Origin of the sequence: Clostridium manihotivorum (assembly GCF_004015185.1) — a bacterium.
Taxonomy (GTDB): domain Bacteria; phylum Bacillota; class Clostridia; order Clostridiales; family Clostridiaceae; genus Clostridium_AR; species Clostridium_AR manihotivorum.
Genome location: NZ_CP025746.1, coordinates 2883162 through 2940832, shown reverse-complemented (window position 1 = coordinate 2940832; position 57671 = coordinate 2883162). Strand labels below are relative to the sequence as shown.

Below are 57671 nucleotides of genomic sequence, written 5' to 3'. Positions count from 1 at the left end.
AGTTGAAGTTGGTTCCCTATATAGGGTTTCTATATCGAAACTTAACTTATACTTGTTCGAAAATCCCGGTTTCTGGGGATTATCAGCCATGCAAATATTAATAATAAAAATAATCGCAGCAAATTCTGCTTGTATTAAAGAGGAGTAATATGAATATAAATGTTGTAATTAATCAAATGGTACAATTATTTCTTATTTTAGGACTAGGATATTTTCTTAATAAGATAAAAATTTTTGATGATATCCTGAATCAAAAACTTAATAAATTATTGCTTAACGTAACCACTCCTGCATTGGTTCTGGCTTCAGTAAGCTCAATTAAGCAAAACAGTAATACTAATGAAGCATTATTTGTTCTCTTAGTATCAATAATAATATTTACCCTACTTCCAATAATAAGTTTTGCTTTAGTTAAAATAATGAGAATCCCCCGCCACCAAAGAGGTTTATATATGTTTATGACTGTATTTTCAAATGTTGGTTTCATGGGTTTTCCAGTTATGAAAGCAATTTTTGGTAATGAAGCTGTATTTTATACCTCAATGTTTAATATGATATTTAATATATGGGTGTTTACTTTTGGAATTATGCTTATTAATTATGGTACAAGTAACAAGGTATCCTTAAGTCCTAAAAGTCTTCTTTCACCTGGAATAATATCTTCAATCATTGCAATAATAATCTATTTTTTAAGAATTCCAGTACATCCCATATTAAAGTCCTCCTTTGACATGGTAGGTAACATAACAACTCCAGTGGCAATGATGCTTATTGGTTCGACTTTAGCCAAACTTAACCTTAAAGAAGTATTTACAGAATTGAGGATTTACCCTTATACAATTATAAAACAGATATTGATTCCTTTAGTTTCCTACCCTATTCTAAGATACTTTATAGCAAGTCCATTGGTTTTAGGTGTAGCACTTATCAACCTAGCTATGCCTGTAGGAAACATAGCTGTACTCTTTGCCAATCAATACGACGGTGATGTAGAGCTTGCTGCTAAGTCAGTATTTATAACTACACTACTGTCTGTTTTTACAATTCCATTGATTGTAGCTATATTCCTAACCTGATTAAAAATGAAGCTTTACTTATAACTTTTCCAATTTGCCATATGTTCTTAATTTAGTAATTGTAAATATACTTTTATTATGAAGTTACAGATTTTAAACTCATTTCTAATTTTTATAATAAAATTTAAAAATATAATTTTTGTTATAAGCTGCTAGATTTATTTATACTCTACTAACCTGGTAAAAGTAAAGGAGGACATATTTATGAGCGAAAAGAAAAAGGCTGCAATAGTTATATACCCACAGTTTAGTAATTATGAGATAAGCATAATCTCAGCAATTTTTAGAGCTTTTGCAAAAGAAATTATTGTTTTCTCTGCAGATAGAAGCGTTGTTGACAGTGAGGAAGGCTTTCACTTTATCCCAGATAAAACCTTATCAGAATTTGTATTAGAGGATTATGACTGCTTGATCTTACCTGGAATGTGGTGCTTTCCAGATGTGTTAAAGGACTCAAGGTATATTGATTTCTTTACTCAATTTAAAGATAAAAATGGCATAGTAATTGGGAGCATATCTAGCTCCCCTATTCTACTAGCGAAAGCTGGAGTCCTTAATGGTAGAAAGTTTTGTGCTGGTTTATTTGAAGAGGATATAGATCACTATGACTTTATTAATAAGGAAAATATAATAAGAGCTCCACTTGTAATTGATAGAAATATTATTACGGCCATGGGTTCTGCCTATAGGGAATTTGCAATAGAAATTGGACGCAAATTAAACTTTAACTGCGGAGAAGAGTGGTTTAGCGGCATCAGAAAGCCCATAAGATCTGAAGACTATATCTTCTATAGAAATCATAAATAATAAAATAGAAATCTGAAATTCAAGCTTTCTAAAGCTATTATGTTGCAAGGTTTAGATAGAAGAACTTTTTATTCTTTCTCATACAATAAAAAATCCAGGAGCATACTTAGTATCTAAATTAAGCATGTTCCTCAAATGCTTTTAAGCTATTTCTACTGTAAATTTCTACTCAGTATAACCATAGTAACCTTTTAATTAAAACAGCTTAAAATATAAGGTAAACATATTTATTTACTATATTTTTAACATGTTATCCCTATAATAAACATGTCTAAAAGATTTTAATCACAATTACCTATCTTTTTTGTTTCAAACTCAATTATCTTTTTATCCAATCTTTCAAAAAGTATTTGAGAGTCACCGATTATAGTCTTTTCTTCTAGTTTAATTTCCTTCCAAATTGAGCTATTTACTCCGAACCAGCTTTTGACCTTTTCTGAAGATTGAGGTAGGAATGGATTAAGTATGTTAGCTATATTTATTATTGAATACAAACAGTTATATAATGTGTTACAGCACTTATTCATATCAGAGTTTATTGTAATCCAAGGTGCATTTTCATCAAAATACTTATTTATACTTCTTATAAACTCAAAGATGTCTTCAAGCGCTATTTTTAAATTACCTTTCTCTATACACTTGCCTATTCTGTCATATAAAGTCTTTATGCTATCCTCTATTTCTGTATCTATCTCGCCTTTAGGTACTGTGCTTTCAAAATATTTCTTTGTAAAAACTAAAGCTCTATTTACAAGGTTGCCATAGGCTCCTAATAGTTCACCATTATTACTATTGACAAATTCTCTCCAGGAAAAGTCTGTATCTCTCTTTTCAGGAGCATTTATCAAGAAGAAATATCTTAATTCATCACTGTTATATCTATCAATAATATCTGGAACCCACACAGCATAATTTTTGCTGGTTGATATTTTTTTGCCTTCTAAGGTTAGATACTCACTGGAAATAATTCTATCAGGTAACTTTTCATAACCAATGCCTTTTATTAAAGCTGGTAAAATAATCGAGTGAAAAGGAATATTATCTTTTCCATGGACATAATAAGATAAAGCTTCTTCATTCCAAAAACATTGATAATTTTTATTATTTTCTAGCGCCCACCTTCTACTGACAGTAAGATAACCTAATACAGCATCAATCCATACATAAACCTTTTTATCCTTAAAGCCTTCTATTGGGATATCTACGCCTAAGGACAAATCTCTTGAAATAGCTCTATCACAAAGTCCTTCATCTAGATATCTCTCAGTATTATTCACTGCATTAATTCTCCAATTGTTCTTATTCCTTTCTAGGTTTTCTCTAATTGGATTTTCAAAACTTGATAAAGCAAAGTACAATTGTTTGGCATTTTTCACTATGGGTTCGCTGTTACAAAGTTTACAGCTTCTTTCAGATAAATCTAAGGGATCAAGAAGTGTACCACAATTGTCACACTGATCACCTCTTGCAATAGCATTACATTTAGGGCATCTTCCTTCTACATACCTATCAGGTAAAAATTGATTGCAGCTCTCACAATATAGTTGCTGTACTGTTTTTTCATATATAAAATTCTTCTCATAAAGTAAACTAATTATATCTTTAACCTCTTGTTTATGAAACTCCTCATCAGTCCTTGAGTAGTAATCATAAGAAAAGTTAAGCTTATCAAAACAATACTGAAACTCCTTATGGTATTTATCAGCTATAGCTTTTGGTGGAACCTTCTCTTTTTTTGCTCTTATAGCTATTGGCGTTCCATGACAATCACTTCCTGAAACATAAAGTACATTATCTCCTTTCGCTCTATAATATCTTGCTATTACATCTCCTGGCAACAATGCGGCAATATGCCCAATATGCAATGAACCATTGGCGTAAGGCCAAGCTCCTCCAATAAAAACATTCATAAATAACTCCTCCTAATTAATCTTTCATTATAAATTTTAATAAAATTACTTTTTTTAATAGTTAAATAGAGTATTAAAAGTCGATGAGCTCAACTTCTCCAATTAACTTTTTTGCACATCTGCTTTCTTACTAAACTACGTTAAAGGTTTGCTTTCATGAAGGATTTTTAAACAAAAAAAACTCTCATTCCTAAGAAATTAATCTTAGGAACGAGAGTAAAACTTCGTGTTACCATCCTATTTCACATATACCTCACAGCATATGCCTCTTCAAGTACGTCATAAATCTATGATTATACTCTATCACTATAACGGGTGATTCCGTTGCAGCCTAAATTAAAATCTCGGTGCACTGCTCCAAGGCCATTTTCACTTTAATATCCTTTGCGCCCTCTCACCAAACGGCAACTCTCTGTATAAGTGTTTTCAAAGCTACTTTCCTTTTCATTGCATTTTAATAGATTATACTCTTCAAATCAGTATTTGTCAAAAGTTTTACTTTATTAACTATCTTTAACAATTACAACATTACAACTACATAAATTTATATTCTTCATATAGATTAATACTTTCAAATTCTTCTCTAGAAAATATACAAACTTTAAAATTATTTTTAAGTTAAACTGAAAAAGCTTTAATAAAATTGCATTTTATTTAGGAATGAAAATAAAATTGAACATTCCAATGAATAATAAATATACTATACTGTATCATTTTTTAGGAGATAATTTATGGAAAATAATATTTCGGTGCGTCGTTCTGGAAATACAGCTTTAGACTTGGCATTGATAGAAAAAGAAAAAATTGCGGCCTTTACTATTATATTGGGATACACAATTCTTATAATATCAGCTAATAAAGAAAGAAATATCCTAATTCAAAGAGAGCAAGGTATTGAACCACAAAATGAGTCAGAGCCAACTAGATTAGTGGTGCTCTCCAGCATAATGACACTACTTGCCAACATCTTACTAGGTGATATAGCATATTCTAGACTTAGAGAGCTAGAGAAAAATATTAGCTCAGGAGAAAGTAAATTTTCCATTATTCCTAACCTAAACATAACAAGAGGTTACTCTATTATAATATTAGGAAATATACTTAAGACAATTGGAGTTATTCAAAGAGCACAAGAACAAGCTCAAATAACAGTACTTTAACTAAATACCTTCTAATCTAAAATAAAATTTGTGCCACAACTAGTTGCACAAATTTTATTATATTAACTTAACTTATCATATATTATAAGAATATTATTATAGCGACTAAAAAAACCTTTACAAATCCTTTAGCTATAAATCTTGCTATTAGAATTCGAAAAGGCCATTATAGGGTTCCTTTACGAAAACTTAATTTATACTTGTTCGATAATCCCGGTTTCTGGGGATTATCGGTAATGTATAAATTAATAGTTGAAGTTGGCCCCCTATAGTCTATTTCCTACTAATATTTAATTAATCAATAATGTCATCCAGCAGCTTAATATGCTTGTCAATCTTGAATAAACAGCAGCCTAAAAATCCTATAATCCCTATTAGAACATATATCAGTGCATTTCCTGCACCGCTTCCTTTTCCTACAAACATTGAAAGTACTTGTTGTAGTGATGAAGGTGTATTCATAAAGGGTTTAAGAACTTTATCTGTAGAAAATCCACCGATAAGATAACCTAAAGGAATAGTAAAATATTGCAGGGTGTTTCTTGCTGAAAACACTCTTCCTTGCAATTCTACTGGTACTTTAGTTCTCATAAAGTACTCTACATTAGCCGTTAGAAATGGAACCATGCTGTTTCCTAAAAACACAGCCACAGTCCATACATAGTAACTTCTCCCTATTCCAAGCATAGTATTGCAAACCAGGAAGGAAAACAGCATTGAGTTAATTATTATAGGAACTCTTTTTTTAGGCTCCTTCATTATGGTTACTAATAAACTTCCTACAATACCAGCGATTCCTATAGCTCCAAGTACAATACCAAGCTCATACTTATTGTTACCATTTCTAGATAACACCATTGGTGTAAAGTTTGAATTGTAAATAGCCGCGATGAGATTTACAAAAGCCATATATATTATAAGATGCAATATATCTTTTCTATTAAAAATGTAAATAACTCCTTGCTTACAACTATCTATAACTCCTAATTTCCTTTGCTGTTTTTCTATAACCTTGTTTGGAATATGAACAAAAATCAGCAATGATAGAAAAGCAAATATAAATGTACATAAATCAGTAAAAATAATTGCCTCAATTTTTAGTACTGTATATAATCAGGAATATAAGAATGTTTTAATCATCTCTGATCTAACATTCCATTTTTGTAATAAATCCCTTATACTTTTGGAAACGATTAATCTTCATATAATTAAAGCTGCAAAGTCAAAATCAATAGTTTACTACTCCATGCAATTACTATCCATAATGACTTTGCATGGAGATATTACAATACAAAACTTCATGATTTCACCTCTATGTTTACAATATTACCTTTATTAATATTATATGCTTACCTAACAAACCTGCTAACACTGGCTATTATAAGCGATTAAAAAGCAATAAGCAATAATTTCTAAATTACCCTAATAGTACTTGTAATTAATTTTTTTAGTATCCTTTTCCAAAAAAGGTATTTACAACTGATATTATATGAACTATAATGAAGTCAATAAATGTTCTGAAAGGAGACTGTTACGATGTCAAATTCAAAATTAAGACTTATAAAAATCAAATCATCAAAATCTACAGTCTGCTGTCAGTAATTAGAGTGTATTATTATGTATAATATATTTTTGATTTAATATGTAAATTTAGACCGCAGACTATATATCTGCGGTTTTCTTATATTATAAAATAGTTTAAGTATGAGCTTTAATTTATTGATTGAGACCTTATGCTTATACTCATTATTTTAGTATATTAGTTCCGCAGATAAACTCTGCGGTTTTTTATTTGCTTATAAATATGCACCACTTCATATTTTTAGGGGGAGTTAGAGATGAGCACTATTTAAGTTTTTTGCCAAGACATCAAATTATAATTAAATATTTTAGGAGGCATACAACAGTTTTAAAACACCTACTAAAAGCAACTAAAATATATTGGAATATTGTTAGTTTTATGTTGTCATAATATGTGTAAAGAGGTGATAGCATGAAGTATTATACAATTGGTCAATTCTCAAAATTAGTAGGAAAAAGTATTCAAACTTTAAGATTGTGGGATAATGAAGGAAAGTTAAAACCACATCATATAACAGAAGGTAGACACCGTTATTATTCTGAACAACAAATTAATCAAGTTTTGCAAGTGCCACTTGTTAAGAGAACTAAAAAAGTAATTGGATATTGTAGAGTATCAAGTAATAAACAAAAAGACGATTTAGCAAGACAAGTTGAAAATGTTAAAACATACATGATTGCTAAAGGGTACTCATTTGATGTTATTACTGATATAGGAAGTGGAATAAATTACGATAAAAAAGGATTAAATCAATTGGTGGATATGATAACCAATTCAGAAGTTGAAAAGATAGTAATTCTATATAAAGACAGGTTGCTGAGATTTGGGTTTGAAATAATAGAAAATCTATGTAATAAGTATGGGACTGATATCGAAATCATAGATAACACTGAAAAAACAGAAGAACAGGAATTAGTTGAGGATTTAATTCAAATTGTTACAGTTTTTAGTTGTAGGTTGTAAGGCAAAAGAGCCAATAAAGCAAAGGAAATGATTAAGGAGCTGTTAGAGAATGATACTGGCGAAGAAAGTTAGAATTATTCCGAATATAGAGCAAGAACAAAAATTATGTCAGTCTGTTGGTACTGCAAGATATATTTATAATTGGACGCTTGCAAGACAAGAAGAAAATCACAAAAATGGTGGCAAGTTTATAAAAGATGGAGATTTAAGAAAAGAATTAACTATTTTAAAGAAATCAGAACTTAACTGGCTTAATGAAGTATCTAATAATGTAGCAAAACAGGCTGTAAAAGATGGTTGTAGTGCTTATAAAAATTTCTTTAAAGGGTTAGCTGATAAACCAAGATTTAAGAGCAGAAGAAAAAGCAAACCTTCATTCTATAATGATACAGATAAACTAAAAGTTAAAGAAAATTTAGTATTAATTGAAAAAGTAGGTTGGATTAAAACAGTAGAGCAAATACCTACAGATATTAAATATATTAATCCAAGAATAAGTTTTGACGGTAAGTTTTGGTATATATCTATAGGCATAGAAAAGAAAGAAACTATATCAGAAAATACAGATATATCAATAGGTGTGGATTTAGGATTAAAAGCTTTAGCAATAGTTTCGAATATAGATAAACCATTTAAAAATATTAACAAAGCTAAAGAAGTGAAAAGACTAAAAAAGAAGTTAAAAAGAAAGCATAAACAAGTTTCAAGAAAATATGAAGATGGAAAAATTCGAATAGGAAAGGAAGGTGAAAACCGTTATAAATTTACTAAAACTAATAATATTAAAAAACTCGAAAGAGAATTAAAACTTATTCAAAGAAGGCTTTCAAATATACGTTTAAATCATATTCATCAAACAACAACTGCAATAGTGAAAACCAAGCCAAGCAGAATAGTTGTTGAAGATTTAAATGTAAAGGGGATGCTTAAAAATAAACACTTATCAAAGGCTATACAAGAACAATGTTTCCATAAGTTTATTAGTATCTTAGAATATAAGAGTAAATTTAATGGCATTGAATTTGTAAAAGCAGATAGGTTTTATCCTTCAAGCAAAACTTGTTCTTGTTGTGGCGCAATAAAGAAAGATTTAAAACTTAAAGACAGAGTTTTTGTTTGTCCATCATGTAATGCTCGGATGGATAGGGACAAAAATGCGTCAATAAATCTTTCAAGGTATAAAAAATCAGCATAATATCACTAACAAGATAGTGCTGATATGTACTGTGCGTTACGCAGGATTTTAAGCCTTTGGAGCAACATATCAAACTGGAGTAGTCTTATGACAAAACAGGTTGCGTTGAATAAGGAATAAATCTCTAAATATTAGATTTTAGTAGATTTTATGTAACGGAAATTATATGATAACTGGAAATATAGATGGAATAAAAAAGCTGATTCTTGAAAGGCTTGAAGCATTATATGAAATTAATATAGAAAGCAGCAGCATTTTATCTTATGAGTTAGCTTGTGAGATGAATGCTATTAGCAAAATGATAAAAAAGGAACTATGTGTTGTAATTAATAGACGTGGGAAAATCACTGATATTTCAATTGGTGATATCAACAGCGCTGAGATACCATATATAGATGGAGCAAGCAAAAAGTTGTGTGGCTATAGAGTGATTCACACTCACCCTACTGGAAATAGCACACTTTCTTCTATGGATACCTCAGCCTTGATGGAATTAAAGTTAGACGCTATGGTTGCCATAGGTGTTAATGAAAATATAGACAATATAACTTTGAATATAGCTCTATGCGACATCTTTGAGAACAACTTAACTTTTAAAGAATATAAGAATTTAACTTTACAGACTGCTCTTCAATTTAACTTTAAGGATAAATTATCTTACGTAGAAAAGATAATTACAAATATACAAAGAACTGACGATGATATTGAAAGAGCAATTCTTGTTGGTACTGATAGTGAAGAAAGCTTAGAGGAACTTTGTGGCCTTGCAGAAGCCTGCAATGTGGTACCAGTGTATAAGATTCTTCAGAAGAAAAATAGAATTAATTCTGCTTTTTATGCTGGTCAAGGTAAGATTCAGGAAATCGCTTATTTGAAACAGATAAAGAATGCAAATGTAGTTATTTTTGATGATGAGTTGTCTGGCTCTCAGGTAAGAAATCTTGAAGAAGCCATAAAGTGTAAGATCATTGACAGAACTACCCTTATCCTAGATATCTTCGCAAGACGTGCTAAAAGCAAAGAAGGCATACTTCAAGTTGAACTTGCTATGCTTAATCATAAGCTTCCAAGACTTAGAAATGCCAATGCTAATCTTGCGAGAATCAAAGGTGGAGTTGGTATGAAAGGTGGGGTCGGTTCAAGAGGTCCTGGAGAAAAGAAGCTTGAAACTGATAGACGTCATATAGAAAGAAGAATAGAAGAAATAAAACTAGAGCTATCAAAAGCTTCCGAACAAAGGTCTATTCAGAAGATAAAGCGTACCAAAAATAATATTAGCAGAGTTGCTATAGTAGGCTATACAAATGCAGGGAAGTCAACTTTAAGAAATAAACTTTGTGATATTTCTGCCTCTAACAAAGCGGATAAAGAAGGAGTTCTAGAAGCAAATATGCTTTTTGCAACCTTAGATACCACAGTAAGAGCTGTAAGCTTAAATGATAATAGAAAGATTGCCTTATCAGATACAGTAGGTTTTATAAGCAAACTTCCTCATGATCTTGTAGAAGCTTTTAAATCCACCTTAGAAGAAGTGTTAGAAGCTGACTTACTTCTGCACGTTATAGATGCTTCCAATATAGAGGTTATAAACCAAGTTAAGTCCGTAAACTTAGTGTTAGAAGAACTTAATGCTAAGGATAAGAATACTATAATTGTTCTAAATAAAGTAGATAAAGCTACTGAGGAAAACTTGCAACAAATTAGGAACTTCTTAAAAGACGAAAAGCTAATAGAAGTAAGTGCAGTAAAGGAAATTAATCTTAATGAATTATTGGACTTTATAGGTAAAGAAATCCCAGTTAAGCTTATGGAAAAAGAATTTATAATTCCTTATCAACAGCAGAAACTAGTTTCAATAATTCATGATAATTCTAAAGTTATCAAAGAGGATTACTTAGAAGAAGGCACTCGTATAAAAGCCTTAGTTCATGATGAAATTTATAAGAGATGCATGGATTTTGAAATATCTTCTTTTGCTTAATATAATAAGCTAATTTCTTGCATAATATATAGTAGACGTATACCTATTTTTACCATTGAAGAGTATGTGAAGGTTATTTATTACTTCACTGCTCTTCTTTTTTTGCTGATCTAACTTTTCCTGAACGTATGTGAAGAAATTATGGCAGGTGAATATGATCTATTTTTTAATGTTTACCATAAATAGCTGTTCTAAAACCCTGATATTGCTAGGTTTAGTCAACAAGAACTTTATACTTTTCTTAACAGAAAATAAGTGACATAAAAGTTTGTAATAAAATCTTTTATGCCACTCACTAACTTTGATTTATTTTATTTAACTAACTATTATATTAGTTAATCTTCATTATATACTAAAATGAAAATGTTTCTGGTTCTGCATTAAAGGCAGAAATAGTAGCTGTTGCCTTTGTAAAGTATAATACTGCAAATATACCATCATCTACGCTGTACATTCTCTTTAATGATGGAACTGCTTCAAGCCCAACTTCTTTTACTTCACGTCTATCATCATGAGCAACTTCACCTGCAACACGTATCCATTGTCCTTTTTTATTCATTCCTGAAATCTCAACCTTAGGATTTTCGATCATTTGCTTAAAGCATTCTTTCTTGTTGTTTGTTACAATATATAGCTTACCTTCATATTCAAAACTGCACCAAAAGGTCTTACTCTTGGTTGATCTCCTTCTGTAGTTGCTAAATAAAATATGCCGCATTCTTTTAAAAACTCTAACGCTTTTTCCATAATTATTGCTCCTCTCCCACTCTTTTATGCTAATATTCATCACATAGAAATCTTACCACTTACAATATAAATATCAAGTACGTTTTTTTGATTATGTAAGGATATATTTTATACTAATGATATAATTATTGAGTTGTGCTCTATTAATAAAGTTAATGCTCTAAAGTAGTTTTAAGGCTATAAAATTATATATCCTTGTATAAAAATGTATTGATTAAAAATTTTTAATTATGCAGTTGTAATTAACTTATAAAGTAGTATAATATATTTATTCACATACTGAGAGGTACTTTTATGAAAGCGGAATTACTAAATACTATCCAAGTATTTTTTATCTTAATATTTTTTATAGGCGTTTTGGCTTATACAATCAATTCCATTAAAAGCTATATAAAAAAGTCGCTGAAGCGAACTTCTTCAGTGAGCTTTTTTTTGCGCATCTGCCTTTCCGAATGTATATGAGGAAAATCTGGCAGGCGACATAATTCTATTTTTTACTGTTTACCCTAAATAGCTATTCTAAATCCTTGATATTTCTAGGTTTAGCCTTTTAAAAAATTTTATATTTTTCTATACAGTAAAAAGAGTTACATACACTTTGGTTAAGAGACTTTATATTAAAGCTCTCGATTACTCAAGGTTTATGATAATAAGCAACTATTTTTCCTTTGAAAAATATGATATTTGGCGCTATTGCGTACACTTTTAATGAAATGATGTTTCTTAATAAAACTTTAAATTTAGGAGGAAAATTATGAACATCATTTCAGATATATTAAACGCATCCCTTAATTATCTTTTTAACATGACAGGAGATCTAGGCATAGCCATTATACTTTTAACATTAACCGTAAGACTATCTTTAGTTCCTTTATCCTTTAAGCAAAAGAAAGGACTTCAAGATCAACAGAAGCTTTCAGAAGGCCTAAAGGATATACAGGAAAAGTATAAAAATAATAAGAAGCAGCTAGAACTGGAAACTCAAAAATATTATCAACAGAATGCTAAAGGAATGCTTGGTTGTCTAACTACCTTCCTTCAGCTACCAATAGTATTTGCTTTATATCAGGTCATATTAAAGCTGCCTATGAATGCTGGAACAGTACTAGTTCCCTGGGTAGCTAGTCTCAAAATGGCAGATAGCTTCTTCGTTATACCGGTATTTTACATGATATCAGTGCTTATGCCAAACATAATACCATACATTCCGTTTTTAAGAATAACAGCTCAGGCTAAAGTAAGCAAAGTAAATATAATAATTTCCAGTCTCATAAGTGCTTTAATAGCCTTCAAGGTTCCTATCGCTATAGGTTTATACTTAATTACAACAAGCTTATTTTCATTTTTAGAAGAAGTTGCCTTTAGATTGTATTCAAGGAGAACTACTGCAACTACTTAATATAAAAATATCCTATTTACTACTTAACAAAAAATCATGCATAAATAGTTAGTTTATAAAATAAGCCCTATTATAAATTTATTTTATAAAACTTCAATCTATATGCATGATTTTTTTAGTATATACGAATGTATTCAAAAAATGTGTGTTTCTACTTACCACCAGCTAGCACACCTATTAATAAACAGATTATAATCATCATAATGGCAGGAATCATCAAATAGAGAAATAGGCGCCTACCCTCTTTACTTGCAAAGTTTATTGTGACTCCTTTACCATTCTTTCTATCTACAGTTCCTCTAGGATCATCAGGATTATAATAAAAAATACCGAACTTGCTATTTTTATGTTTATTGTCTTTTTTATTCTCTTCACTCATATTAATATACCTCCCTATAATATCTCGTCTACTCGCCTGTCAACTGATTTGATTTAATTTATATGTATCCTATATTGATATTTCAAATATATTATTATTGAAATATCCTTTGTTTCAGATTATTTTTTAATTAATTGCTTATGTATGATTTAATTTCAGCCCTTCACTTTAATAACCTATAGATGCAAATTCATCTACATATTTAGAACCTATTTATTATAATAATCAACTTTATTAGGTATGGGCGCTTTCTCCCCTGTTGGCATGTTAAATGGATCATATCCTCCATTTCCGTACCATTCTCTCATTTGTAAATCTTTCCCCATTACAAACCAATTTCTATAAGGATAGAAATAAACATATACATCCAAATATGAATCAACAGTTGCCACCAGTTTTTTATCATTTCTATATACCACATGTTCTGGCTGATGAGAAAAAGCAAAAATAAGTGTAGTAACTATTATAATACCTATAATTAATACTACTCCCAAAAGTCCTTTTAGTGTGTTTGCCCAGTTATGTTTAAATTTCAATCTTCTTATTATTAGAATAAGCAGTGTAATTATTAGAACAGATTTTGTTATGAGTAAAAAATCTCCGATCCATGGTCTAAATGTCATACCAAATAAGAGTAAAACTTTTTGTAATAAATAGTATAAAATGATAGAGCAAATAGATATCCATATGATTAACCTTAAAAACCTGTTCACTTTTATTTTAATCACCTTCCTTGTTAAAGCACCGTAGCATCATCTTCACATTGGTATACTCAGTAGATTTTTAATCCTTATGGTGAAATCAACTAGTTGTTGACATTACATTTAAAAATACCTATTAATGTCTATAACTCCTCATTAAGCAAAACCATATGTATATGATCTTCCCACTTTCCATTGATTTTCAAATATTTATAAGCTAGTCCTTCATCATAGAAACCAAGCTTTTCAAGTACTCTTCTAGACCTTTTATTCTTAGGCATAATATTTGCTTCTATCCTATGAAGTCCAAATTCATTAAACATAATATCAATGCCTTTTTTTAAAGCTTCAGTCATATATCCATTATTAATCTCTTCTCCATCAAGTTTATATCCAAGATAACAGGACCAAAAAGCACCTTTTACAATGCTTGAAAAACCAAAGGTTCCTATAACTTTTTCTTCATCATCCTTTTTAAATATCCACATTCTAAACATATTTTTCTTATTTATATTATCCAGCTCACTTCTTAGTATCTTAGCATGCCTTTCTAAAGTATAAAAACCTTCTCCTTTAGTAGCCTCCCACTCTTCTAAGAAGTCCTTATTTCTTATATAATAATCCAATACAATGTCCGCGTTAGTTTCATCTAACACCTTTAATATAAGTCTTTCGGTCTCGTAGCATCTTTCCATAATGCTCCCCCCATAATGATAATTTTTTTTATTTTTTAATTTGGGCTATTCATATAATTATATACTACTTTTACAAAAAATTGAATTAAATAAAAAAATTCTGGCAGGCGACAATTCTTCTCTTTTTCTCTATTAAGTAATACATCTTTAATCTTCATTGCATATAAATCACATACAACTTTTCTAATCTAATAATAATAGAGAAAAAGAATATTATTAGACTTTATGCTTACTATATAAATATAAATATTTTCGCGCATGCTTTGTAAATAGAAGTATTATATACCATATAAATACATTAATTTTGACATTTCGACAAAAATAATGTAAGCTACAATTAGACAAACATTGTTGTCTAATACAATAATAATATTCGTGTTTAGAGGTGTAACCAATGGAAAATGTTTTTGATTATGAAGATATTCAATTAATACCAGCAAAATGTATAGTAAATAGCAGATCTGAGTGTGATACCACTGTAACTTTAGGTAATCGTAGCTTTAAGTTACCAGTAGTACCTGCCAATATGCAGACTATAATAGATGAAAAGATTTCTGTTTACTTAGCTGAAAATGGTTATTTTTACATAATGCATCGTTTTGAACCAGAAAAAAGATCAGAATTTATTAAGGATATGCAATCTCGCGGATTGTTCGCCTCTATCAGTGTTGGCGTAAAAGACGATGAATATAAATTTGTAGAAGACCTAGCAGCTAAAAACCTTGTACCGGAATATATAACTATAGATATAGCTCATGGACATTCAAATGCAGTTATAGCTATGATTCAACATATAAAGAAGCACTTGCCAGAAAGCTTTGTTATAGCAGGTAATGTAGGAACTCCAGAAGCAGTAAGAGAACTAGAAAATGCTGGAGCAGATGCTACGAAGGTAGGTATAGGACCAGGTAAAGTTTGTATCACAAAGATTAAAACTGGCTTTGGTACTGGTGGCTGGCAGTTAGCAGCATTAAGATGGTGTGCAAAGGCAGCTAGCAAGCCTGTTATAGCTGATGGGGGGATACGTACTCATGGAGATATAGCTAAATCAATAAGATTTGGTGCAACTATGGTTATGATAGGTTCACTTTTCGCAGGTCATGAAGAATCCCCTGGAATAACTATAGAGAAGGACGGAAAGCTATATAAAGAATACTTTGGTTCCGCTTCTGAATATCAAAAAGGTGAAAGAAAAAATGTTGAAGGTAAAAAGATGTTTGTAGAATATAAGGGACCTTTAAAGGATACTTTAATAGAAATGGAACAAGATCTTCAATCTTCAATCTCTTATGCAGGCGGTAACAAACTAGAAGCTATAAGAAATGTAGATTATGTAGTAGTTAAAAACTCCATATTCAATGGAGATAAGGTATATTAATATTCTATATAACTGTATAGAACATTAATATATAATGGAAAAACCTATAAATAAAGGTTTTTCCATTATTTTTTACTGCCTAAAAGTCCATATGAAGGCTAAACTTCCATAAAGTATAATAAAAAAGCTTTCTTTTCCCTAGTGAAGTATGATCTTTCTATTGATTTAACCTAGCAATATCAAAGTTTAGTAGCAGCTATAATAGCTATATTTAGTAAAAACTATACAATCGCAACTCTCTTATAACAAAAATAGCTCCCTGGAGTAATTTTATCATCATCATAATATAGCAATCCAAGTTCATTGAATATAACTTCAATATCATATTCTTGTTGATCCAACAACTTCAGAGCTTTTTCATAGTTATCAAAAGAACCTCCTCCAATTGCCACAGTCATATGAAATATATATTCATCTCCATCAAAATTCGCCTTACACTCACCAAATATTTTTTCTAGTTCTTCATTAAGCCTTTTATGAAGTGACTGAAGTTCTTGTGACTTATCAGCTTCTATTACCATTACTCCTGAAGAGTATCCAAAAACACTACTAGGATAGCATTTGACTTCCTTAAGTATGACCTTTATAGGTTTCAGTGTTTTAACAAATTCATCAAAATAATTCTCTATCTCTTCAAGACTTTCTATATGAAATGGCTGTTTAAGAGATATATGATGTGGAAGCCTTGCCATCTCAAATCCAAGTTTAGACTTTTTATGTGCTTCTAACATTATTCTTCTTCCCATATTCTCTAATTCATTATTTGCCAATAATACAAACGTTGCCTTCATTTTATTTCCCCTTTATCATATAAATAGCTTTTTAATAAAACTTGCACTTTATATTATTCAATTGCTCGTAAAGCTCCAAAGCACTCTTTTATAAGGCTTTAAGTTCTATTTCTTCCTTTAGCCTCAAGACAAAATTCTCTAAATCTAAGACACCTTCATCCCCATTTTTCCTGCTTCTTAAAGCTATGCTGCCTGTACTCTGTTCTTTCTCTCCCAATACAATAATGTAAGGCACTCTTTCATTTCTTGCTTCTCTTATCTTGTAGCCTATCTTTTCTGCTCTATCATCTAACTTAACCCTTATATTATTTTCCTCTAAGCGTTTTACCACTTTGCTTGAATATCCATTAACTTGATCAGATATCGGAAGTACCTTTACTTGAACTGGTGAAAGCCAAGTGGGAAATTTTCCTTCAAGATGCTCTATAAGTATGCCTAAAAATCTCTCAAGACTTCCGAAAACTACTCTATGAATAACAACTGGTTTATGCTTTTCTCCATCGCTACCAACATATTCAAGATCAAACCTCTGAGGAAGTTGAAAATCAAGTTGAATTGTTCCACATTGCCATGTTCTGCCGATACTATCCTCCAAATGAAAGTCTATCTTAGGTCCATAAAAGGCACCATCTCCAGGATTTATCTTAAAAGGCATATTTATTTCTTCTAGTGCACTTTGAAGTGACCTTTCTGCCATCTCCCAATCACTATCTGCGCCCATAGAATCCTCTGGCCTTGTAGATAGTTCTACATGGTACTTGAAACCGAATCTAGCATAGACTTCATCTATCAGTTTTATTACACCTTTTATCTCATCTTTGATTTGCTCTGGAAGCATAAATATATGAGCATCATCCTGAGTAAAGGCTCTTACTCTCATTAAACCATGTAAGGCTCCTGAAAGTTCGTGTCTATGAACTCTTCCAAGCTCTGCTGCTCTTATAGGAAAATCTCTATAAGAATGTGTCTGCATCTTATATACAAGCATTCCTCCTGGACAGTTCATTGGCTTTATTGCATAGTCTTCTTCGTCAATCTTCAATGTGTACATATTTTCCTTATAATGATACCAATGCCCTGATGTCTGCCAAAGCTCTCTGTTTAGTATAAGCGGAGTTTCAATTTCCTCATAACCGTATTTATTATGAACCTCTCTCCAGTATTCAATTAGATTATTTTTCAATATTACCCCATTAGGAAGAAAGAAAGGAAATCCAGGACCTTCATTCATCAAAGCAAATAACTTTAGTTCCTTACCTAGTTTTCTATGATCTCTTTTCTTAGCTTCTTCCAGCATATTTAGATATTTATCTAGCTCGCTCTTCTTCTCAAAGGCTGTTCCATATATTCTTTGGAGCATCTTATTTTTTTCATCACCACGCCAGTAGGCTCCAGCCACAGATAAAAGCTTAAAGGCTTTGACCTTGGAAGTTGAAAGCACATGGGGTCCAGCACATAAGTCAATAAAATCTCCTTGTTTAAAGAAAGTTAATTCTTCTTCAACTGGTAAGTCATTTATAATTTCAACTTTGTAACCTTCTTCCTTTTCCATCATTAACCTTAAAGCTTCTTCTCTTGGCAGTACACTTCTTTCTAGTTTCAAATCCTCTTTAATTATTGCTTTCATTTCCTCTTCTATAGCATTTAGTGAATCTATAGTAAGTGATTCTTCCATATCAAAATCATAATAAAATCCATTTTCTGTAGCTGGTCCAATTGTCAGCTTAGCACCTGGATATAGACGTTTCACTGCTTGTGCCATAATATGTGCTGTGGTATGTCTTAAAGCCCTTCTTCCATCTTCTTCATTTGAATCAACAATTCTTCCATCTTTTAATAATACTTTTAACATGATAATCCTCCTTCTATAAGAATCATATTTATTTTTAAACCACTAATGGTATTTTCATTAGCGAGTTTTTTAACAGTTCTTAGGTAATGCTATATATCATCGATGCTATTTCTCAGCATCGAAGGTAAACAGAAAATTGGTGCTCACTCTTTTTAAGTTTTAATTTACTTTTCCATACTTCTATTATTCTAAATCGAGTAGGAGCTGAATAATTATTTTATTCAGCGTCCTCTCACACCACCGTGCGTACCGGTCTGGTACACGGCGGTTCTTTAAGTTGAATGAATTTTAATATATTGACGCGTTAGGCTTTTTAAGCCTAAGTCCGAGAAGAATTTATTTGTAAGAGTTGTGTTTAAAATTGCACTATTTGCTACTCGCCAGTATCCTTTGCGGGTATTGGCAAACTTTATAGCTTGGTAGTGTTCAAGTCCCAGCTTCTTAAGGTTTTTATATCTAGTTCTAACTTTCTTCCACTGTTTCCATATACACATTCTTAATCTTTTCCTTATCCAAATATCTAAGTGCTCCACTATTCCTTTGCATTTGGCTATTCCATAATAGTTAATCCACCCAACATTAATTAGGTTAAGTTTTCCTACCCTTTGTTCCAAAGTCATCGGTTTTGACCTAGATAGTATCTCTTTAATTTTATCTTTATATCGATTTAATGATTGCTTTGATATAGATGCATATGCTTTTCCATACATTAGGTTCAGTGTGAATCCTAGGAATTTTCTTCTCCAAGGTCTGTCTACTGCACTTTTCTCTCTGTTTACTTTAAGTTTGAGTTTACGTTCAATAAATGCAGTTATGTTCTCCATAACTCTTTTACCTGCTCTCTCACTCTTACCATAGATATTACAGTCGTCCGCATAGCGACAGAATTTATGACCTCTCATTTCTAACTCTTTATCTAGTTCATCTAGCATTATGTTAGATAAGAGTGGACTCAACGGTCCTCCTTGAGGAGTTCCTTCTTCATTTCTGACCACTACACCATTTATCATTATTCCTGACTGAAGGTATTTCCTTATTAGTGATAATACTCTCTTATCCTTAATGCTTCTTGATAATTTATACATTAATATATCATGGTTGACCTTATCAAAGAATTTCTCTAAGTCCATATCAACAACCCACCTATAGCCTTCATTGATATACTGCTCTGCTTTCTTAATTGCATCTTTAGCTCCTCTTTGAGGGCGGAAACCAAAGCTACTTTCAGAAAATCTTCTATCATAAATACTATTTAATTCTTGAGCAATAGCTTGTTGGATAAGTCTATCCAAAACTGTAGGTATACCTAAGAGTCTAGTTCCACCATTAGGTTTTGGTATTTCTACTCTTCTAACTGGCATTGGTCTATACTCACCATTAAGAATATTCTCTCTAATAGATATCCAGTTTGTTTTCAGAAATTGTTTAAGTTCATAAACTGGCATTCCGTCCACGCCGTGGCTACCTTTATTAGATATTACTCTTTTAAGAGCCAAGTTCATATTATCCTTGGATAATATCCTTTCTAGTGAGCCATATTCAAATCCACTGATTTTCTCCTTTGGAGTTGCCGAGAATTCTCTATGCACTCTTTGCTTATCTTCGAGTTCCACTCTATCTTGGGCACTAGAGCCTAAATATTTAGTTTTCTGCAATCTTTGAGTATTCTTCGAAACTTTCAAACTTGAAAACCTCCTTAAAGTTCAGTCCTTCATCCGCTATCGCGATTAGCGGAGTTACTATGACTTCTGCTGACTTCTGATAGTTCAGTTACATATCGCTATGTAGGTTATCGCCCTAGAAATTCATCTTTGTAAGCGATGTATCTATCAGACCTCCCCAGGTAAGAACAACAACCTTCATCTCATATATCTGCTACATTTACTCCTAGAAATTCGGATAGTGTTGGACTTCGTTTTGTTTTGCAAACTCGTCCGTTCCTAGTAAGCCTTATATGTAGTTCGTATCCCTCAGACCGAGACTTTGCCTTAGGCTTCCTTCAGATTCCACCTCACGATGGACACCCTTGCCCTTAGCTAGTGGTTCCCACTACCAAGCCCACAGCGGACTTTCACCGCCAAGTTGTTGCCCATGCTGGGCACACAAAAATAAAACTCGCCCCAAATAAGGGACGAGTTACTCGCGATTCCACCCAAATTATAGTAGTTTACTTTTAGTATAGATCGACTCCTTCATTCAAAACTTGCATTTTCAAAACCAACTCTCTGAAAACAGAGAACTTTTGAAAATAGTTTTAAAATTGAAGTGGTTAATCTTAAAGCAATAACAATTAGAAATCAAGATATACAACATCTAATAAATAATCATCAGTATTGTAATTATAGTTTCTAAAAAGTTAGCTCTTACTACTATCACTCAAAATCATTAACGCAGAATTGCGGAATTGCCTACTTAATTTCAGCAATCAACTCAGAGGTGGTTTTCGATAATGCTTGTTTAAAAGACCTTTCAGCCGGTGAGTCTTTCTCTCTTTTAACAGTAAACTATCTACTCGTCCTCTTCATAGTTTTTAAATATTCTTTTATGTTTAAGATATTATGCTTTTATGACAGCTTAGTATTCATGAGCTTTTGTTGCGCATTTGCCTTTTCTGAACTTATATGAAGAAATTCTGGCAAGCTACATAATTTTTTTTACTGTTTCCCATAAATAGCTGTTATAAGCCTTGAAATTATTAGGTTTAGCTAGTAGAAAATTTTATATTTCCTATGCAATAAAAAAACTCGTCCCAAATAAGGGACGAGTATAATCGCGATTCCACCCAAATTACAGTAGCACAACTTAGCTTAAATTCTGTCTATTTACGCATTATTGCTATTTATAATATGAACTATAAAATACTATTCATAATATTTGCTACTATCACTCAATACTTTTAACGCAAGCATACGGAGCTACCTACTATTAGCATATTAGATGCCAAAGTTCAGCAGTCAACTTAGAGGTGGTTTTCAATAATACTTGTTTAAGAAACCTTTCAGCCAATGAGTTTCTCTCTCTTTTAACAGTAATTTATTTACTAGTCCTCTTCATCGTTTTTGTTATTACCAATTTTAGTACTATAAAATTACTTTGTCAATATATTATTTCAAATTTTAACATTATTATACAACTTTTCTTCAATACTTTTTATCATTTCCTGTAACTCAGTATCGTTTTCGATTCTAGAAAGACACTCCCAATCCTTAAGTAAAATATGACCATCCTTAGATCTTACTGTCCAGTAATTATAATCCTTCGCTGCATATGAATGTATTACCTTATATGTGGATAACTTTCTCATATCATCTAAAAATATCTTCTTTGCTACATCAGTTACATTCTCACTAAACTGTGAATAAGGTAATGGCAATGAATCTTCACAGCCTGGTAGAAATGTTATTATGAAACTTTCTCCTTGTCCACATTTAATATAATCAATAAACTTTGGAGCAGAAGTAATTTCTAATGTATTAATAAACTTCAACTTTTGAACATAAACTTCTGAATATACCTGTAACATATTTTCAATCATATATCCTTTGTAGAAATATTTTAATGAGCTTACCTGAGTGAATCTAGAATCTTCTTCAAGCATCGTTAAAAAACTATAGGAATCATCAAAATCCTTTATATTGCTTATATCATCCATTAGCTTTAATATTTCAACATCTAACATCATAGTTTAAAACTCCTTAAACACAAATCTAACCATAATTATTATATGTATAGTATTAGTATTTGTGACTAAAAATATACTTCACAAAACTCAATAGTTATTCTTTAGTCGGACGATTATAACTACTTTTTTTATAATTTACTGTTAAATAATTTTATATATATACTATCATTTTATTCAAGCTACTTACATTTATATAACTATTCTCTAGCACTAAATATTAATCTATTTTAATTATAATTTTTAAAAAACGAAAATTTTAATAGCTAGAGCAACTCCTAAAACTATTCTATATACACTAAAAGCTTTCATAGGTTTCTTCTGTAGATACGCTATAAACTTTTCTACTACAACTAATGCAACTAAGAAAGCTACTATAAAACCTATAAGAAGTGCTACTAATTCTGTTGTTGTTATTGCTGAGTAGTTAAATTTAAATAATTCTAAACCTGATGCCCCTACCATAACTGGAATTGCTAAAAAGAAGGATAGCTCTGCAGCCACAGGAGTAGCTATGCCAGAAACCCAACCTCCTATTATAGTTGATGCACTTCTAGACATCCCTTGCCATAATGCTAAGCATTGAAATATTCCAATTACTATAGCCTGAATATAAGATATGTCACTTACGTCCTTCTTAAAGTTTGCTTGTTTCTTATTACGATAGCTTTCAGCAATTAATAAAAGAACTCCCCCCACAATGAAACCTACAATTACAGTCTTTGTAGTAAAAAAATTATTTTCAATAAACTTATTAAATTTTAATCCAAAAGTTCCGAAAGGTATTGTGGCAATTAATATAACTACCCAGAAGTTAATAGCTTTTTTATTTAATGAAAATAAATCAATAAGATTTTTCCAAAGCTTTTTCCAATAAAGAACTACAACAGCTAAGATCGCACCTAGTTGAATAACAACTTCAAACATCTTAGTAAAGTCTGTTCCACCAAATCCTATAAGTTCACCTACAAATACCATATGGCCTGTAGAAGATACTGGTAGAAACTCCGTAATACCTTCTACGATAGCAACGATTATAGCTTTTAAAATATAAATAAAATCTAAATTCATCTTTCTCTCCTTCTAATAGATAATTATAGAAATACTATTACTAACGATTTGACGCTAAAAGAATAATTTTATTGATAATAACTAATTATAGACATCTTACCTGGAAAAGATTAATAATAGATGAATTATAAATTACGTCACGGTTACAAATATATTAACATAACTTTCCAAGTAGCTTCTCACATGAAAATCACATATTAGTTTTATAATTACACCATAATCAAACTATATAATTTATCTGTGCTAATAATAGTACTTACTGCTAACTAAGGAAAGCATCTTACATTAACTTATGATAAAAGGAGTTTTTTATGAAATTACAAGGTATAAGTAACAAAATTAGTTGGAGCATCTTTGAAAAGTATTCTTTAGTATTTCGCTACATTACTGTCTTAACATTTATAGCTGCTATAATTGTAGAAAAATATGATTCTAATAATCATCCGAATCCTATTTTTGTACTAATTATGATAACTTCAGGTATTTCACTGTTTAATTTATATCAACATGCACTAATAAGCTTAGCCACAGCATCTGTTACGGCTTATTTTACTCATATGAATACTGACCTAAAACACCCTATGCCTAATGGAGGATATGTTCATTTTGCGATATTTTTCATTTCAAATTGGTTGTCTTACTTTCTTATTGCCTTTATAATAACTTATCTAATTAAACTTCATTCTAAGCATCAAAAAGCTACCTTAGATTTTATTATGACCTTAGCAAAAACCCTTGAATCAAAAGATCCTTATACAGCTTCACATTCAAAAAATGTTGCGATGTATTCAAAGGTAATTGCTGAGAAACTTAAGTACTCAAAAATCGACTGTGAGACTATTTATGTTGGTGCTTTGCTTCACGACATTGGTAAGATAGGTATATCAGATAACATATTAAATAAACCTGGTAAACTGACAGATGACGAATATGAATTAATTAAGCAACATCCTACCATAGGGTATAATAGCTTAAAACTTATAGATAGTTTTAATGAGCGTAAGATACTAGATATGATTTTGTATCATCACGAAAGATATGATGGAAAAGGCTATCCTCTTGGCCTTAAAGAAAAAGAGATTCCTCAATGTGCCGCAATAATTGCTGTTGCTGATTCCTATGATGCTATGACTTCTGATAGAATTTATAGGAAGGGACATAGTATAAGCTTTGCAGTAGCTCAGCTTAAACATAACGCTGGAACCCAGTTTGATCCTAAAGTAGTTAAAGCATTTACAGAATATCTACAGGATACCTCTGGAGCTACCATAAGTGCAAATAGCTTAGCTATTTCATCATAAATAAAATAAATCTATAATTAATACTCACTGAAACTATTTTACTCAGTGAGTTTTTTATGAATATTAATGTCTATTTCTTTTGTAATAGTTACTTACTTTCTTGTGGCATAAAGTTCTATTTCACAGCCTATCAGCAGCGTAACCATAATATGCGTATGATTGGCAATCTCCAATAAAGGATATAACACAATAATAGCTAAATCATCTTATAGTACAAAACAGTTTCATGCAGCTCGCCATTTGAGGACTGAGCATATTTAGGTATTCTACCTGCTTCTATATAACCTCTTGCTTTATACAAAAGATTAGATACATCTCCGCCTCTTGTATCTAGAGTCAATAATTTAAGGCCTTCTTTTCTTGCTCTTTCTTCTGCAAGCTTTATTAAGTCTTTTCCAATACCCATTCTTCTTGCCTTTGAGTGAACTATGAGTTTAGCTATCTCTCCACGGTGCTTACCATTTTGCTTTTGACATAAGTACAGCTGAATAGCCCCTACTATATGTCCTGCAATTACTGCTACCCAAAGTATCACGCCCTTATTTTGAAGTACTTCCTTCCAATAACTCTTTGCATCTTCCAAGATTAGTGGCGATAAAAATCCCACTGATGCACCATTGTCAACTACATCTATTAGCAGTGACGATAATCCTTCTAAATAAACATCGTTCATCTTATGAATTTCAATTATTTCTATATTATTCATTACAATAACTCCTATTAAAATAAAATTATTCTTAAGAATAGTTTATAATAATATTCTATCTATTAGTGATTGATGTAGATTTATTAACAAATTCCTCTGCTATGCCATCAGCTACACCCATAATAATGATGCAGTCATTTTTATCTTTACCTTTTTTCTCGAATATGTAAAACTTGCCACCATTATAGCTTGCTTTGCCTATCTTTTTCCCCATAGCTTTATTATCAGTAATATCTCTAACTACATACTCACAATTATCTTTACTAATCGAACGACCATCATTCGTCATAGTGTAAATGTCCAGTCTAGTGTCATTTATATACCACCATAAGTTATAACCTAAAATAATTAGTATTATTAAAAGTATTACAATACCAATTTTTCTTTTCTTCATATAATCCCTCTTCCTAAGTCTGTTAAGTACAGCAAAAAAAGTTCTATACTTTCAAATATAGTAAAGAATATAATTAACTAATATTACTTTTCTAAGTTAAACATCTCTTAAACTATTTCTTCTCTACTTTATGTCCATATATACTTGCTTTAAAATTATCCAAAAACAGATTAAAATCCTCTGTCAATACCATCGCTTCCTCAAATTCTTTATTTAGCTTAATAACTTCAATGGCCGCTTCCATAGTACATAGATTACCATCAAATACTCCTTTTCTAAGAGTGTACTTTGATTTATAATCCGCTTTCAATGTAATTCTTGGAATAGCTTTAAGATACTCACTTCTCCTAATTATCCTTTTTGCTTCTTTCCAAGTTCCATCCACTAATATAAAAGCCGGAATCTTGCTTATACCTTTATTATTAAAGTCAACAATTGTGCTGCTTTCTTCTTCTTGAGGAAATAGAAGATAAACATCGTATATGCCACTTTCAATTTTTTCAATTAACTCTTTAGGAGTATTAGATCTTTCCCAGTGAAATATTTCAGTTGCTTCTGGATTAGCTAATTTTAAAATTCTAGCTGTATTAGAAGGTCTGTAGAACTCTCTTTCTACTGAAAGTATCCATAACTTTGCCTTTGTATTTACTTTTTTCACTGAACTACAAATACAGTTTATAACTGGCAGTCCACATATATCGCAACTCTCATATAATTTCGTAATCTGCTTAACTTTATAATTAGATTTCATTTTTCTCCTATCAACTCAATATAGTTTGCACAGACATCTAAACTTATTGTATAATAACTTACTCTATAAAAGTTTATTTTCCGCCAAAGCTTTATTTGAAAATGGATTTTTCCTTACAGCCAATGAATATAAAAATGGATATTCCTTTTTCAAATGACTCATGTAATTTAGCCATTCAACCACCATTAACTGATAGCACCTTTTAATATCTATAGATAGATGCATAAAATCTTCTTCTTCAAGCTCATATAAGTTATCTCTAAAATTAAGTTCATCATAGATATGATATAGTGACCAAAGCATATCTGTAAAATTATTGTGCTCTAATAGTGTTTTATTTTCAAACATTGTAAGTATGTTTTGTCTATTGGAAAATATAAATTTCTTTAATAACTTTAAATCACTTGCTTTGCTATCTATTATAATATTTGACTCCCTAAATTCTTTAACAGCATTATTATAATCCTTATCTGTCCAGCTATCCCCTACACTAAGATTTTTACTTATTTCATGAAAATTCAGGTTAAAGACTGATAGATTCCTAATTGCATTTACCCCTGTTTCAGTGAAAAAAGCTCCTATTACCACACTAATTTTCTTAAAATTATCCTGTTGTTCTTTGTACTTGACAATTTGATCTATTAAAATAGTTACGATTATAACTTGTAAAGGAACGAAAGCTAAATCCTGTAAGAGATAAAAAGCTGTGTCTCTCTGATCATGAAATATGTAGATTTGAAGAAAGTAAAATATCAATGAAACTGCAAATAATGAAAGTACTAATATAATATTTCTATATAACTTTTTAATATAAATCACCCCAGAAGTAATATTTTTTAATAGTCAAAGCTTATTTGTTAATATTTTATCATATATTCTGGAGTTATGGCAATTTTATACTTGCTATTAAATATTCAATAATAAAGATGTAGCACTTCAATAAGAAATCTATCTTCAAAAACTTCTCTAGGTTCTCAGAGGAAAATTTGAAAATATAAATTTTTGCATGAAGTGATACATCTATGAAAAGCTGCCCATTAGCTTACTTATACGAAAACTTATCCTTTATTCTTTTCGGCGGCTTGCGCATTTGCTTTTGTTGGATGCACTGTTCCTTTAGGATGTTGAGGAGGAGCATATATAGAATATACTTTTAGAGGCATACTTCCTGTATTTATAACATTATGCCAGGTACCTGCAGGAATCATGATTGCAAAGTCATCTGATACCATTGCTTGAAAGTCCATTCTATCCTTAGTTTTTCCCATTCTAACCATTCCTTGTCCCTGTTCAATCCTTAAGAACTGATCAACATTAGGATGAATTTCTAAACCTATATCGTCACCAACATTAATACTCATCAAGGTAACTTGCAAGTGTCTTCCTGTCCATAAAGCAGTTCTGAAGGTATTATTTTGCTTAGTTGCTTCATTAATATTAATAGTGAATGGTTGTGGCCCGTTGTCTTTTATTGCCATTCCAGGATTCATAGTACCACCAGGTACTTGCTGCTGTAGATCTGATCTGTAGCCATAAGAAAAGTCATCTTGTGGAAATTCATAGTTAGGCTGCTCAAACTGCCTTTGATATGAATGATGTGGATGATATTGATTATATGGAGGTACATTATAGAAATAATAAGGATACATGTAATACCCATAGTTAATATTGTATGGATTGTATACAGGCATATTTGGAAAATAAGGACTTGGATAATTCCAATTGTAATTATACATAGTTTTCCTTCCTTTTGTAATTTTACACAATTATACTATGTTATATAACTGCAGATGTGCTTGTTTACATATAGACATATTGCTAATAAATAATATATAAGAACTACATTTATTAAAGCTTTATATGCTTAATTACATATAACTTCAACTGTAAAACATTCTTGCCAAATATTTTTGTAGTATAGGAAACCTTTATTAAAACTTAATTTATACTTGTTATAAAATCCAGGCTTTTGAAGATATTTTCATGCACGTATAAATTAGTAGTTGAGTTAGTAACGCTATACTAATCTTACAATATGGCAAAGTATATTATTATTTATTTCAGTAGAAGTAACTGAACTTTATATAAACTATTGAACTCATAATTTAATAATAATCATCATATTAGTATTACTATAAATAAGTTTCAGTAGGTGAGATAATGACCATATTTGATAATCTTACGCCAGAAGATGCAATTGTTTTAACAAATGCAATAGTTATTGCTATTTCCAAAGATAAAACTGCTGATGAGATAAATGTACTTGGAAACTTTATCACAGGTGTAGGCTGTTTACTACTAACTGTAGCAGCTCAAAAACAATTTATTCAAACAGATGTTAAACCTTCTAATAACAACAATGATAAAAAGAATGATTCTAATAATGATGATATCTTTGTAGGATAATTCAGTCCCCATATATTCAAATTCTTTTCGCTGATAATTCTATGATTTAAATTATGAAAATTGTAGTTTAAATCATTTAAAATTTTGTATTAAAAACATATCAATAATACATTTTTAAGCCATCAATATAAAAAGTCTCTGAAGCGACCTTCTTCAGTAAATTATAATAATATTCTTCTTAGAGATATGGTTTGTATTTTGGGACAAAAGCTCCGTCCCCGTGTCCCGTTTTAAACGCAAAAAAGACTTCACAAAATGTGAAGTCTTTTTTATACCATCAAGGTATTTTATTCACCTAGCGACCACTTACTCTCCCACACAGTCGCCCATGCAGTACCATCAGCCGTTCATGTCTTAACCTTCGTGTTCGGTATGGGTACGGGTGTAACCCATGAACGCATCATCACTAGATATTGAAAGATTATTCTTTCAAAATTGCACTTAAGTTTACTTTGTAATATTGTTTTGGTTAAGCCCTCGATCTATTAGTATCGGTCAGCTGAACATGTTACCATGCTTACACCTCCGACCTATCAACCTCGTGTTCTTCAAGGGATCTTACTAGCTTACGCTATGGGAAATCTAATCTTGAGGTGGGCTTCACGCTTAGATGCCTTCAGCGTTTATCCCTTCCCGACGTAGCTACCCAGCTATGCTCCTGGCGGAACAACTGGTGCACCAGAGGTCAGTCCATCCCGGTCCTCTCGTACTAAGGACAGCTCCTCTCAAATTTCCTACGCCCGCGACGGATAGGGACCGAACTGTCTCACGACGTTCTGAACCCAGCTCGCGTGCCGCTTTAATGGGCGAACAGCCCAACCCTTGGGACCTACTTCAGCCCCAGGATGCGACGAGCCGACATCGAGGTGCCAAACCTCCCCGTCGATGTGGACTCTTGGGGGAGATCAGCCTGTTATCCCCGAGGTAGCTTTTATCCGTTGAGCGATGGCCCTCCCACGAGGTACCACCGGATCACTAAGCCCGACTTTCGTCCCTGCTCCACTTGTAAGTGTCGCAGTCAGGCTCCCTTCTGCCTTTGCACTCTACGAACGATTTCCGACCGTTCTGAGGGAACCTTTGGGCGCCTCCGTTACTTTTTTGGAGGCGACCGCCCCAGTCAAACTGCCCACCTAACAATGTCCCGTCACCAGCTTCATGGTGCCCGGTTAGAATCCCAGTACTGTCAGGGTGGTATCCCAAGGTCGACTCCACATCCCCTAACGAGGATGTTTCCCAGTCTCCCACCTATCCTGTACAGACAATACCGAAACTCAATGCTAAGCTACAGTAAAGCTCTACGGGGTCTTTCCGTCCAATCGCGGGTAGCAAGCATCTTCACTTGCACTACAACTTCGCCGGATTTACAGTTGAGACAGTGCCCAAGTCATTACGCCATTCGTGCGGGTCAGAACTTACCTGACAAGGAATTTCGCTACCTTAGGACCGTTATAGTTACGGCCGCCGTTTACTGGGGCTTAAGTTCACCGCTTCGCGTTACCGCTAACGATTCCCCTTAACCTTCCAGCACCGGGCAGGCGTCAGCCCCTATACATCAGCTTTCGCTTTAGCAGAGACCTGTGTTTTTGCTAAACAGTTGCTTGGGCCTATTCTCTGCGACCTACTCTCGTAGGCACCCCTTCTCCCGAAGTTACGGGGTCAATTTGCCGAGTTCCTTAACTGTAATTCTTCCGCCGGCCTTAGGATTCTCTCCTCACCTACCTGTGTCGGTTTGCGGTACGGGCACTACATTTCTCCCTAGAAGCTTTTCTTGGCGGCTGTAGAATCAAGTACTTCAGCCACAAGGGCCTTCCCCATCACACCTTAACTTAGCAAGCGGATTTGCCTACTTGCATGTCTAAGTGCTTAGACTAGCATCCAATAGCTAGCACACTCTATCTTCCTGCGTCACTCCATCGGTAATAACGATTTGCAGTGGTATCGGAATATCAACCGATTGTCCATCACCTACGCCTTTCGGCCTCGGCTTAGGTCCCGACTAACCCTCAGCGGACGAGCCTTCCTGAGGAAACCTTAGGTTTTCGGCCACTAGGATTCTCACCTAGTTCTCGCTACTAATGCCAACATACTCACTCGTAATCAGTCCACCGCTCCTTACGGTACGACTTCAGCCCGATTACGACGCTCCCCTACCCCAGTAGAATAATCTACTAGCCGTAGCTTCGGTGATAAGTTTGAGCCCCGAACATCTTCGGCGCAGGATCTCTCGACTAGTGAGCTATTACGCACTCTTTTAATGAGTGGCTGCTTCTAAGCCAACATCCTAGTTGTCTTAGAAATCCCACATCCTTTCCACTTAACTTATACTTTGGGACCTTAGCTGACGATCTGGGCTGTTTCCCTTTGACTACGGATCTTATCATTCGCAGTCTGACTGCCGGACTAATACTATATGGCATTCGGAGTTTGATAAGGTTCAGTAAGCGATATGCCCCCTAGCCCATTCAGTGCTCTACCTCCATTAGTCATATCCGACGCTAGCCCTAAAGCTATTTCGGGGAGAACCAGCTATCTCCGAGTTCGATTGGAATTTCTCCGCTATCCACAGCTCATCCCATGGTTTTTCAACACCAACGTGGTTCGGTCCTCCACGAAGTTTTACCTTCGCTTCAACCTGGCCATGGATAGGTCACCCGGTTTCGGGTCTACGGCATGCAACTATTCGCCCTATTCAGACTCGGTTTCCCTTCGGCTCCGTACCTTAAGTACTTAACCTCGCTACATACCGTAACTCGTTGGCTCGTTCTACAAAAGCACATCATCACACACATATGGTGCTCTGATCGGTTGTAGGCACACGGTTTCAGGTTCTATTTCACTCCCCCTCCCGGGGTTCTTTTCACCTTTCCCTCACGGTACTTCTTCACTATCGGTCATCAAGTAGTATTTAGCCTTTGGAGGTGGTCCTCCCTGCTTCCCACAAGGTTTCACGTGTCTCGTGGTACTCTGGAGCAGAACTAGTTTATTATTATTTTCACTTACAGGACTATTACCTTCTACGGTATATCTTTCCAGATATCTTCAATTAATAATAACTTCACCTTATGTTCTGTCCGCAACCCCAAAGATAAATCTTTGGTTTGGGCTCTTCCGATTTCGCTCGCCGCTACTGACGGAATCGATTTTTCTTTCTCTTCCTCTAGGTACTTAGATGTTTCAGTTCCCTAGGTTTACCCTCCTATAGCTATGTATTCACTATAAGATACGTAGGGTTACCTACGTGAGTTTCCTCATTCGGAGATCTTTGGATCACAGGCTATTTGCGCCTACCCAAAGCTTATCGCAGCTTGTCACGTCCTTCTTCGGCTCTTGATGCCAAGGCATTCACCATGCGCCCTTTCTAACTTAACCTATGTCGTGTCATTATAATCTGCGCACTACTTCGTCAGCTCGGTCACTGCGGTGCTCACTTGTTTGAAACAAGCTCCGCGCCTCGTTCGGTCGCTTCCTCGTATTGCTTGATTCTAATGCCACTCCGAATTTGCTTCGCAAATTCTGCGTGTGACTTATAGATGTACTGTTCACACTGGTGTGTATTTGTACTTATTAGTCATTGCATTTTGCGTTGAACTAGTAGAACTACTTAATAAAATGGTTAGTTTTAAGAAGTAATAGTTCGCAAATTCATTACTGACTTCAATACTAGCGTGCATTGTTTGTCAGTAGTTATATTACAAAGAATTAGTAAATATCTTTACTTTAACTTATGTGCAATTTTCAAAGAACAATCTGAGATACTTGGTATCTCAAAATTAAACAGAGTAAATAACAACCAGAATTCGTGTATATTAAGCCTGAAATGCATCAGTGCTTAATAATTTCTCCATAGAAAGGAGGTGATCCAGCCGCAGGTTCTCCCACGGCTACCTTGTTACGATTTCACCCCAATCGCTGACCCTACCTTCGGTCACGCTCTCCCCTTACGGGTTAGCTCACAGACTTCGGGTATTGCCAACTCTCATGGTGTGACGGGCGGTGTACAAGGCCCGGGAACGTATTCACCGCGACATGCTGATTCGCGATTACTAGCAACTCCGGCTTCATGTAGGCGAGTTTCAGCCTACAATCCGAACTGGGACAAGTTTTTGAGATTTGCTCCACCTCACGGTCTTGCGTCTCTTTGTACTTGCCATTGTAGCACGTGTGTAGCCCTAGACATAAGGGGCATGATGATTTGACGTCATCCCCACCTTCCTCCCGGTTAACCCGGGCAGTCTCGCTAGAGTGCTCAACTAAATGGTAGCAACTAACAATAAGGGTTGCGCTCGTTGCGGGACTTAACCCAACATCTCACGACACGAGCTGACGACAACCATGCACCACCTGTCTTCCTGTCGATACCAAAGGTACCGACTTCCCCGGTTAAGGGTAATTCAGGAGATGTCAAGTCTAGGTAAGGTTCTTCGCGTTGCTTCGAATTAAACCACATGCTCCGCTGCTTGTGCGGGCCCCCGTCAATTCCTTTGAGTTTTAATCTTGCGACCGTACTCCCCAGGCGGGATACTTATTGTGTTAACGGCGGCACGGAGGTGTTGAAACCCCACACCTAGTATCCATCGTTTACGGCGTGGACTACCAGGGTATCTAATCCTGTTTGCTCCCCACGCTTTCGAGCCTCAGTGTCAGTTACAGTCCAGAAAGTCGCCTTCGCCACTGGTGTTCTTCCTAATCTCTACGCATTTCACCGCTACACTAGGAATTCCACTTTCCTCTCCTGCACTCTAGATATCCAGTTTGGAATGCAAAGACCCAAGTTAAGCCCGTGTATTTCACATCCCACTTAAACATCCACCTACGCCCCTTTACGCCCAGTAAATCCGGACAACGCTTGCCACCTACGTATTACCGCGGTCGCTGGCACGTAGTTAGCCGTGGCTTCCTCCTTGGGTACCGTCATTATCGTCCCCAAAGACAGAGCTTTACAACCCGAAGGCCTTCATCACTCACGCGGCGTTGCCGCATCAGGGTTTCCCCATTGTGCAATATTCCCCACTGTCGCCTCCCGTAGGAGTCTGGACCGTATCTCAGTTCCAATGTGGCCGATCACCCTCTCAGGTCGGCTACGCATCGTCGCCTTGCGAGCCGTTACCTCACCAACTAGCTAATGCGCCGCGGGTCCATCTTATAGCGGATTGTTTCCTTTGATTTTCATTTCATGCGAAACGAAAATGTTATGCGGTATTAATCTTCCTTTCGGAAGGCTATCCCCCTCTATAAGGCAGGTTACCCACGTGTTACTCACCCGTCCGCCGCTAAGAAAGTTCCGAAGAACTTTCTCCGCTCGACTTGCATGTGTTAGGCACGCCGCCAGCGTTCGTCCTGAGCCAGGATCAAACTCTCAATTTAAAGTTTAATCATAGATTACTTACTTAGTAAGTCTTTTTTCAAAAGAATTGCTGGTTTAAGTCTAGTTTTAGACTTTGTTTATTTTACTCTGTTTAATTTTCAAAGACCAAGTTTATTTCGCTGTATTTCTGACAGCTCATTTATCTTACCACCGTAAGATTCCTTTGTCAACATACTTTTTAAATTTATTTTTAAATCTTAGTTTAAAACCTAAATTTAAATTTCTGTGCTTTGTCGCTTTCTGTTCCAGCGACATGACTAATAATATCATATAGTTGTTCTTCAATATAAAGCTAAGGTATCGTGAGCCCTAAATACTTGTCCATTAATTACTTTTTCTCTGAATTTCGACATTTTACACCAATTGATACACTTGGCAGTGTTATCGCCAATTTATAACATCATTTTATATATTACCCCATAATAATTACCAATTACTTCTTTATTAAAGAGATAATAGCAGCTAGCTAAATGTTGTAAAACAAATATTTACAAATAAAAGTCATGTATAAAAGTAAGCTTGCTTTACTTTTTGGCTATGTTTAATAATGTTGTTGAAATTAAGTGGTTAAGAAGGAGATGCTATATGAGCGAGCAACTAGAATTAAATGATTTTTTCAGATGGAATGGCGTTAAGAAACTGTACTGTTCGAACGTAGTGAGTTTACAGTTTTAGCCATGGAATATGACAAAATCATATTAATTCTTTGCGCAAGCTCATCTAAGCATCGGATGACTAACCGCTTAATTTCAACACGGTACTTTAACACAGTCTACTTTTTAATACATGACTTCTACTTTTATAAAGACCTCTTATCAATTTTTCAGTAGTTCTTTATAAATTCTCTTTAATATACTCTATTTTCTTTTCTATATATCCTTCTATAGCTTCTAATTCTTCTTTTGGAAGAGTAATTACGGATTTAAAATCTTCAGGTGGTGTCAATAGCTTACTTATTGATTCATTTTCAAATACATTGTACATAGTACTCCTTAATATCCTATCTTCCCAAAGAAATAGATTGTAACATTTATTGGAACAAAAATTTTTACTTAAGTGCTGATCCTGCTTTAGTATTAAAGCCATTATATCGTGAATATTTTTAGGTGCATCAGATATATCTTTATAAATGTAAAGATTAGTTTCATCATTAGTGATCTCTTTCCCACACTTTTCACAATGAAATCTTATATTGTGCTTACTCATAAAATAATCACCCTTAACTAATTTATTCCTGCTCTAATCAATTAATTCTTATTACGAAATTAAAATTAAACTGAATTTATATCATAGCCATTAACTTTTCTTCTTCATTCTCAATATTCTCACTTAATCGTGTAGCTGCCAAAACTGGAAGCCATGCTAGGATGAGTTCTTTGCTTTTACCTGTTTCTTTACAATAAGTATTAAGATACACTTCTGCTAACTCTGACCCATATAACTTATATAACAAATACGTTCTACAAGCATCCCCATCGGAACATCCTACTGAAGCATCAACCCAATCGATAATAGAATACTTGTCTCCATCTAACAAAATGTTATATCCATGAAAATCACCATGGCAAAGTTCATTTCCATCTGGTAGGTCTTTTAAAAGTTTTAAAACTTTATCCTTTTTACTTTCACTTAATTTTGTATTTCCTTCTATCTTTTCTTTTAACCTATCCCTTAGTGTTATAGGAAGTACTATGTTTCTAGAATGAATAGAAACTTGAATCTTAACCATTTTATCTATATATGCTTGTATATTTTCAGCATCATTTTGCAAACACTGCATTAAAGACTCTCCTTTAAGGTAGTCCATCTTTATTGCCAGTTGGTTATTTATATTAAGTACTTCATAGACTTTAGGTACTGGAAGTGCTGTATTTTCAATGATTGAAGCTATCAGAGTCTCGTAAAACACAGAGATTTTATCATAATTACTCTCAAACACTTTTATAGCATAGTCTTCATATAGATAAACTTTAGCCTGAGCTCCAGTGCCAATTAATTTATCTAACTTCATAATTTCCCCCTCATTTCTAATTAAATATATTCAATATTAATAATAATTAAGTTTCAGCCTTTATATCTATAAGTTCTCAACCTAATTTAATTTTACTTATTTATAATTTCATTCTTCCTCTAGAAATTTAATACCTATCAATTACTTTATTGACTTTAAGTTCTTTTATAATCCTATCATAGTATTTATCTCTAAATAAATTTTCCATAAAACTAAATTTCAATTTGGATTCAAATGGTATATAAATATCTATGACCTTATCAGCTAAACTAGCTTCTAAAACATTTTTTATACTCAATTTAGTGTCTACAGTACTTAACACTCTAACTTTTTCTATATCTAAGGCTGTGTTTTCAGAAAAGCAGTTCAATAATTTATTAATTATATTATTAATTCTATTAGAGCTATCTTGTAGTATTTCATCAATGGCACTTTCATTTGTTTTAAAATCAAAAAACAAGCTAATTTCACTATTATTACAGATATATCTTCTTCCCGTATCTCCAGCAGCTAGAAGCAAAGCAACTAAACCAGAAGCATATTTTAAGGCAATAGTTACTACCTCACAACTTAAGTAGCGTATTGTATCGTATATAGCCATTATTGATGTAACTTTTCCGCCCTGACTGTCTATTAATATATATATTTTCTTAGTTGAATCATCTTTAAAGAGCTTAAGCATATTTTGTATTATATTACTTGCTAAACTGTCATCAATATAATCATGAACAATAATTATTCGTTCTTTTTCTGTGATTTCATAATGCATATAATAATCATCCTTCGCATTTATATTTTTCTATTTTGAATGTTATAAAATTATCATAATTAAAATAGATTTATAGTAATAAGAATATGAATTTAATTATAAAATTACAATATTTAATTGGAGGTATCTATGGATAAGGCAATAAAACTTTTAGCAGCTACCATTATGGTTGTTTCAGCAATAGCAGGTATAGTAATAATCACACTAGCTGGAATATATAAAGCTGCATCACCAAGAAAACAAATGTCAGAAGAAAACTCCTTTAACACATTGTCTACAGAACTGAAGGAAACCAACAACGAGATCAAAGAAGAGCTCTCACTATTAAAGGAAAAAGTGGACTCTATTGAAAAAAAGATTGATAAACAGTAAGAAAAGAGAGTTCATTAATAAAAAACTCTCCTTAATCCTATAGCCAAAAGTATTTTAGATATGTCGTAATCTAATTAAATATATCTAGATTATAACTCTTCTATCGTAAATGTTACATTTTTTAAATGTCTATAATAGTTACCATACTCAGTATTAAAGCGTAGCACTGTATAATCCGGATCATCTATACCTAATGGATAATAAACCTCACAACCATCAGACCATAGCATTTCCTTAGAAGCTCTATCCTGCAGTATTTCAATAGTTCCTACTAGCATAAGTCCAGCAAAGTTATCTTCATCAACAAAATACAAACAGGTTTTATTATCTTTTTTTAATACTTCTACTCTTTTGGTTGATGTATTTGTACTCAACCAAAATTGCTTTAATCCCTCGTGTTTTAATCTCATCATTGCTTTTATGTTTGGATAACCATCATCACCATTAGTTCCAACCATAACAATTTTTGATTTTTCAACTAATTCATTGCTTTCGTTAACTACCTTCTCATCAATCATTTTTTGCGCCTCCCGAACTTACATTCTCATATAACATTATGAAAATTATAACAGTTCACATCATGATATTCAACAATATTTTCCACTTTTGTAAGGTTACACGCTAATATATTTAGACTTTGCTTAAGAATATTGTTAAAATTAATTTGTTATTAAGGAGATGCTATATAATCCAGCAATTAGAATTAATATTTTAATATAGCTTTTATTCTTCTAACTCCAGCAGATGCACTTTCCTCTTTAACAATTTTAAACTGACCTAACTTTGATGTATTTTCCACATGTGGGCCACCACATATTTCCTTGCTAAAATCTCCTATAGAGTATACTTTAACTACACTTCCGTATTTGTCAGTAAACAATCCTTTAGCATTGGATGCTTTTGCCTCTTCAAAAGTCATTTCTTCACATATTACAGGAAGTCCTTCATTGATAACCTTATTTACCAGGTCCTCAACTTTTTGAAGCTCTTCTTTTGTCAGTTTTTGTGGGTGTGAGAAGTCAAACCTAAGCCTTTCTTTTGTAATGTTAGATCCTCTTTGCAGTGCATGTTCGCCTAAAACTATTTGCAATGCTCTGTGTAAAATATGAGTTGCGGTATGAAGTGCCGTGGTCTCTTGAGTATTGTCAGCTAATCCACCTTTAAATTTATCTGCAGCACCTTGTCTAGATAACTGTTGATGAGCTTTAAATAAAATATCATATTCTGTAAGATCAATCATTAAACCTTTCTCTTTAGCTAATTCTGCTGTAATCTCAGGTGGAAAGCCAAAAGTATCATACAAATTAAACACAGTCTTACCATCAATAATTTTAATTTTGTTAGCATTGCATCTTTCTACTACTTTATCAAATTTCCTCTCTCCCATTTCTAAAGTCTTCTGAAATTTATTCATCTCTTCTATAACATTCTTTAATATTATATCCTTATAAATAACCAGTTCACCATACATATCCTTAAGACCTTCAATGGTTGCTAAAATTAAACTCTCTATTGCCTTTGGATTAATACCTATTTTTTTCATATGTCTTAAAGTTCTTCTTATAAGCCTTCTAATAACATAACCTTGATCCACATTTCCTGGAGTAATTCCATCAACTATCAGAAAACAAGAAGCTCTTATATGCTCTGCTATAATACGTATGCTAGTTTCATTAGGGTTTGTAGCTAAAGAGCGAATTTCTTTTATTACCTCTGAGAACAGTTCGGTTTCATATACACTTTCCTTATTCTCAAGGATTGCAGTCATTCTTTCAAGTCCAAGTCCAGTATCTACGTTCTTATTTTTTAAAGGTGAATACGTACCATCTTCATTTTTATTATATTCCATGAATACATTATTCCATATCTCCCAGTACTTGCCGCAATCACAAGAAGGACCACAATCTTCAGAACATTTAGGTTTAAGACTATCATAGAAAATTTCTGTATCTGGTCCACAGGGGCCAGTGACCCCAGCAGGGCCCCACCAATTATTACTTCTATCGCAATAATATATATTTTCTTTCTTTATACCAAGTCCTTCCCAGACCTTTGCTGCTTCCACATCTCTTGGAATATCTTCATCTCCTGCAAATACAGTAACAGCCAACCTACTGACATCAAGCTTTAAGTGGTTAATTAAAAAATCATAGCTCAATTCTATAGCTTCTTTTTTAAAGTAATCTCCCAAGGACCAATTGCCAAGCATTTCAAAGAAAGTTACATGTATATCGTCTCCAACTTCATCAATATCGTCTGTTCTTAAACATTTTTGATAGTCTACTAGCCTTTTTGCCCATGGGATGAGGTTCACCTAGTAAAAATGGAACTAAGGGGTGCATACCTGCAGTTGTAAATAAAACACTAGGATCATTTTCAGGTAGCAAAGATGCTCCTGGAATCACATGATGATTATTCCTCTCAAAGAATTCAATAAATCTGTTTCTAATTTCCAAAGCTTTCATAAATATACCCTCCTTAAATTTAATAAATCTATTGCCCTACTTTTAAAAGTAATTTCCGCCTGTTTCCTTTCCAAAACTTACATTCCCTATTAGCCTGAGTAAATTTGCTAGTTAATCTTTTTATAAGTGCTTTACCTTGATAAACATTTTTTCGCAACAAAAAAGTACCGAAAAAAAATCTTTCCTCCACAAAGGGACGAAAGATTATATTCGCGGTACCACCCTAATTAGCAAATTATTGCTCACTCTACCAGTACTATCATACTGTGCCTTTTTAACGTAAGGAAACGTCTTACTCTACTTTTACCTTAGAAAAAACTAAAGCAGGTTCAAAAAGAAGCTCAAGAGCTGCGTTCAATATAGCTACCTGTTAGACTTTCACCAACCTCTAACTCTCTGAAAGTATACCTATATCTACTCTTCTCTTTCATAGCTTTTATTTATTGTTTAGTATATTATACTTTTCACCATAAAACAATGCAATACATTTTTACAAAAATTTAGTTTTTATCCAATATGTTAAGCACTATATATCTACTCGTAAATTTATGTTAACAAAGCTAATGATAAACCCGATATTTAGTAATTGTAAACTATCAGAAAGCATATATCTAATTTTGGCTCTGTTTAAGAATAATGTTGAAAATAAAACAAGCTTTAATTGTTAATATATCCCATATAATATATAATCTAGTTAAATAACAATAGCAGTAACTATTCAGCTATAGCATATAATTTTATTTTTGATAAAATTTTAGATATGACAAATAGGGGTATCAAAGTCCTTAATACCCCTTAAATAATCTTATCTAAGCCAAGGTCGGATCAACTGGATTTTCTGTAAATGTAGAGTTTATACACTTAAGTGCATTCATGCCTTGCTTTCGCACCGTGGATACATATCCACGAATACGAGTAAATGCTTTAGCGCCACTAACACTTCTAAAGGTTCCAGAGATTTTTTGTTTAACCTTAGCCATTCGCAGATCTCGTTCTGCTAGATTATTATCAAAAGGTATATCAAAGTCATGCATGAAAGCAAGTATCTGTTCTCTATAAGTACTTAATCTATTTAATAAATTAAGGCTAGCACTTTTCTTTGCTTTCTTTTTAGCATAAGACTCACTATTGGCAATATAATCTTCTTTGAAACCATCTTCTAAGATTTGAGTATATCTTTTTCGAAAGCTTCTATTTTATCTAAGGTTAAAGCATTAGCAATATTCCAATTTAAATCTACTTCTTTCTTTATCTCAATTAGTAGATTTTTCATTGGTTCAGCCCATGATTGTTTTTTCTAGATCAGAGATACCATTTAGTTCTCTGAGAATATGGGCGTTACACAGAGAGTGATCACAATCTGTGTATTGAAGATATGTTTTCCAGCAGTCATGGACTGCTGTTCCGATGAAATTAGGTAAAATACCTATAGAGTCAACAGCTTCTTTTCCACGCTTTTCATGTGCTTCATAATATGTATATCTCTCGTTTGAAGCAACATGTAACCATTGACGCTTTTATCTATAGCCAAACCTGTTTCATCAAAATGTACAGCACCTTGAGAATTAATTAATGATGCTTTTATATTTTTCTCAATAGGTTTCAAGTTTTCATGACAAGATTCATTAAAATTAACCATTGATCCTTGACTTAAATTTATATCAAATAAATCTGAAATTAACTCTGCACCACGTTTATACGGAATCAATTGATACTGAGTTAAATAAACAGATACAGCCTTTATCTTTTCTCCATATTGTACTGTATTGGTTATTCCCTCTGGGAATTTACCGGTATTTTTTCTTCTACATTTTGGACACTTTTTAATTTCTGCTCTATGTTCAACAACTTTAACTTCTATCTCTGGTATATCAACTACTTGGCGGATAATATTTCTCTCCGATTTTACATCCTGTAAAGATGTTCCGCAGATATCACACTTATCTACTGTGTGTATGATTATTTCGTCAGGATTATCATTGAGTTCAAGAGTCTTTCCCTCATGACCTTCTTGACCACCAGGGATTTTTATCTGTCTTCACTCTTAAACTTTTAGTTTTCTTTTTAAAACCGTCTGATGATGGTGGTTTACTACTGTTATTACTATTTTTATTAACTTGGCTTTCTAGTGATTTAACACGATTTGAAAGGGCTTTATTATCCTTCGATAGTGTTTCTACTTGAGAATTTAAACTCTTGATTTCATTAGTAAGTTCTCTAATAACACTCATGACTTGTGTTAATCCTTGATTATAGATTTCAATTATTTTGCCTTCACTCACGGAAGTCACCACCTTATCATTAGTTTTTTAAGACAGGCTATATAATATCAAAAACTAACAATAATAGAAAGGGGTTTATGAAAATTAATTTTATAGCCTATACTAAATTATTTGAATAGCTGAATAGTTACCAATAGCAATATATAATGAATAGATTTGACTGGAGACATTTATATGAAAAAATACGAGTATGAATGTGTTTTCACAAGGGGCGGTGCAGAGAAAACATCAAATAATATTGAAAGGAAGAATGATTTATAATGGCAAAGCAGTTGTTAAAGACGCTAAATGTTGAAAAGAAAGACTTAGAATGGCTATACGTACCTGATGTGGAGTATTGTGAATATGAAAATTGTAAGAGGCATTTGCAATTAATAATACCATATAAACGAAACTGGTTAGATAATAAAAAATATCCTTTGGTTTTATTTATACCAGGCTCTGCGTGGCACAGACAAGAAATGTACAATGATATACCAACTTTTTCAGAATTGGCGAAAAGAGGGTTTGCAATAGCAGCGGTTCAATATAGAGAATCTGAACTAGCTATCTTCCCTGCGCAAGTAATTGATGTTAAAAAAGCCATCCATTTTATTTATTCTATAGCAGAACAATTCCATATAGATACCGAAAATATTTTTTTAAGCGGAAATTCATCTGGGGGACATATTGCACTTTTAACTGGATTAACAGCTTCTTACAGAGAGCTTGATTCAGGTGATAAAAATAATATTCCTTGCAAGGTCAATGGGATTATTAGCTATTGTGCACCAACTGATATGTATATATCAAATGGTGATGGACCTATAGAGGATCTATTAGGTACAGATGATTTAACAAAGGTTCCTAGCCTAGCCAAAAGTGCATCCTGTTCAACATATATTTCCAGTGAAAGAAATATTCCACCAGTATTGATGTTCCACGGCATACAGGATGAAGTTGTTTCCATTGAAAATGGCCGCAATTTCTTTGAAAAGTTAAAACAGTTTGATAAAGAAGTAGAATATTATGAAATAGAAAATGAAGGCCATTGTTGTCCTACATTTTGGGGTAAAGATATATTGGACATAGTTGAACGGTTTCTGAAGAGAAATTGTAAGTAAGACATCTAAAAGTGATAACTCTAATAACAACAAAGAGTTAAATTTCAATTAATATATACTACTTATAAGAGTCTATTTTTAAGCTCCATTTATCTTTGATAGGGCAATTATAAAATGTAAACTTTATTAATAAGCCACAGATCTATATATAGTTGAAATTGCCCCGCCACACCACTATAAAAATTTGTTATTAAAAATCGAAAAAATAGAGAAAGCAATAAAGCCCTCTCTATTATTAGTATTATTTAATCAATCTTGGTATATCATTTCTATTTATCTTTTTATTTGCTCCAACAAAAAGTGTTGCCCAAACAATCAAAGATAATGAACCTGCATAGTTAAACAAAGCTCCAAACTTGCTCCCAACAATGTAAAAAACTCCAGCTAAACTAAGAAGTAAAATGTTTAAAAACTTGTAATTTTTCATAAAATACCTCCAAATAGAAATCTGACAATATTTCATACCTCTTTAAAACATATGAAATGTTAAGTCTAAAATAGTTTTTCTAAATATTGCTCTAAGTAAATCAAATATATGAGCTACTCTAATTTAATAAGTACTTTGATATTAAATCTTCTTATATAGTATTATAGCACTACTTTAATAGTATATATCGTTATTTAAAAATTTTAATATTAATATCCTTGCATTTTATATTTGAACATAACTTTACTAAATATAATTGCTAATTTATAAAACTTTCACTTGCATATTTTCTAAGTCACTATTTTTTCTTTGACGCAATAACTTCTAAAGCTTTATCCAGTGGGTTTTCTGAATAATCTACATATATATCTGTTTCCAAGACTCTTTCGCTATCTTTACTTTTATCTGGCCTAGTCCACTTTGTAAATGATACTTGACCTTTAAGTTTTGAATTTTTCAACTGAAAACCTAATACATCCCCATAGGAAGATGGCATGTTTTTGCTCGGTCTTCCTATGATTGTTCCTAATTTACCATCCTTCACCCAGGTTGCTAACCACTGTGCTGAACTAAAAGTTTCCTCATTAGTAATTACATATAGACTTATATTAGGATTAGGTACAGCATCATTACTACTGTCATGACTATCGTATCCACTTTTTTTGCTAAAACCATATTTCTTTTGAGCCAGCTCTGAAAATCTTCTTATACTTCCAAAGCTACCTGGCTTAACATTTATTGCTTCTAGTAATTTTGAGCAAGCTTCAGAGTTTCCTCCTGGATTATCAGTAACATCAATAATTACATTTTTGATTCCTTCTTTTAATTCTAGTTCTAATTCCTCAATAACTTTTCCAAGGTCTCCGTTTATGACACAAGTTCCAAGCTTTACATATACTGTACTTTGGTCAATTTTCTTGCTGTATATTTCATTATTTTTAGAAAAGCTATTTGCACCGTTTAAAAATTTCAGTTGTATATTCTCTTCAGAAGCTCCATTTGTTACTGTTACATCAATGTCTTTGGTGCATTCCACTCCTGAATAGCCTAACACTTCTTTATATTTAGAGTACACAGAGTAATTATCTGCTACTGCTACATAATTCTCTGCAGGAAATAGTTCATCTATAGATTTAAATACTTTGTCTATCCCTACTCCATTTATCTTAGTTACTATCTTTCCTGTAAGTTTGTTTTTATCATCTAATATAACCAACTTATTATTGATATACTTCCAGTTTACATCTAAGACTTTATCAACTTGCCATTGAATTTCTGTATGTGCATCTTCTATGGATGATAGGTACTTTGAAACCTCTACTTTAAACTCCTCTTTTGTCATACTTTTAGATGTTTCAGCTACAAATTTTGCCTTAGCTTTTTTATAATTATCTGTTTCTCCCTCTAAAATAAAAAACGGATGAGTATTTTCTATAATATCTATAAGTTGTTTAGTATCAGAAGTAACTTCTTTTTTAGATAAAACCCAGCTCTTGTCAATCTCATCAAATTCTTTTGAAAACTCTTTTGCACTTGCTACAACTAATTTTCTATTATACCATTGATAAAAAATGAACATCCCTATTAAAATTACTAAAGCTGCTAATATACCTACTTTCATTTTGTTATTTATCTTCATTACCATAGTCCCAACTCCTTATAAATTCAAAGTCAGTAAAAGATGTACCTCTTCAATCCGGCCTCTATTATTTAAATAATAGCACTAATACAACATTATATCTCAACAACATTACCATATTTAATAAATATTTACATTTAAAGTTTTTTTACGCCTCAAGTCATAATGATTTAATTTACAGAGGCAGTAGTTATATATATGATATAGATTTATATAGACTTAAAAAGAGAACCCTCTACAATTAGAGAATTCTCCTTTAAATTACTTTTAATTTGGCTATGTTTAATAATTTCAACATGGTACTTTAACAGGTCTTTTAATTAATATTTTATGCTTTCTTCTTAGTTCTAAACACGATGTCCCAAAAACTAGTGCCAATACCGTAATTGTACATATAAGCATAGTGATGAACTCTATGATGTTCTTTTAAATTTCTATAAAATTTTAGTTCTTCTATAAAAAGCTTATTCTTTTTATGGAAATAAAAATGCACAAACTCTTCCCACATATTATAGGCAATACACACTATAAGAAATAGTACTCCAAAAGCTTTACTATAAATAAATATTGCTATTGCTACAGGAAGGTATAAGGCTACGTTTCTTAAAATCTCGCCTATGCTTGACAACACAGTGTCCTTCTCAATTTCTTCAAGTTCATAGGATTCGATTCCATGATAAACTTTATGGTGAATTCTCACGTGTTCCTGTTCATAGGAATGATGAAGTAAAAATCTATGAAGACAGTATTCAACCAAAGAAGAATATAGGAACCCTGCTACTATAATAAGCATTAACATAATTAATGTAGATAAATCTTTTACTGCGCCCAAATTCTAGCACTCCCTTTTGTAGTTTTAAAACTCTCAATAATTACCACGTGATAATCATTCTCACGACTTTCATTATATACTAAGTGTTTACTTTTGTGAATAATAATATTTATTAAATAATATAGGTATTCAACTTAAGCTATTAATTTGTACATACCAGATACTCCTAAGAAGCCTGGGCCATCAAACCCCAATAAGCCTGTATTAGCCAAAAGGGATAATTTAAGTTTCCATAAAATATACCTATATACTCTAATATATAGATCATCCCCGTAATAGATGACATTATTATTAAAACTTCCAGCATATATAAGTTAAGCTTTCGTAATTGAACCTTATATATAAATTGCAATAAAGCTCATATTGACCTAATATTTCTATATATACATCTTTAATCCATAGTATCTTTTCTATATAATTAAAGTATTCGTAAACTATGTCTTGGGACAAAAGCTCCGTCCCTATAACGAGGTTGTAATCATGAAATATATGTCATTAAAATACTCTATTCCAAAGACAAAAAATGAATTAGTTTTAAGAAAGAGCTTATTTAAAAAATTAGATGAAGCTGTTATTGCTAAGCTTACCACGGTTGTTGCTCCAGCGGGTTATGGAAAAACTTCTCTTATAAGTTCTTGGGCTAATCTTAACACTAAAGATAACCTCTGCTTCAAATGGATTTCACTTGATGAAAGCGATAATGAAATCCATAATTTTTGGAACACCTTTCTTAACTGCTTAATTACTGAAGATAAATGCTCTAAAGCCTACAAATTATCAGATAATGAACAAAACTTAAATTTTCATTACTTTATTACTGTTGCTTCAGACTATTTAGCTAAAAGCTCTGATATGAGACTCGTATTCATTCTAGATGATTTTCATAATATAACAGACAGTAAAATACATAAGGAATTTAACACTCTTATAAAATACTTACCAGAGAAGCTTCATCTTATTATGATAAGTAGAGAAAGGCTCCCTGTTTCCCTTTCAAAATATCTTATTAATAATGAAGTACTTGAATTAGATACAGAAGACTTAAGGTTTTCAGTTGAAGAAACGACAAGTTTGTTTAGGCGCAAATCAGCTATAAATATTTCTGATGAAGACATAAAAATCCTAAGAGATAATTTTGATGGCTGGGCTGCAGGAATGCAGATTTTCATTCTTTCGAATAAAGATACCAATATAAACTCTGATTCAATAAGGGAATTTACTGGACAGCAAAGATATATCTTTAACTTTTTCACTGAGGAAGTATTTGAGCATTTAGATGAAGAAATCAAAAGCTTTCTTGTGAAAACCTCTTGCTTAGACGTTCTCAATGCATCACTTTGTGATAAGGCTATTGGAACAAATTCCTCCTATAAGATACTAGAGTATCTCGAACAAAGAAATTTATTTTTGTTCCCCTTAGATGATAAAAATCAATGGTATAAGTACCATTGCTTATTTAAAGATTTTCTAAATAGACAACTAAACAAACATTCTGAGCAATGTATAAAAGAAATATATTATCATGCTGCAATTTGGTACGAGGAAAGTTCCTATTATACTGAGGCAGTTTCTTACTACTCAAAAGCAGAAAAATATAAAGAAATAGTCGCTATACTTGATAATGAAGGCTTAAATATGTTAAAGCGAGGTAATACATCAGTACTTCGCCGTTGCTTGAGATCTATTCCTGAAAACATCTCTAGAGAAAATGCTTCTGTATGTATTTACTATGCTTGGCTTAGCTTACTGAATTCAGAACTAAACCAAGTTAATAGATATTTAGATTATGGAAAAGCTTCACTTAGTAGATCAAATAATGATAACTATGAAGGGATAGAAGCTCAAATATCTACAATAACCATAATAACCGATTATTTAAAAGGAAATATAAATAAAAATATGGAAGAGCTAAAAAGCAGCATGGAACTTTTACAAGAGTTTCCACAGATGTACTGCATTGTTGCATTGAATTTAGGCGGAAGCTATATGGCAAAAGGTGATATAAATAGTGGAGAGTATTGGTTTTATGAAACCTTAAACGCTAGTAAAGAAATAGATAGTTTCTACACCGCTATTATTGCCTTAAGAAGTATGTCTACCTGTAAATTTCTAAAAGGAGAAATAAAAGAACTAGAAGAGTTATATACTGATTGCTTAAAATATTGTAAAACTGCAAAAGTTGAGTATTCTCCTATAATTGGATTATTATACGTAGGTATTGCAGATATAAATTTTAGGAAAAACAATTTAGAAAGCTGTGAAAATTACTTAGAAACAGCCCTAGAGCTTGGCGAAGCTGCAAATATAAATGAAATATTATATGATGGCTACTTGCTTATGTCAAAGCTGTTAGTTTGTAAAAAAGACTATAAAAAAGCAATAAAGATGATAAATAAAGCAAAGTATATCTCTAAGAAGGATAAATTATTTATAAGAGTTATTGAACCAGTAGAAACTTGGGAGATTAACCTACTTCTTAACGTCAATGACTTATCCTCAGTTGACCAATGGGAAAGAGATAACAGTGTTGTATTGGAAAATGACATAAATATGCTGAACTTAGCTATCTACAGAACCTTATCAAATATATACATTAAAAAAGGACTTTCAATAAAGAGCATAAATACTTTGAGTAAAATAGTGTCTTACTCTGAAAATAATTCCTTAGAAGGTGTAGCATTTGAAGCTTATGTTAAAAGAGCCTTAGAATACTACAAGATTGAAAAACTATCAGAGGCTTTCTCTGATATGGAAAGCGTAGCCGCATTACTATTAAAATCTGAAAACTTCAGAGTAGTTTTTGAACATGACAAAGAGCTTTTAGATCTTCTAAACATGATGAAAATTTCAACTGATAACTTTCCCTTGGATTTTTTAGTTAATAGGTTAAAAATTAGAACTTTAAAATCTTCAGAAGAACTTTTAAGTGAAAGAGAAACGGAAGTATTGAATTTAGTAAAGCTTGGATACACAAACACAGAAATTGGAGAAAGATTGTTTATTTCTACAGGAACTGTTAAAAGACATATAATAAATATTTATAGTAAATTGGATGTGCATACCAGAACGCAAGCAGTTCTAAAGGCTTCTGAATTAAATATATTATAGATATGCAAATGTATCTTTCGGTACATTACTCCTAAATTCTTAGCTAGTAAAATGGTAAGTATGAGGAGGCGGTACTTTGAAAGATAAAGTATTTTCAAGAACAGAAGTAATATTTTTAATAGCTATTGGACTAGTAATGGGATTTAGAGAGCTTTCTATGACCATGGTCAATCCCTTCATAACAATATACGGAAAGCAGCTACAATACAATACACCATTTTTATGTGGATTAGGTCTTGGAATATATGGGCTAACAAATGCACTATTTCAAATACCTTATGGGTTAATAAGTGATATGCTTGGAAGGAAGAAAGTGATACTTGTAGGTCTTCTTCAATTATCTTTAGGCTTGTTTATTGCTTTTCTTTCTAAAAATATATATGTATTTATATTTTCAAGAGCACTTCAAGGAAGCGGAGCTGTTATGGCCATTGCTTATTCTTGGATAGGGGACAATATTGAAGATAAAAAGAAAGATAAAGCCATGGGCATTTCAGGTACCATAGTAGGTATAGGAGCAGTTGCAGCTTTCGTGCTTGGGCCAATGCTATATAAAGTGATTTCGGTTTCTAAAATGTTTCTAGATTGCAGCATAATTATAGCTCTAACTATTGTATTTATTTTCTTCTTTATACCAGAAAATATAAAAGCTAATAAAGAAGAAATACTACAATCTGAAAATAGTATTAATTTATTCAAAGCCAGCTTAGTTAAGGTTTTAAAAGATATCACTATACTGAGGCTAAGTATCTGCGGTTTTATTATAAACTATATAATGGCTGCTACCTTTCTCATCGTTCCTGATATATTACAAAAGTTGATTGGCGTCAGTAACATGTGGAAGGTATTCTTGCCTGCAGTCCTAATAGGAATAATCTCAATGCAAGGAGCTATAGCCTTATGCGACAGAGGCATGTTTATAAAGGTTAGTATGGCAAGCTTTCTTGTATTGTTAATTGGGACTAAGTGTATATCCTACTATAGCTTAACAGCTGTAACCCTAGGTGTTATTCTTATCCTTAGTGGATTTATTACCTTAACTTCTCTTATACCTTCAACCATAAACAAATTGACAGATAAAGAATATAGAGGCACTGCAAACGGCTTATATCAAACCTTCACCTTTCTTGGTTTTTGCGTAGGGCCTACCTTGACAGGTTTTCTTCAAGGCAAAAACTTAAATTTATATATATTTTATGTAACCATTGCTTTAGCAATTGTTGGAGCAACTATAAGTTATACTTTAAAAAACGATGGGGATAAATAACTTAAATACAATTTTATCTGCTTCTTTATTTGCCATAACTAGTCCACCATGAAGCTTAATTATTTCCTTGACTATTGATAGTCCTAGCCCGCTGCCTTCTCCTCCCCTTGCCTTGTCCTTTTTATAAAGTCTATCGAAAAGCTTAATAACTTCTTCCTCTTTTATATCTTCTTTAGGAATACTAATTACTGAAATTACACCATAACTGCTGTTATCTATATTTTCTTTCCCTATTACCACTTCTACTTTCGTTTCTTTTTTAGAATATTTTAAAGCATTGGACAACAGGTTACTTACCGCTCTAAATATCAGTTCTCCATCACCAAATACAATTATATCTTTATTATCCAAATACAATAAAAGTTCTAACTGACTTTGTTTAAAAACTGGTTGCTCCTCAACAACGATTTGTCTAATCAGTTCTTGAAGGTACAATTTTTCCTTATTCATATCAATATCATTTGATGCTAACTTAGAATACTGAAAGAAGTCATCTATCATATACTTTAAGTGATTACTTTTACGCTCCATAATATCTACGAACTTCCCTACTTCTTCAGTATCACGATATTTTTTCTCTTTTATAATCTTTATATATCCTGTTATAGTTGTTAGAGGAGTTCTTAAGTCATGAGATATATTCGTAAGAAACTCTTTACGCTTGTCATCTTCCTTTTGCAGCTCTTCTGCCATAAAATTAATATCTTTAGCCAGTTGTGTTAATTCATTTTTATATTTTACTGGTGCTATACTACTTAAATTTCCTTCTGCCATTACTCTTATAGATTTATTTATCTTCAAAAGATAAGTAAATCTTCCGCCTGTAAGTAGCGAAAAAGAAATAAGATAAATAGCTATCACACTGAATATTACAGTGTAAAAATTCCCATCATTCTGACCATAGCCTAAGTAGTCAAATAATAGAAAATAATCACTACTTATATGGTAACAAGCCCTTACTCTAACAGTAGTATCCGTAACATCTTTATTTTTTTCTTTATTATCAACATGCTTTACTTGGACCATTCCATCTTTTATATACTCAGGGTCTATCTCTTTAACTGAACCACTGCTTGATTCTATAACTCTTCCATTTTTATCTACTAAATATAAAGTGTAATCTCTCCGCCATTCTCTATTTATTATACTCTTAATTTTTTCTTCATTAATATTGGCTGGCTTTTTTAACTCACTGAGTAGATCTTTAATATAATCTTTATAAACATAGTTATACACCTCATTATCACTCTTTAAATCAGGCTTTACCGCTGCGTTTATCATTATTCCTAGAAACAATGATATTCCCATTGATATTATGGCAAATATAGCTAGTTCAAGCTTTAATCTACTAATCTTTCTCAACTTTATAACCCACTCCCCAGACAGTCTTAATGTATTTACTGCTCTTTACTTGATCTCCAAGCTTTTCTCTTAGATTTCTAATATGAGTTAACACGCTATTGTCATTTCCCAAAAACGTATCTTTCCATATAAGTTCATAGATGTTTTTTGTAGAATAAATCCTGCCCTTATTAGCTGTCAAAAGCTTAAGTATTTCGAACTCTTTAGGAGTGAGCTTTATTTCTTCCTCTGATCTTTTAACAGTGTATTCTTCTAGGTTTATCTCTAAATCCTTAATACTTAAAAGCTTTTTATTCTGAACAGGACTACTATTATTACTTGTTCTTTTAATAATAGCCTTTATCCTAAAGGAAAGCTCTGTAAAATCAAAAGGCTTGGTCACATAATCATCACAACCTTTGATAAAACCTTTTACCTTGTCAAGCTGTTCTCCTTTAGCTGTTAAGAAAATCACTGGTGTGTCAGTAAATTCTCTCATCTTTGTAAGCATTGAATAACCATCAATTTTAGGCATCATTATGTCCAACAGAACAATTGAATAACTTTGCTCTCTAAGCAGCTTCAATCCTTCTTCCCCATCTTTAGCAGATATTATTTCATATTCATCCTTGAAATAAGTCTTTACCATATCTAATATATCATTATCATCATCTACAATTAGAAGTTTTTCCATCATAATTACCATACCTCTTATAATAGGTTAATTTTCCCTTAATAATTCACTTTTTACCTTACCACCAGTTTTAACCATTGGCAATAAAAATGTCGCTAAACATAATAATATATCTAATAAAAACACTAAAATAATCTGATTAGAATAATGTACTGACTTTACTCCCATCATTTGTAGAAAAACTTTAGAAACTACCGCATAAAAGCCACCTGCTAATATGGATGAGATTATAATTATTACAGTTTGTTTCACTACATAAGACTTAAATATAAATTTCTTTCCTAGTCCCAGTGCTATTATTATATTCTCATCTTTTCTTTCTTCTAAGAAGGTTACATAAGCTATGTTTATATTGAAAATAAGCGCTGAAAGTATTATCATTGCTGACAATATTTTAAATAGTATTATAAACTGATCTATTCTTTGTGCCATAGCATCACTAAGGCTATTTACAGAGACTACTGGTGAGTCTTTAATTTCCTTCATCCACTTGTTATTCTTTGAACTTATAAGATAGCTTATATTATTACTTTCCTCACTATATGGAACTAATACCATTATTGTATTTAAGAAATCACTATCATATATCCCTCTTACCTCAAGATCTTTCTCCTTGTCTTCTGAGTATATCTTCAGCGTATCTCCTACCTTTAGTTTGTTAAGCTTACTAAGCTTTGAACTTATTAGACATTTATTTTTATCAGAAAAATCTAGATCATTCCCCTCTAGCAACTTGAATTTCAATCTATAATCCTCTTCTTTTATTCCGCTTAAATCTATGTCTTTTGTTTCTGTAAGGTTATTATTTGTACTCCATATCTCATTGTAGATTTTAGTAACTTCCTCTACCCCTTTTTCCCTCGTAAGTTTACTATCTACCTCTTCATTATCAGCTTTTAAAAGCATATAATTGTAAGGAAGAGCTTCTTTAAATTGGCTATTTAAGGTCATTTCAATAGTCTTGTTAAAGGAAGTAGCTATTAAGATAAACAATATGGTTATTGATAAGCTTAAAGCTAGTAGATTAAAGGCTAAGAAGTTTTTCTTTATATTCTTAAAGGAATATATAAAACTAATATTTTTAAATGGCATTCTAGAAAATATATTTACTAGTACTGAAGTTATAATAAAAAATAAAAGTATGATTAGCAATAATATTAGACCTGTACCAAAGCTTATAATAGTTTTTAGATAAACTGAATATATAAGCATCACAACTGGTATTAGTAGTAATAATAATATAAAAATTCTTCTTTTTATCTTTCCAGTATCACTATAGCTTTCTCTAATTATATCTAGTCCTTTTATTCCTTTTAAAAGCATCAGTGGAATATTGTAAAATAAAAGAAAAAATATAAAGTTTAAAAGCATTCCTCTTATTGCAATACCAACTTCCTTATCTAAGCCTAGTAATCTATCAATATAATTAAGTTTTAATAAGCTTGAACTTACCATAAGAGATAAAAATAATGCTAAAACTATTGGTATACCAATAATTATAAGCATCTCTAAGCTGAAAGTTTTCCTAATATGCCTATTTTTTATTGATAGTAACTTCATTATTGCAATATCTTTTTTTCTTCTAGTGATTAGAACTATACAAGTACTTATTATGGTAACTGAAGATAATATATAGCCCATGGTTGTTAGCATTCCTAATATACCTATTTTCATATTAGTTGAATTACTAACCTCATCTGCTTTATCTTTTAAGGAAGAATACGTATAAGTATCCTCTACTTTTTCCAAGCTATGTTTTAAATTTTCCCCGTCATCATTTCCATCTATATAAGCGAAAGTAGGATTTTTAGGTTTTTGAGCTACCTTCCCATATCCTAAGATTGCAGCATCATTACTAACTCCTTTAGGATTGCCCTCTATACTTTTCACTATATATTCCTTAGAGCCAAATTCTTTGTCAATTACCGTTAGTTTATATCCTGCTTTAACTGAAAGGGCTTTTCCCAAGGAAGCTGATAAAATTATCTCATCATCTCTTAGTTCTTCATCTCCCAGAATCACTTTAGAGTATATCTTTGTTGACTTAGAAGTTTTTAAGTAGGCGGTGCTATCCTGTTTCAATGTCACCTTATAGCCTTCTGCCCTCAATTCATCCAGATTAGCTAAAAATTTCTTTGAGAAGGAACCTGCTGATATGGAAAGTATACCTCCATTTATATCCTTTATATTCTGCTCATTATAGGCTTTCATGTTTTCAGATATTATTGGTATTGTTATTTACAAAACCGTAGTTATGAAAATAGATAGCATTGTAAAAAATATTATCCACTTTTCTTTATTCATCCTTTTTAGGTTATATAATTTAAAAATGTTAAACCACCTCATTAAGAACACCATCCTTTAAAAAGCAACGTCTCTCACCTAAGGCTCCTATTCTTTCGTCATGAGTTACTATAACAAGTGAACACCCAGTTTCTTTTCTAAGTTCTAGTAAAAGCTTCATAACCTTTTCACCATTTGAACTGTCTAATGCACCTGTAGGCTCATCACATAAGATTATACTTGGATTATTTACCAATGCCCTAACAACTGCTACTCTCTGTGCTTCCCCTCCAGATAAAGCTGTTGTTTTTGCATATTTCTTTTCACTAAGTCCAACTCTGCTTAATAGCTGCTCAGCTGCTTTCTTTTTTGTCTTAAGCTTGCTTTTGCCATCCTTCATGGCAATCATGAGGTTTTCTAATGGGTTTAATGAGGCTATTAAGTTAGCATTTTGAAATATCAAGCCTATACTTGTTCCTCTTAAATCCTCTATATGTGACTGCTTTAAGCAATCAATTCTCCTGCCATCAAGATATATTTCTCCACTAGATGGCGTTTCTAAAAGTGCCATCAGGTACAAAAGCGTTGACTTTCCTCCACCTGAAGCCCCCATTATTGTTATAAAATCACCATCTTCAACGGTTAGATCGACATTTTTTAAAACCTCTTGAACTGTTTCCCCAGTCTTAAAGCTCTTGCAAAGATTTTTTACTTGTAGCATACAAACTCCTCCTAATAACTTTTCTTCAATACCTTCTATTAATCATGCCTATCCAAAGGTTTTGCTTATTAACAAAAAGATCGAAGATTATACTCTTCCTATAGTTGATAGACCCTGTACTCACCTTTCACTTATGACCATTGTCATGGTAGATTTGTATCTAAACTTACTTCATCACATAAAATAAAGTAATTCCAAAGGTTTACCATCCATATAAACTTAGTATAATGAAAGAAAATTTGTATTTTATTTAGTAAAAATAAAGAAAAGATAAAGATTGTTTATAAGCTCATATAAGTTTTATATATTTTACTACAAGGTTCAACCCTAGCATATGGTAAAAACATATTGATTTCTTGTGTAATTAACATACTAAAAGTCCATGAGAGAGAATAAAAGACAGGAAAAACAGCCTAATACATTTACTTTAAAGGTGCAAAACAAAGACTTGTAGTCATTTATATAAGATAATTTGCAACAAAAAAACTATGCTAAAGCTAAACTTAAGCATAGTCTTTTACATTTAATTCGTTATTGATGAACGATATATGAAGATTGTTAATTAGATAAATATTTATTTAGCTGTTAGATTTCAGCAATTGTAAGACTTCTTAAATACCTGCCTTGTCCATCGATATTGCTTGGAGTTGCGACAAAACCTTCTTTTACTAAGTATTCATTGGTAGAACCAAAAATTTGATGCCATACTTCGTTTGCTGTTTCTTTTATATCCACCTTATGCTTTACAGGTGTTAATGTTGATGCATTAATTTCAAAATTATCAAAGATTTCTTTTACTATAGGAAATATATTTACAAGTATACTATCTGACAACTCTTTGATAATTGTAGATAATTCAAAGTCATAAAATACTGGAATATTCACCAAAATAATGTTCTCATCATCTTTTATACTGATATATTCTAATTCTTTCAAAAACTGTACTATATTCTTTTCTTTATCTGATAGTTGACTATATGTAATATCATTTTCGATGATATTACATATTAAAGTACCACATTCATATGCAATTTTCTTGTTAATTCTATCTAAAGCCTTGTTATATAAGATATTTACTGCATCAAATGGACTTGCACTACCAATGCTTTTTTGCGTTAGCCTAAAAAATCTGAACATATCTTTTCTTAAACCATTTGAATCTCCAAAACTGTTAAAAGTAAATCCACAACTTCTATAGTTATTACTACTACATAATATCTTATTGTTGTGTTTTTCAACTAATTTACTATCCTCGTATCCAACAATAATGTAATCCCTATTTCCAGGTTGTAACTTTGATGCACAAAAAGTATTTCTTTCTGTAAAAAATTCAAAAGCAGTACCATCAAAAATTTCATTGCAGATGATATGATAGAGAATTCTCTCGTAACTATGGTATTTAAAGCATCTTAAATGTGAAACTTTTTCATAAATCATATCCTTCATATCAATTATTTTTTTACCAATAGTCTCTCCTACGTTATGGACATAATGTTCCATTTCTACAACGTCTTCTTCCAAGAAAACAGGAAATTTAACCATGTATGTATTATCCTTAACTTCTACAGCATTAATTAATTCAAGATTATTGATAATATTTACAACAACTTCCTCTTTAATATTTAAAAATCTTGCTATTTCAAAACTAGAAATAGTAAATGGAGCATTTTGGGCAATTAGATAAAGTATTTCAGATGTATATTCTCTGCTGCAAACAAATTCCGGATTATATTTATCGTATTCGCCAATATCCCCAAAGAAATAAAAATTCAATTTTCTTTTCATCGCTCTATTTTCCCCCTAAAATAGTTATTACATAATCCCATACTATTGTCTATCAATAGTGCAACCTAATTTTTCAACCGCTACCAATATAATAAAATTAATTAATCATGAGGAATACCCGTTCTAAGGACATACTTTAAATGTAGTTCACTACTGACTACAAGTAAGGTTTTGGATTCATTGTCCAATAAAAAAGCTTATACATACTATAACGCATGCTATTGCCAAAGTTTGTCCCATTTATCCAGCATATTTTTATCAAGTCCATGTCTTTCACTTTTTT

Annotated in this window: 43 protein-coding genes, 3 rRNA genes, 3 pseudogenes and 3 other annotated features; of the genes and pseudogenes, 14 read left to right on the top strand and 35 right to left on the bottom strand. The window is 32.2% G+C overall.

The genetic code is table 11. The features are described 5' to 3' along the window. Nucleotides 1–149: 149 nt before the first annotated feature. Both C1I91_RS13290 and C1I91_RS13285 read left to right on the top strand, forming a co-directional pair. Nucleotides 150–1076, top strand: coding sequence for an AEC family transporter (locus C1I91_RS13290; protein ID WP_128213318.1), 927 nt, complete (start codon nt 150–152; stop codon nt 1074–1076). Nucleotides 1077–1280: 204 nt separating this feature from the next. Further along, nucleotides 1281–1883, top strand: coding sequence for a DJ-1/PfpI family protein (locus tag C1I91_RS13285; protein WP_128213317.1), 603 nt, complete (start codon nt 1281–1283; stop codon nt 1881–1883). A 281-nt stretch (nt 1884–2164) separates the two neighbouring features. On the opposite strand, the gene metG is transcribed toward C1I91_RS13285, so the two are convergent. Further along, nucleotides 2165–3793 carry a methionine--tRNA ligase gene (gene metG / locus C1I91_RS13280; RefSeq protein ID WP_128213316.1) on the bottom strand — a complete coding sequence of 543 codons (1629 nt, stop codon included), beginning with the start codon at nt 3791–3793 and terminating at the stop codon, nt 2165–2167. A gap of 203 nt (nt 3794–3996) precedes the next feature. Continuing rightward, nucleotides 3997–4250, bottom strand: a binding site (T-box leader). Between the two features lie 274 nt (nt 4251–4524). Here metG and C1I91_RS13275 point away from each other — a divergent pair. Then, entirely contained in the window at nt 4525–4953 is a 429-nt protein-coding gene (locus C1I91_RS13275; RefSeq protein ID WP_128213315.1) for a hypothetical protein, read from the top strand. Nucleotides 4954–5247: 294 nt separating this feature from the next. Here C1I91_RS13275 and C1I91_RS13270 read toward each other — a convergent pair whose 3' ends face one another. Further along, a complete protein-coding gene (locus tag C1I91_RS13270) occupies nt 5248–5994 on the bottom strand; it encodes an MFS transporter (protein WP_164880530.1) in 747 nt (248 codons plus the stop codon). A gap of 952 nt (nt 5995–6946) precedes the next feature. Between C1I91_RS13270 and C1I91_RS13265 the strand changes: the two are divergent. From C1I91_RS13265 to hflX, 3 genes and pseudogenes are all read left to right on the top strand, one after another. Beyond that, nucleotides 6947–7570, top strand: a pseudogene (locus tag C1I91_RS13265) (IS607 family transposase). Continuing rightward, on the top strand, nt 7548–8693 hold the full coding sequence (locus tag C1I91_RS13260; protein WP_128213312.1) for an RNA-guided endonuclease InsQ/TnpB family protein: 1146 nt from the start codon (nt 7548–7550) through the stop codon (nt 8691–8693). Before C1I91_RS13265 ends, C1I91_RS13260 begins: the two are co-directional and overlap by 23 nt. Nucleotides 8694–8859: 166 nt before the next feature. Continuing rightward, nucleotides 8860–10674 (top strand): GTPase HflX, encoded by a 1815-nt coding sequence (hflX, locus tag C1I91_RS13255; RefSeq protein ID WP_128213311.1) that lies wholly within the window; start codon nt 8860–8862, stop codon nt 10672–10674. A 352-nt stretch (nt 10675–11026) separates the two neighbouring features. On the opposite strand, the pseudogene C1I91_RS13250 reads toward hflX, so the two are convergent. Continuing rightward, nucleotides 11027–11421 (bottom strand): annotated as a pseudogene (locus tag C1I91_RS13250) (pyridoxamine 5'-phosphate oxidase family protein). 754 nt (nt 11422–12175) lie between these two features. Here C1I91_RS13250 and C1I91_RS13245 point away from each other — a divergent pair. After that, nucleotides 12176–12820, top strand: a complete 645-nt coding sequence (locus C1I91_RS13245) for a YidC/Oxa1 family membrane protein insertase (protein WP_128213310.1) — start codon at nt 12176–12178, stop codon at nt 12818–12820. A 151-nt stretch (nt 12821–12971) separates the two neighbouring features. Here the strand turns inward: C1I91_RS13245 and C1I91_RS13240 are convergent, their stop codons facing one another. From C1I91_RS13240 to C1I91_RS13230, 3 genes are all read right to left on the bottom strand, one after another. After that, nucleotides 12972–13199, bottom strand: coding sequence for a hypothetical protein (locus C1I91_RS13240; protein WP_128213309.1), 228 nt, complete (start codon nt 13197–13199; stop codon nt 12972–12974). A 209-nt stretch (nt 13200–13408) separates the two neighbouring features. Then, complete coding sequence (locus C1I91_RS13235; protein WP_164880529.1) at nt 13409–13735, bottom strand: hypothetical protein; 327 nt, start codon at nt 13733–13735, stop codon at nt 13409–13411. Nucleotides 13736–14043: 308 nt separating this feature from the next. After that, the gene (locus tag C1I91_RS13230; protein WP_128213307.1) at nt 14044–14595 is read right to left on the bottom strand and encodes a GNAT family N-acetyltransferase; all 552 of its coding nucleotides are present in this window, start codon (nt 14593–14595) and stop codon (nt 14044–14046) included. A gap of 394 nt (nt 14596–14989) precedes the next feature. On the opposite strand from C1I91_RS13230, the gene guaC reads away from it, so the two are divergent. After that, nucleotides 14990–15973 (top strand): GMP reductase, encoded by a 984-nt coding sequence (gene guaC, locus C1I91_RS13225; RefSeq protein WP_128213306.1) that lies wholly within the window; start codon nt 14990–14992, stop codon nt 15971–15973. A gap of 221 nt (nt 15974–16194) precedes the next feature. Here the strand turns inward: guaC and C1I91_RS13220 are convergent, their stop codons facing one another. The 5 genes from C1I91_RS13220 to C1I91_RS13195 form a co-directional block, all read right to left on the bottom strand. Further along, nucleotides 16195–16764: a 2'-5' RNA ligase family protein gene (locus C1I91_RS13220; protein WP_128213305.1), complete on the bottom strand. Its 570-nt coding sequence runs from the start codon at nt 16762–16764 to the stop codon at nt 16195–16197. Between the two features lie 88 nt (nt 16765–16852). After that, nucleotides 16853–18616, bottom strand: a complete 1764-nt coding sequence (thrS, locus tag C1I91_RS13215; RefSeq protein ID WP_128213304.1) for a threonine--tRNA ligase — start codon at nt 18614–18616, stop codon at nt 16853–16855. 272 nt (nt 18617–18888) lie between these two features. Further along, the gene (gene ltrA / locus C1I91_RS13210; RefSeq protein ID WP_205694313.1) at nt 18889–20298 is read right to left on the bottom strand and encodes a group II intron reverse transcriptase/maturase; all 1410 of its coding nucleotides are present in this window, start codon (nt 20296–20298) and stop codon (nt 18889–18891) included. A gap of 1071 nt (nt 20299–21369) precedes the next feature. Further along, nucleotides 21370–21679: a binding site (T-box leader), on the bottom strand. 46 nt (nt 21680–21725) lie between these two features. After that, on the bottom strand, nt 21726–22298 hold the full coding sequence (locus C1I91_RS13200) for a hypothetical protein (protein ID WP_128213303.1): 573 nt from the start codon (nt 22296–22298) through the stop codon (nt 21726–21728). Nucleotides 22299–22538: 240 nt separating this feature from the next. After that, complete coding sequence (locus tag C1I91_RS13195; protein WP_128213302.1) at nt 22539–23366, bottom strand: undecaprenyl-diphosphate phosphatase; 828 nt, start codon at nt 23364–23366, stop codon at nt 22539–22541. Between the two features lie 311 nt (nt 23367–23677). Here C1I91_RS13195 and C1I91_RS13190 point away from each other — a divergent pair, with 311 nt between their 5' ends. Continuing rightward, nucleotides 23678–24667 carry an HD-GYP domain-containing protein gene (locus C1I91_RS13190; RefSeq protein WP_238475997.1) on the top strand — a complete coding sequence of 330 codons (990 nt, stop codon included), beginning with the start codon at nt 23678–23680 and terminating at the stop codon, nt 24665–24667. 196 nt (nt 24668–24863) lie between these two features. Here the strand turns inward: C1I91_RS13190 and C1I91_RS13185 are convergent, their stop codons facing one another. From C1I91_RS13185 to C1I91_RS13165, 5 genes are all read right to left on the bottom strand, one after another. After that, on the bottom strand, nt 24864–25373 hold the full coding sequence (locus tag C1I91_RS13185) for a GNAT family N-acetyltransferase (RefSeq protein WP_205694312.1): 510 nt from the start codon (nt 25371–25373) through the stop codon (nt 24864–24866). A 55-nt stretch (nt 25374–25428) separates the two neighbouring features. After that, nucleotides 25429–25767, bottom strand: coding sequence for a hypothetical protein (locus C1I91_RS13180; protein ID WP_128213301.1), 339 nt, complete (start codon nt 25765–25767; stop codon nt 25429–25431). A gap of 112 nt (nt 25768–25879) precedes the next feature. After that, nucleotides 25880–26518 carry a tRNA-uridine aminocarboxypropyltransferase gene (locus tag C1I91_RS13175; protein ID WP_128213300.1) on the bottom strand — a complete coding sequence of 213 codons (639 nt, stop codon included), beginning with the start codon at nt 26516–26518 and terminating at the stop codon, nt 25880–25882. 63 nt (nt 26519–26581) lie between these two features. After that, on the bottom strand, nt 26582–27274 hold the full coding sequence (locus C1I91_RS13170; protein ID WP_128213299.1) for a hypothetical protein: 693 nt from the start codon (nt 27272–27274) through the stop codon (nt 26582–26584). Nucleotides 27275–27576: 302 nt separating this feature from the next. Continuing rightward, nucleotides 27577–28254 carry a cupin domain-containing protein gene (locus C1I91_RS13165; protein WP_128213298.1) on the bottom strand — a complete coding sequence of 226 codons (678 nt, stop codon included), beginning with the start codon at nt 28252–28254 and terminating at the stop codon, nt 27577–27579. 424 nt (nt 28255–28678) lie between these two features. On the opposite strand from C1I91_RS13165, the gene C1I91_RS13160 reads away from it, so the two are divergent. Then, the gene (locus tag C1I91_RS13160; protein WP_128213297.1) at nt 28679–28924 is read left to right on the top strand and encodes a hypothetical protein; all 246 of its coding nucleotides are present in this window, start codon (nt 28679–28681) and stop codon (nt 28922–28924) included. A gap of 293 nt (nt 28925–29217) precedes the next feature. On the opposite strand, the gene rrf is transcribed toward C1I91_RS13160, so the two are convergent. The 6 genes from rrf to C1I91_RS13130 all read right to left on the bottom strand — a co-directional run bounded on the left by rrf (nt 29218) and on the right by C1I91_RS13130 (nt 37069). After that, nucleotides 29218–29335, bottom strand: a 5S ribosomal RNA gene (rrf, locus tag C1I91_RS13155). Nucleotides 29336–29389: 54 nt separating this feature from the next. Continuing rightward, a 23S ribosomal RNA gene (locus C1I91_RS13150) occupies nt 29390–32293 on the bottom strand. Between the two features lie 478 nt (nt 32294–32771). Then, nucleotides 32772–34288 (bottom strand): 16S ribosomal RNA (locus C1I91_RS13145). Together the 16S, 23S and 5S rRNA genes form the textbook arrangement of a ribosomal RNA operon. Nucleotides 34289–35123: 835 nt before the next feature. After that, on the bottom strand, nt 35124–35495 hold the full coding sequence (locus C1I91_RS13140; RefSeq protein ID WP_128213296.1) for a hypothetical protein: 372 nt from the start codon (nt 35493–35495) through the stop codon (nt 35124–35126). A gap of 76 nt (nt 35496–35571) precedes the next feature. After that, complete coding sequence (locus C1I91_RS13135) at nt 35572–36300, bottom strand: phosphotransferase family protein (protein WP_128213295.1); 729 nt, start codon at nt 36298–36300, stop codon at nt 35572–35574. 127 nt (nt 36301–36427) lie between these two features. Further along, nucleotides 36428–37069 (bottom strand): ATP-dependent Clp protease proteolytic subunit, encoded by a 642-nt coding sequence (locus C1I91_RS13130; RefSeq protein ID WP_128213294.1) that lies wholly within the window; start codon nt 37067–37069, stop codon nt 36428–36430. Between the two features lie 129 nt (nt 37070–37198). Here C1I91_RS13130 and C1I91_RS13125 point away from each other — a divergent pair, with 129 nt between their 5' ends. Next, nucleotides 37199–37441 carry a hypothetical protein gene (locus tag C1I91_RS13125; protein ID WP_128213293.1) on the top strand — a complete coding sequence of 81 codons (243 nt, stop codon included), beginning with the start codon at nt 37199–37201 and terminating at the stop codon, nt 37439–37441. Between the two features lie 89 nt (nt 37442–37530). Here the strand turns inward: C1I91_RS13125 and C1I91_RS13120 are convergent, their stop codons facing one another. From C1I91_RS13120 to C1I91_RS28935, 5 genes and pseudogenes are all read right to left on the bottom strand, one after another. Further along, a complete protein-coding gene (locus C1I91_RS13120) occupies nt 37531–37959 on the bottom strand; it encodes a pyridoxamine 5'-phosphate oxidase family protein (protein WP_128213292.1) in 429 nt (142 codons plus the stop codon). A gap of 185 nt (nt 37960–38144) precedes the next feature. Then, a complete protein-coding gene (locus C1I91_RS13115; protein WP_275051660.1) occupies nt 38145–39755 on the bottom strand; it encodes an alanine--tRNA ligase in 1611 nt (536 codons plus the stop codon). Then, complete coding sequence (locus C1I91_RS29400) at nt 39688–39906, bottom strand: alanine--tRNA ligase-related protein (RefSeq protein ID WP_275051659.1); 219 nt, start codon at nt 39904–39906, stop codon at nt 39688–39690. Before C1I91_RS29400 ends, C1I91_RS13115 begins: the two co-directional genes overlap by 68 nt. Before the next feature lie 189 nt (nt 39907–40095). Beyond that, nucleotides 40096–40346: a binding site (T-box leader), on the bottom strand. A gap of 369 nt (nt 40347–40715) precedes the next feature. Beyond that, nucleotides 40716–41794 (bottom strand): annotated as a pseudogene (gene tnpC, locus C1I91_RS13110) (IS66 family transposase). 112 nt (nt 41795–41906) lie between these two features. Next, nucleotides 41907–42188 carry a DUF6444 domain-containing protein gene (locus C1I91_RS28935; RefSeq protein ID WP_238475996.1) on the bottom strand — a complete coding sequence of 94 codons (282 nt, stop codon included), beginning with the start codon at nt 42186–42188 and terminating at the stop codon, nt 41907–41909. A 260-nt stretch (nt 42189–42448) separates the two neighbouring features. On the opposite strand from C1I91_RS28935, the gene C1I91_RS13105 reads away from it, so the two are divergent. After that, on the top strand, nt 42449–43291 hold the full coding sequence (locus tag C1I91_RS13105) for an alpha/beta hydrolase (protein WP_128213291.1): 843 nt from the start codon (nt 42449–42451) through the stop codon (nt 43289–43291). A gap of 241 nt (nt 43292–43532) precedes the next feature. Here the strand turns inward: C1I91_RS13105 and C1I91_RS13100 are convergent, their stop codons facing one another. The 3 genes from C1I91_RS13100 to C1I91_RS13090 all read right to left on the bottom strand — a co-directional run bounded on the left by C1I91_RS13100 (nt 43533) and on the right by C1I91_RS13090 (nt 46189). Beyond that, on the bottom strand, nt 43533–43718 hold the full coding sequence (locus tag C1I91_RS13100) for a hypothetical protein (RefSeq protein WP_128213290.1): 186 nt from the start codon (nt 43716–43718) through the stop codon (nt 43533–43535). Nucleotides 43719–44016: 298 nt separating this feature from the next. Then, the gene (locus C1I91_RS13095; RefSeq protein WP_128213289.1) at nt 44017–45363 is read right to left on the bottom strand and encodes a S41 family peptidase; all 1347 of its coding nucleotides are present in this window, start codon (nt 45361–45363) and stop codon (nt 44017–44019) included. 322 nt (nt 45364–45685) lie between these two features. Next, nucleotides 45686–46189 carry a sterol desaturase family protein gene (locus tag C1I91_RS13090; protein WP_128213288.1) on the bottom strand — a complete coding sequence of 168 codons (504 nt, stop codon included), beginning with the start codon at nt 46187–46189 and terminating at the stop codon, nt 45686–45688. A gap of 480 nt (nt 46190–46669) precedes the next feature. Between C1I91_RS13090 and C1I91_RS13085 the strand changes: the two genes are divergently transcribed. Beyond that, nucleotides 46670–49297 carry a winged helix-turn-helix domain-containing protein gene (locus C1I91_RS13085; protein ID WP_128213287.1) on the top strand — a complete coding sequence of 876 codons (2628 nt, stop codon included), beginning with the start codon at nt 46670–46672 and terminating at the stop codon, nt 49295–49297. 76 nt (nt 49298–49373) lie between these two features. Next, nucleotides 49374–50564 (top strand): MFS transporter, encoded by a 1191-nt coding sequence (locus C1I91_RS13080; RefSeq protein ID WP_128213286.1) that lies wholly within the window; start codon nt 49374–49376, stop codon nt 50562–50564. On the opposite strand, the gene C1I91_RS13075 is transcribed toward C1I91_RS13080, so the two are convergent. From C1I91_RS13075 to C1I91_RS13055, 5 genes are all read right to left on the bottom strand, one after another. Further along, entirely contained in the window at nt 50541–51926 is a 1386-nt protein-coding gene (locus tag C1I91_RS13075; protein WP_128213285.1) for a sensor histidine kinase, read from the bottom strand. The two genes, C1I91_RS13080 and C1I91_RS13075, sit on opposite strands and share 24 nt — an antisense overlap. Next, a complete protein-coding gene (locus tag C1I91_RS13070) occupies nt 51913–52602 on the bottom strand; it encodes a response regulator transcription factor (RefSeq protein WP_128213284.1) in 690 nt (229 codons plus the stop codon). Before C1I91_RS13070 ends, C1I91_RS13075 begins: the two co-directional genes overlap by 14 nt. Nucleotides 52603–52626: 24 nt before the next feature. After that, a complete protein-coding gene (locus C1I91_RS13065; RefSeq protein WP_128213283.1) occupies nt 52627–54810 on the bottom strand; it encodes an ABC transporter permease in 2184 nt (727 codons plus the stop codon). Between the two features lie 121 nt (nt 54811–54931). Then, entirely contained in the window at nt 54932–55603 is a 672-nt protein-coding gene (locus tag C1I91_RS13060) for an ABC transporter ATP-binding protein (RefSeq protein ID WP_128213282.1), read from the bottom strand. Nucleotides 55604–56188: 585 nt separating this feature from the next. Then, nucleotides 56189–57388: a hypothetical protein gene (locus C1I91_RS13055; RefSeq protein ID WP_128213281.1), complete on the bottom strand. Its 1200-nt coding sequence runs from the start codon at nt 57386–57388 to the stop codon at nt 56189–56191. Nucleotides 57389–57671 lie beyond the last annotated feature (283 nt).

Bases quoted from the DNA above. Each gene is read 5' to 3' on its own strand.
- C1I91_RS13290 (WP_128213318.1), top strand. From the start codon at position 150: ATGAATATAAATGTTGTAATTAATCAAATGGTACAATTATTTCTTATT.
- C1I91_RS13285 (WP_128213317.1), top strand. From the start codon at position 1,281: ATGAGCGAAAAGAAAAAGGCTGCAATAGTTATATACCCACAGTTTAGT.
- metG (WP_128213316.1), bottom strand. From the start codon at position 3,793: ATGAATGTTTTTATTGGAGGAGCTTGGCCTTACGCCAATGGTTCATTG.
- C1I91_RS13275 (WP_128213315.1), top strand. From the start codon at position 4,525: ATGGAAAATAATATTTCGGTGCGTCGTTCTGGAAATACAGCTTTAGAC.
- C1I91_RS13260 (WP_128213312.1), top strand. From the start codon at position 7,548: ATGATACTGGCGAAGAAAGTTAGAATTATTCCGAATATAGAGCAAGAA.
- hflX (WP_128213311.1), top strand. From the start codon at position 8,860: ATGATAACTGGAAATATAGATGGAATAAAAAAGCTGATTCTTGAAAGG.
- C1I91_RS13245 (WP_128213310.1), top strand. From the start codon at position 12,176: ATGAACATCATTTCAGATATATTAAACGCATCCCTTAATTATCTTTTT.
- C1I91_RS13240 (WP_128213309.1), bottom strand. From the start codon at position 13,199: ATGAGTGAAGAGAATAAAAAAGACAATAAACATAAAAATAGCAAGTTC.
- C1I91_RS13230 (WP_128213307.1), bottom strand. From the start codon at position 14,595: ATGGAAAGATGCTACGAGACCGAAAGACTTATATTAAAGGTGTTAGAT.
- guaC (WP_128213306.1), top strand. From the start codon at position 14,990: ATGGAAAATGTTTTTGATTATGAAGATATTCAATTAATACCAGCAAAA.
- C1I91_RS13220 (WP_128213305.1), bottom strand. From the start codon at position 16,764: ATGAAGGCAACGTTTGTATTATTGGCAAATAATGAATTAGAGAATATG.
- thrS (WP_128213304.1), bottom strand. From the start codon at position 18,616: ATGTTAAAAGTATTATTAAAAGATGGAAGAATTGTTGATTCAAATGAA.
- C1I91_RS13200 (WP_128213303.1), bottom strand. From the start codon at position 22,298: ATGATGTTAGATGTTGAAATATTAAAGCTAATGGATGATATAAGCAAT.
- C1I91_RS13195 (WP_128213302.1), bottom strand. From the start codon at position 23,366: ATGAATTTAGATTTTATTTATATTTTAAAAGCTATAATCGTTGCTATC.
- C1I91_RS13190 (WP_238475997.1), top strand. From the start codon at position 23,678: ATGAAATTACAAGGTATAAGTAACAAAATTAGTTGGAGCATCTTTGAA.
- C1I91_RS13185 (WP_205694312.1), bottom strand. From the start codon at position 25,373: ATGAATAATATAGAAATAATTGAAATTCATAAGATGAACGATGTTTAT.
- C1I91_RS13180 (WP_128213301.1), bottom strand. From the start codon at position 25,767: ATGAAGAAAAGAAAAATTGGTATTGTAATACTTTTAATAATACTAATT.
- C1I91_RS13175 (WP_128213300.1), bottom strand. From the start codon at position 26,518: ATGAAATCTAATTATAAAGTTAAGCAGATTACGAAATTATATGAGAGT.
- C1I91_RS13165 (WP_128213298.1), bottom strand. From the start codon at position 28,254: ATGTATAATTACAATTGGAATTATCCAAGTCCTTATTTTCCAAATATG.
- C1I91_RS13160 (WP_128213297.1), top strand. From the start codon at position 28,679: ATGACCATATTTGATAATCTTACGCCAGAAGATGCAATTGTTTTAACA.
- C1I91_RS13140 (WP_128213296.1), bottom strand. From the start codon at position 35,495: ATGAGTAAGCACAATATAAGATTTCATTGTGAAAAGTGTGGGAAAGAG.
- C1I91_RS13135 (WP_128213295.1), bottom strand. From the start codon at position 36,300: ATGAAGTTAGATAAATTAATTGGCACTGGAGCTCAGGCTAAAGTTTAT.
- C1I91_RS13130 (WP_128213294.1), bottom strand. From the start codon at position 37,069: ATGCATTATGAAATCACAGAAAAAGAACGAATAATTATTGTTCATGAT.
- C1I91_RS13125 (WP_128213293.1), top strand. From the start codon at position 37,199: ATGGATAAGGCAATAAAACTTTTAGCAGCTACCATTATGGTTGTTTCA.
- C1I91_RS13120 (WP_128213292.1), bottom strand. From the start codon at position 37,959: ATGATTGATGAGAAGGTAGTTAACGAAAGCAATGAATTAGTTGAAAAA.
- C1I91_RS29400 (WP_275051659.1), bottom strand. From the start codon at position 39,906: ATGAAAGCTTTGGAAATTAGAAACAGATTTATTGAATTCTTTGAGAGG.
- C1I91_RS13105 (WP_128213291.1), top strand. From the start codon at position 42,449: ATGGCAAAGCAGTTGTTAAAGACGCTAAATGTTGAAAAGAAAGACTTA.
- C1I91_RS13100 (WP_128213290.1), bottom strand. From the start codon at position 43,718: ATGAAAAATTACAAGTTTTTAAACATTTTACTTCTTAGTTTAGCTGGA.
- C1I91_RS13095 (WP_128213289.1), bottom strand. From the start codon at position 45,363: ATGGTAATGAAGATAAATAACAAAATGAAAGTAGGTATATTAGCAGCT.
- C1I91_RS13085 (WP_128213287.1), top strand. From the start codon at position 46,670: ATGAAATATATGTCATTAAAATACTCTATTCCAAAGACAAAAAATGAA.
- C1I91_RS13070 (WP_128213284.1), bottom strand. From the start codon at position 52,602: ATGATGGAAAAACTTCTAATTGTAGATGATGATAATGATATATTAGAT.
- C1I91_RS13065 (WP_128213283.1), bottom strand. From the start codon at position 54,810: ATGAAAGCCTATAATGAGCAGAATATAAAGGATATAAATGGAGGTATA.
- C1I91_RS13060 (WP_128213282.1), bottom strand. From the start codon at position 55,603: ATGCTACAAGTAAAAAATCTTTGCAAGAGCTTTAAGACTGGGGAAACA.
- C1I91_RS13055 (WP_128213281.1), bottom strand. From the start codon at position 57,388: ATGAAAAGAAAATTGAATTTTTATTTCTTTGGGGATATTGGCGAATAC.